This is a genomic window from Streptomyces sp. NPDC030838 (assembly GCF_055572035.1).
In genome coordinates this window covers 171,257-227,465 of the sequence record NZ_JBVIED010000005.1, presented here as the reverse complement: position 1 = coordinate 227,465, position 56,209 = coordinate 171,257, and the positions used below count along the sequence as shown (strand labels likewise).

Genomic DNA, 56,209 nt, shown 5'->3' with positions numbered 1-56,209 from the left:
TCCGCAGGAGCGGGCCGCCTGGACCGCTGCCTCGCCCATCGCCGCGCGGGTCTCCTCGTCGAGGAGCACGCTGGGCGCCTCCTCGATGATCTTCTGGTGGCGGCGCTGGAGGGAGCACTCGCGCTCGCCCAGGTGGATCACGTTGCCGTGGGCGTCGGCCAGCACCTGGATCTCGATGTGCCGGGGCCGGTCGATCCACCGCTCGACCAGCAGCGTGTCGTCACCGAAGGAGGTGCGGGCCTCGCGCCGGGCGGCGGCGATCTCGTCGTCCAGCCGGTCCAGGTCGCGCACCAGCCGCATGCCCTTGCCGCCGCCGCCCGCGGAGGGCTTCAGCAGCACGGGCGCGCCCAGCTCGCGGGCCGCCTCGGCCAGTTTCGGGTCCCGCCCGCCGGGCACCACCGGCACCCCGGCCTCCCGCACCGTCTCCTTGGCGCGGATCTTGTCGCCCATGAGGGCGATGGCGTCGGCGGGCGGCCCGATGAAGACCAGCCCGGCGTCGGCGCACGCGCGCGCGAAGGCGGCGTTCTCGGCGAGGAAGCCGTACCCCGGGTGGACGGCCTGGGCGCCGGTGCGGGCGGCGGCCTCCAGCAGCCGCTCCACCGACAGATAGCTCTCGGCGGCGGGCGCCGGGCCGATCCGTACCGCCGTGTCCGCCTCGCGGACGTGCCAGGCGTCGGCGTCGGCGTCCGAGAAGACGGCGACGGAGCGCACGCCGAGCGCGCGCAGCGTACGGATGACACGAACCGCGATCTCACCGCGGTTGGCCACAAGAACCGTGTCGAACATCGTCGTGTACCCCCCTCACATCCGGAAGACGCCGAACTGCGGCTCGCCCAGCGGGGCGTTCGCGCAGGCCGTCAGGGCCAGGCCCAGCACCTGCCGGGTCTCCAGCGGGTCGATGACGCCGTCGTCCCAGAGGCGGGCGGTGGCGTAGTAGGCGTTGCCCTGGCGCTCGTACTGGGCGCGGATCGGGGCCTTGAAGGCCTCCTCCTCGTCCGTGGGCCATTCCTCCCCGCGGGCCTCCATCTGGTCCCGCTTGACGGTGGCGAGGACGGAGGCGGCCTGCTCGCCGCCCATGACGGAGATCTTGGCGTTGGGCCACATCCACAGGAAGCGCGGCGAATAGGCGCGGCCGCACATCGAGTAGTTCCCGGCGCCGTACGACCCGCCGACCACGACCGTCAGCTTCGGCACGCGCGTGCAGGCGACGGCGGTGACCATCTTGGCGCCGTGCTTGGCGATGCCACCGGCCTCGTAGTCCTTGCCGACCATGAACCCGGAGATGTTCTGCAGGAACAGCAGCGGGATGCCGCGCTGGTCGCACAGCTCGATGAAGTGGGCGCCCTTCTGGGCGGACTCGGAGAAGAGGATGCCGTTGTTGGCGACGATGCCGACCGGGTGGCCGTGGATCCGGGCGAACCCGGTCACCAGGGTCTGCCCGAACTCGGACTTGAACTCGGCGAAGCGCGAGCCGTCGACGACGCGGGCGATGATCTCCCGGACGTCGTACGGCGTACGGGAGTCCACGGGAACGGCCCCGTACAGCCCGTACGGATCGACCTTGGGCTCGACGGCGGGCCGTACGTCCCAGGGGATGGACCGGCGCTCGGGCAGAGTGGCGACGATGTTCCGCACGATCCGGAGCGCGTGCCCGTCGTCCTCGGCCAGATGATCGGTCACACCGGAGACCCGGGAGTGCACCTCACCGCCGCCCAGCTCCTCGGCGGTGACGACCTCACCCGTCGCGGCCTTCACCAGCGGGGGCCCGCCCAGGAAGATCGTCCCCTGGTTCCGCACGATGACGGCCTCGTCGCTCATCGCGGGGACGTAGGCACCTCCGGCGGTGCACGACCCGAGCACGGCGGCGATCTGCGGGATGCCCGCGCCGGACATCCGGGCCTGGTTGTAGAAGATCCGCCCGAAGTGCTCGCGGTCCGGGAAGACCTCGTCCTGCATGGGCAGGAAGGCACCGCCGGAGTCCACGAGGTAGAGGCAGGGCAGCCGGTTCTCGAGGGCGACCTCCTGCGCGCGCAGATGCTTCTTCACGGTCATCGGGTAGTACGTCCCGCCCTTGACGGTGGCGTCATTGGCGACGATCACGCACTCGCGCCCGCTGACCCGGCCGATCCCGGCGATCACCCCCGCCGCCGGCGCCTGCCCGTCGTACATCCCGTCGGCCGCCAGCGGGGCCAGCTCCAGGAAGGGCGAGCCGGGGTCGAGGAGGGTGTCCACGCGGTCGCGTGGGAGCAGCTTGCCGCGCGCGGTGTGCCGGGCGCGCGCCTTCTCACCACCCCCGAGCCGGGCGGCGGCCAGCTTGCCGCGCAGCTCCTCGACCAGCGCGAGATGCGCCGCCTCGTTGGCCTGCCAGGCCTCCGACGCGGGGTCTGCCGCCGTCGTCAGCTCCGGTGCCTGGTCCATCCTGCGGTCCCCTCACCTTGTTAATGAGCGTTAACGCATTTCCTTCAGGTTAACGACCGCTAACCTCCCTGTCTAGAATTGTCTTCATGGCCACCAGAACCGACGCCCCCACCCGCCGCGAGCAGATCCTCAAGGAGGCCGCCCGGCTCTTCGCCGAGCGCGGCTTCCACGGCGTCGGGGTGGACGAGATAGGCGCCGCGGTCGGCATCAGCGGCCCCGGGCTCTACCGGCACTTCGCGGGCAAGGACGCCATGCTCGCCGAGCTGCTGGTCGGCATCAGCGGCCAGCTGCTGACGGGCGCGAAGCGGCGCCTGGCGGAGGCCGACGGGGTGCCGCCCGAGGAGGTCCTCGACTCGCTCATCGAGGGCCACATCGACTTCGCGCTCGACGACCGTCCCCTCATCACCCTGCACGACCGCGAGCTGGACCGCCTCCGGGAGAGCGACCGCAAGCTGGTCCGCCAGCTCCAGCGGCAGTACGTCGAGCTGTGGGTGGACGTCCTCCGCAAGGTCTACCCCACCCTCGCCGAACCCGCCGCCCGCTCCGCCGTCCACTCCGTCTTCGGCCTCCTGAACTCCACCCCTCACCTTGGGCGACGGGGGTCCCTGCCGGGGCGGGGGGCCACGGCGGAGCTGCTGCACCGGATGGCCCGGGGGGCATTTGAGGCGGCGGGGACGGAGTGAGGCGGCCGCCGGCCCGCCCACCATCCGGAATCTTCCCCTCCGTCACCTTGGCCGGATACGAGTGATCCACATCCCAGAGCCTTCGAGGTCAGGGACGGACACAGCCGACTGCCCCACAATGAGAACCATGCCGATAACCGGGACCCCCAGCCGCGCCGAACTCGTCGACCATCTCGTGAGGACCCGTATCGCGGGGGATGTCGCCACTCCCCGCGAGAACAACCTCTCGCACTACCGCCAACTGGCGAACGGCAACCGCAACTACTGGCTCGGCCTGGAGCTCGGCGACCGCTGGAACGACGAGCAGGACGTGCTCGCGGTGATGGCGGAGCGGGTGGGGGTGAACGACGACCCGGAGTACCGGTTCGGGCAGGACACCATCGACCCCGAGCTGACCGTGTCGGCGCTGGAGCGGATGGCCGGGCGGCTGCGCAAGGCGGCCGACGGGCAGCAGCGGGTGCTGTTCGCCACCGGTCACCCGGGCGGGCTGCTCGACGTGCACCGGGCGACGGCCGCCGCGCTGCGGGCGGCGGGCTGCGAGATCGTCGTCATCCCGGAGGGGCTGCAGACGGAGGAGGGGTACGTCATGCAGTTCGCGGACGTGGCGGTGCTCGAGCACGGCGCCACGCTCTGGCACACCCACTCCGGCGAGCCGATGAAGGCCATCCTCACCGGCCTTGAGCGCGAGGGCCGGCCGCTGCCCGACCTGGTCGTCGCCGACCACGGCTGGGCGGGCTACGCCGGCCAGCACGGGGTGGAGTCGGTGGGCTACGCCGACTGCAACGACCCGGCGCTGTTCCTCGCCGAGGCGGAGGGGACCGTACAGGTGACGGTCCCGCTCGACGACCACGTCGTCAGCCCTCGGTACTACGACCCGATGACGGCGTATCTGCTGGCGGAGGCGGGGCTGGCGTAGCCGGCCGGGCACCCCTCAGCGCGGGACGCGGACCACGCCCTCCTGGATGACCGAGATGGCCAGGCGGCCGTCCTGGGTGTAGATGCGGGCCTGGCCCAGGCCCCGGCCGCCGTACGCCGACGGGGACTCCTGGTCGTACAGGAGCCACTCGTCGGCGCGGAACGGGCGGTGGAACCACATGGCGTGGTCCAGCGAGGCCCCGACGACATCGCCGACGGCCCAGCCGCCGCGGCCGTGCGCGAGCAGGACCGAGTCGAGCAGGGTCATGTCGGAGACGTACGTCGCGAGGACGACGTGCAGCAGCGGGTCGTCCGCCAGCTTGCCGTCGGTGCGGAACCACACCTGGGAGCGCGGCTCGCGCGGGGTGCCGTAGTCGCCGAACGGCGGGTCGTCGACGTACCGCAGATCGACCGCGCCCCGCGCCTCGATGAACCGCTCCACCACCTCGGGGTCGAGGTGCGGGTAGCCGCGCAGCCGGTCCTCGGAGGTCGGCAGGGTGGCCGGGTCGGGGGCGGGCGGCATCGGCGCCTGGTGGTCCAGGCCCTCCTCGTACGTCTGGAAGGAGGCGGACAGGCCGAAGATCGGCTTGCCGTGCTGGACGGCGACGACACGGCGCGTGGTGAAGGAGCGGCCGTCACGCAGGCGGTCGACCGTGTAGACGATGGGCGCGCCGGGGTCGCCGGTGCGCAGGAAGTACGCGTGCAGGGAGTGCGGCGGACGGTCCGCCGGGACCGTACGGCCCGCCGCGACCAGCGCCTGCGCCGCGACCTGTCCGCCGAAGACCCGTGGGATGACGGCGGACCGGGACCGGCCGCGGAAGATGTTCTCCTCGATCTGCTCCAGGTCGAGCAGATCGAGGAGATCCTGGAGTGCCTGGTTCATGGCATCTGGTTGTACCGGCCAGTGATTGCGGCCGGCTTACAGACCCATGTCCTTCGCGATGATCGTCTTCATGATCTCGCTGGTGCCGCCGTAGATGCGGTTGACGCGGTTGTCCGCGTACAGGCGGGCGATCGGGTACTCGTTCATGTAGCCGTAGCCGCCGTGCAGCTGGAGGCAGCGGTCGATCACGCGGTGCGCGACCTCGGTGCAGAACAGCTTGGCGGAGGCGGCCTCGGCGGGCGTCAGCTCGCCGGCGTCCAGAGCCTCGGTCGCGCGGTCGGCGACGGCCTCGGCGGCGTCCACCTCGGCCTGGCAGGCGGCCAGTTCGAACTTGGTGTTCTGGAAGTGGGCGACCGGCTTGCCGAAGACGGTGCGCTCCTGGACGTACTGCTTGGCGAACCGGACGGCGGCCTTGGCCTGCGCGTAGGCGCCGAAGGCGATGCCCCAGCGCTCGGAGGCCAGGTTGTGGCCGAGGTAGTAGAAGCCCTTGTTCTCCTCGCCGAGGAGGTCCTCGACGGGCACCTTGACGTCGACGAAGGCGAGTTCGGCCGTGTCGGAGGTGCGCAGGCCCAGCTTGTCCAGCTTGCGGCCGATGGAGTAGCCCTCGGACTTGGTGTCCACGGCGAACAGGGAGATGCCGTGGCGGCGGTCCTCGGCGGTCGGCGCGGAGGTGCGGGCGCACACGATGACCTTGTCGGCGTGCACACCGCCGGTGATGAAGGTCTTGGCGCCGTTGAGGACGTAGTGCGTGCCGTCCTCGGAGAGCTTGGCGGTGGTCTTCATGCCCGCGAGGTCGGAGCCGGTGCCCGGCTCGGTCATCGCGATGGCCCACATCTCCTCGCCGGTGACGAACTTCGGCAGGTAGCGCTTCTTCTGCTCGTCCGTCGCCAGCATCTTGATGTAGGGCAGGGCGAGCAGCACATGTACGCCGGAGCCACCGAACTGGACGCCCGCGCGGGCGGTCTCCTCGTAGAGGACGGCCTCGAACTTGTGGCTGTCCATGCCCGCGCCGCCGTACTCCTCCGGCACGTTGATGCCGAAGATGCCCAGCTCGCCGAGCTTGTAGTAGAACTCGCGCGGCGCCTGGCCGGCCGCGAACCACTCGTCGTAGACCGGGACGACCTCGGCCTCGATGAAGGCGCGAAGGGTCTCCCGGAACGCCTCGTGATCCTCGTTGAACACCGTACGGCGCACGCCGCCACCTCCACCGGTACGTATCTAAGCGCTTGCTCAGGCTTACCGTACCGGCGAGTAGGGAGGGGAGTCCAGAGTGCGGCGCCTCACACCTGCCGCAAGGCGAACCACAACTCCATCCGTACATCCGGATCGTCCAGATCCGCCCCCAGCAGCGCCGCGCACCGTGCGATCCGCTGGCGGACGGTGTTGCGGTGGACGGAGAGGGCGACGGCGGTGCGGTCCCAGCTGCCGTGGAGGGAGAGCCAGGTGCGGAGGGTCTCGGGGAGGGGTGGGGTGAGGGGGGCCAGGAGGGTGCGGGCGTGGGATTCGGCCTCCGACGGGGGGAGGAGGTCCGTGAGGGACGGGCGGGGGTTGTGGTGCACGAGCGGGGTGCGGGTGGCGCGGGCGCGGGAGAGGGCGCGGGACGCCTGGGTGTCCGCCGACGGGAGGGCGTCGGGGGTGGTGGGGGCGCTGACGCCCAGGGTCCAGCCCGGTTGGGGGGTGGGGGTGTGGTCGGCGGGGAGGAGGACGCGTACGACGTCCCCCGCCGCGTCGACCAGGGGGGAGCCCAGAGCCGTGCCCAGGGCCGAGGCCGCCACCGGGTCCGGGGTCGCCCCCGTCTGCGGGCTCGCGTGGACGATCAGCCAGTGGTCCGTGCCGGCGAGGAGCGGGGTCACCTCCTCCGGCGGGGTGCCCAGGAGCAGGCGGACCAGGGCCGAGGAGCGTGCCGCGCCCGTGCCGGTCTGGTGTTCGCCGGTGAGGAGGGTGAGGAGAACGGCGGCGACGGAGGCGATGGTGTGGTCCCCCGGGTCCCGGTGGGGGGAGGCCACGCCGAGGACGAAGCCCTGGCCGGGTCCCAGGGCGTACGCGGAGAGGTGGGTGCCGGCGACGGTGTCCGTGGCCGTGGTGGTGGAGGTGCGGGTGGTCAGGACGTGGGCCAGGTCCGCCAACGCCGTACGGGCCGCCTCGTCCGGGATCCGGCCCGCCCCCGCGATCTCCGTCCCCTCCGGGCCGTACAGCACCGCCCTTCCCCCGACCCGCTGGGCCAGCTGGCGCAGGACCGACGGCACCGGGTCCGGGCGGGCGGCCGCGGCGGCGAGGCTCTGCTGGGCCTCGGTCACGCGGCGGAGTTCCGCCAGGCGGGCCTGGGCCATCAGTTGCCAGACCGCGCGGGCCACGCCGGAGAAGGTCGTCTGCGGGGGGACCTCCAACAGCGGCAGGTCGTATCTCTCGCATGCCGCCACCAGCGCGCGCGGCACCGTGTCGTGCACCGGTGCCAGGCCGAAGCCCAGCGCCGCGCCGCCCGCCTCGACGACCCGGGAGACGTAGGCGTCGAAGTACGTCCCCGAGCCCGCCGCCTCCGGGATGTGGACGCCCGCCGTCAGCAGCAGCTCGCCGCCCAGGATGTACGGATAGGGGTCCGACATCTCGGACGTGTGCGCCGAGTGGATGGAGATCCCGGCCGCCGGTGGGCCCGCGATCTGGCGGAGGGCCAGGTCCTCGCGGGCCAGGAGGGCGGAGAGGGGGATCGGTGGGGTGGGGGGAACGGGGGGTGTCGTCTCGGGCATGATGTGCGTTTCCTCCACCCCGTTCCGCTCCGATGGATGAAAAGTACACTTCGCAGTCGCTTTTCGGCCACCTAGTGTCAGTCGGGACCGGCGGCCGCGGGTACGGGCGGATGTCCCCGCGAAGAGCCGCCGCGGATCCCATCTGCACGACACGCCACCGAGAGTGCGCGAAGGAGGCCCCCATGGCCGTCGACTACATCGTGATCGTCGTCTATCTGGCCGGCATGCTGGCCATGGGCTGGTGGGGCATGCGCCGCGCCCGCTCCAAGAGCGAGTTCCTGGTGGCGGGCCGCAGGCTCGGCCCGGCCATGTACTCCGGCACCATGGCGGCGATCGTCCTCGGCGGCGCGTCCACCATCGGCGGCGTGGGCCTCGGCTACCAGTACGGGCTCTCCGGCGCGTGGATGGTGTTCACCATCGGGCTCGGGCTGCTCGCCCTGTCCGTCTTCTTCTCGGCGCGGATCGCGCGGCTCAAGGTCTACACCGTCTCCGAGATGCTCGATCTCCGGTACGGCGGCCGGGCCGGGGTGATCTCCGGTGTCGTCATGTGGGCGTACACCCTCATGCTCGCGGTCACCTCCACCATCGCCTACGCCACGATTTTCGACGTCCTCTTCGACATCAACCGCACCCTCGCGATCGTCCTGGGCGGGTCCATCGTCGTCGCGTACTCCACGCTCGGCGGCATGTGGTCGATCACCCTCACCGACATGGTGCAGTTCGTGGTGAAGACCATCGGAGTGCTGCTGCTCCTGCTGCCCATCGCCGTCGTCAAGGCCGGCGGGTTCAGCGAGATGAAGGCCCAGCTGCCCACCGAGTACTTCGACCCGCTGGGCATCGGCGGCGAGACGATTTTCACCTATGTGCTGATCTACACCTTCGGCATGCTCATCGGGCAGGACATCTGGCAGCGCGTCTTCACCGCCCGCAGCGACAGGACCGCCAAGTGGGGCGGCACCGTCGCCGGCACCTACTGTCTGGCGTACGCCCTGGGCGGCGCGGTCATCGGCACCGCGGCCAAGGTGCTCTACCCGAACCTCGACAGCGCCGACGACGCCTTCGCCACCATCGTCAAGGACGAGCTGCCGATGGGGGTGCGCGGGCTCGTGCTCGCCGCCGCCCTCGCCGCCGTGATGTCCACCTCCTCCGGCGCCCTCATCGCCTGCGCCACCGTCGCCAACAACGACATCTGGTCGCGGCTGCGCGGCACCCTCAAGCCGTCCGAGGGCGCGCACGACGAGGTCAAGGACAACCGGACGTTCATCCTGCTGATGGGCGTCGCCGTGATCCTCACCGCCATCGCGCTCAACGACGTCGTCGAGGCGCTGACCGTGGCGTACAACCTGCTCGTCGGCGGGCTCCTGGTGCCGATCCTCGGCGGGCTGCTGTGGCGGCGCGGCACCGCTGCGGGCGCGCTGGCCTCCGTCGCCGTCGGCGGTCTCGCGGTGATCGGGCTGATGGCGGCGTACGGCATCCTCGCCAACGAGCCCGTCTACTACGGCCTGCTCGCCTCCCTCGCCGCCTACGTCATCGTGTCTCTGGCCACGCCCGCCACCGACCCGGCCGTGCTGGCCGCCTGGCGCGAACGGCTGGCCGGCCGGGCGCCCGAACCTGTGTCCGAACCCGTCCCGACTCCTCAGTAGAGTCGTAGGAAAGCAGTACATGCGCGGCAAAGCGCAAGAAAGAAGGCATTCACCATGAGCAGCAACGAGACGCCCCGCGGCCCGGTCGACTCCTCCCGCATCCCGCGGTACGCCGGTCCCGCCACCTTCGCCCGGCTGCCGCGCCTCGACGAGGTCGGCACCGCCGACGTCGCCGTGGTCGGCGTGCCGTTCGACTCGGGCGTCTCGTACCGGCCGGGCGCCCGCTTCGGCGGCAACGCCATCCGCGAGGCGTCCCGGCTGCTGCGGCCGTACAACCCGGCGCAGGACGCCTCCCCGTTCGCCCTCGCCCAGGTCGCGGACGGCGGCGACATCGCCGTCAACCCGTTCAACATCAACGAGGCCGTCGAGACCATCGAGGCCGCCGCGGACGACCTCCTCGGCACCGGCGCCCGCCTGATGACCCTCGGCGGCGACCACACCATCGCCCTGCCGCTGCTGCGGTCGGTCGCCAAGAAGCACGGTCCGGTCGCGCTGCTCCACTTCGACGCGCACCTGGACACCTGGGACACCTACTTCGGCGCCGAGTACACCCACGGCACCCCGTTCCGCCGCGCGGTCGAGGAGGGCATCCTCGACACCGAGGCGCTGTCCCACGTCGGCACCCGTGGTCCGCTCTACGGCAAGCAGGACCTCACCGACGACGAGAAGATGGGCTTCGGCATCGTGACGTCCTCGGACGTCTACCGCCGCGGCGCCGACGAGATCGCCGACCAGCTGCGCCAGCGCATCGGCGACCGCCCGCTGTACATCTCCATCGACATCGACTGCCTCGACCCGGCCCACGCGCCCGGCACCGGCACGCCCGAGGCCGGCGGCATGACCTCCCGCGAGCTGCTGGAGATCCTGCGCGGCCTCGCGTCGTGCAACCTGGTGTCGGCGGACGTCGTCGAGGTGGCCCCCGCGTACGACCACGCGGAGATCACGTCGGTCGCGGCGTCCCACACGGCGTACGAACTGACCACCATCATGTCCCGCCAGATCGCGGCGGCCCGCAAGGAGAACGAGGGCAAGTGACCCACGACCACGACCTGGAGCTTCGTCCGACGGCCGCCCAGACGGAGGCCGCGCTGAATCCTCCCCCCGGCCGCAACGGCGGAGACCTGGTCGTGGAGACCCTGGCCGGGCTGGGCGCGACCACCGTCTTCGGCCTGCCCGGCCAGCACGCCCTCGGCATGTTCGACGCCCTGCGCCGCTCCGACCTGCGGTACATCGGCCTGCGGGTGGAGAACAACGCCGGGTTCGCGGCGGACGCGTACGGCCGGATCACCGGGGAGGCGGCCCCGCTGCTGCTCTCCACCGGCCCCGGCGCGCTGACCTCCCTGGCCGCCCTCCAGGAAGCGGCGGCCGCCTCGGCGCCGGTCCTGGCGATCAGCAGCCAGATCCCGACGGCCGGCCTGGGCGGCGGCCGCCACGGCTATCTGCACGAACTCCCCGACCAGGCCGCCTCCTTCCGGGGCGTGGTGAAGTCCGTCCACACGGTCCGCACCCAGTCCCAGATCCCCTCCGCGATCGCCGCCGCCTGGAAGTCGGCGCTGACCGCTCCGCACGGTCCGGTGTGGGTGGAGATCCCGCAGGATGTGCTGCTGGCGGAGACGCACCTGCCGGTGGTGACGGGGGTGGACGCGACCCCCGACGAACTCCCGCCCCGCCCGGAACTGACCGCCGTGGCCGCTCATCTGCTTTCGAACGCCGTTCGCCCGGCGATCATCGCGGGCGGGGGAGTGATCCGCGCTGACGCCTCGAAGAAGCTGCGCCGGCTGGCGGAGAGGATTCAGGCACCGGTCGTCACCACCCCCGGCGGCAAGGGCGCCTTCCCCTGGGAGCACCCGCTCTCCCTCCAGTCCTGGCTGGAGGACCGGTACACCACCGACTTCCTGGAGGACGCGGATGTCCTGCTGGTGGTCGGCTCGGGCCTGGGCGAACTCTCCTCGAACTACCACACGTTCAAGCCGCGCGGCCGCGTCATCCAGATCGAGGCCGACCTCGGCAAGCTGGAGTCCAACCACCCGGCGCTCGGCATCCACGCGGACGCCCGGTCGGCGCTTCAGGCGCTGCTGGAGACGGTGGAGGAGCGGACCGACCCGACGGCCGAGGAGCGGGTGCGGGAGCTGCTGCGGCGGGTCCGCGACCGCATCGCCGCTCAGGAACTCACCCTGGAACAGGACCTGCTGGCGTCGATCCGCCGAGCACTCCCGCCCACCTCGCCGTCCTTCTGGGACATGACGATCCTCGCCTACTGGGCCTGGTCCGCCTTCGACGCCAAGGGCCCCAACACCCTGCACTCCGCGCAGGGCGCGGGCGGCCTCGGCTACGGCTTCCCGGCCGCCCTCGGTGCGGCGGCGGCGGATCCGACGCGGCCGGTCCTCGCCGTCTCCGGCGATGGAGGGGCCCTGTACTCCATCGCCGAGCTGGCCACGGCCCGCCAGTACGACCTGAACGTCACCTGGCTGATCGTGGACGACGGCGGGTACGGCATCCTCCGCGAGTACATGACCGACGCCTTCGGCCAGGCCACGGCGACGGAACTGACCCGGCCGGACTACGTCGCCCTGGCCGAGTCGTTCGGCGTCCCGGGGGTGCGGACGACCCCCGAGGCGCTGGAGTCCGACCTGGCGAAGGCGCTGGCGACGCCGGGGCCGTCGGTGGTCGTACTCCCGGCGGTGCTGCGGATATTCGCGCCGACGCACCTGGAGGGCTGAGCCCTACCAGATCGCCTCGACCCACTCCGGGTGGTCGATGAACGGGTTCCGGTTCTTCTGGTAGGTGTCGTAGATGACCTGGTTGCGGCGCTCCTCGAAGGCGTCCGGCGGGTCCTCGTCGTTCCACTGCTTCAGGACCGACAGCCGGCCCATGTACGGGTTGCTGCCGTTGCTGACGCTGTCGTTGGGCTCGAGGTCGGCCCAGCCGTCGTCGCCCTCGTAGCGGACGATCATGTAGAAGATCATGCGCGCCACGTCGCCCTTGACGGCATCGCGCGGCTCGAAGGAGTTGGAGTCGGTCAGGCTGCCACCGGAGTTGGTGAAGGTGCTGCCGCCGTTGTCGAAGTCCTTGTTGCCGCGGATGCCGTTGACCTGCACGTCCTCGGGACGTATGTGGTGCAGGTCGGTGCCGGGGCCGGTCGAGGTGCCGAGGTCGCCGTGGCTGATGGCCCACACGTGCTCGCGGTTCCAGTCGCCGACGTCACCGCCGTTGAGGGCCTTGCTGCGGGAGATGCCCGAGTACAGCAGCTTGACGTTGTTGGCGTTCGCCGGGTCCTGGTCGGTGACCTTCAGCGCCTCCCAGAGCGCCGAGTAGGACAGCTTCGTCTGGCTGCTGATGATGGTGTGCAGCGAGGACTTCAGGCTGGTGCCCGTCTTGCCGACGGCGTTCTTGTAGTACGTCGAGTCGTACGCCGTCGTGGTCGCCGCGGCGGGGGTCGCGGTGAGGGCGGGGGTGGTGAGGCCGACCAGGACGGCGGCGGTGGTCAGCGCCACTGACTTCCAGTGGCGGGTGCGTGTCGCCAGCATGTGGGGTCCCATCTACGCGGGTTGAACGGAGGCGGCACCCGGGAGCGTGGCATGAACATGCTGTCAAATGGGTGACAGTGGGATGTCGGTTGGATGACGGAAGGCGACAAGTCGCCTTTTCCTGCCGCCTTTTCCTGCCGCCCTTTCCTGCCGTTCCTTCCTGCCGCCCCACCTGCCGTCAGCGCAGCAGGTCCCCGAACTTCTCCTCGAGGGCTGCCTGCTGGTCCTCGCGGCCCCGGTCGAACGCCTCGCGCTCCTCCTCGCCGAAGTTGCCCGTCGGGATCCCGCCGGAGGGCACGAAGCCGGGGATGGCCTGGAAGAGTTCCACGGCGGCAGCCGCCCGCGCCTCCCCCTGCCACGTCTTGGCGGCGTGCAGATGCTCGCCGACGTGTCGCAGCAGTCGCTGGAACTTGTCGCGCGGTCCGTTGGCGATGACCCGGTGCGCGGCGCCCGGCCGGCCGAGCGTGCCGGCTCCGGTCCCGATCCGCTCCAGCGCGTGCAGCGTGGCGTACAGCCGCCCGCACAGTTCGGCGACGTCCCGTCGGCTCTGCCCCATCGCACCTCTCCCGCATCGGCCCGCCTCTGCCTACCCCGAACCCTCGCCCGACGAACGCCAGTACAACCGTGCGCCGTCGTCGCGAGTCAACGCAGACATGACTCACGGCAGATCTCGCCATGCCCGCCTGCTCGGCACCGCCCTCGCCGCCGGCGTTCTCATACCGTGCGTGGCCGCCGCGTCCCCCGCCGCCGCGGCCACGCCCACCGTCAGTTGTACGTCCGCCAACGCCGGCCTCGCCGAGAAGCTGAAGAAGGACATCACCGCCGCGCTCGCGACCCGCAAGGGCACGATCGCCGTCGGGGTGTACGACCGCACGACGAAGACGACCTGCACCCTGCGTCCCTCCACCGCCTTCGACTCGGCCAGCGTCGTCAAGGTGACCGTCCTCGCCACGCTGCTGTGGGACGCGAAGAACCACGGCCGGTATCTCACCGACCGCGAGGCCTCCCTCGCCAAGGCCATGATCACCAAGTCGGACAACGCCGCCACCAGCACCCTCTGGAAGCAGCTCGGCCTGACGAAGATCAAGGGCTTCCTGGCCGCCGCGGGCATGACCCAGACCAAGCCCGGCGCGAACGGCTACTGGGGACTGACCCAGATCACGGTGACCGACGAGCAGAAGCTGCTGAAGCTCATCACCGCCCGGAACACCGTCCTCAGCGACAACTCCCGCGCCTACATCCTGAAGCTGATGGGCCAGGTCGTCTCCTCGCAGCGCTGGGGCACCCCGTACGGCGTCCCCGCCGGAGTCTCCGTGGCCGTCAAGAACGGCTGGCTGTCCCGCGCCACGTACGGCTGGCGGGTGCACAGCGTCGGCGCCTTCAAGGGCAACGGCCACGACTACATGATCACCGTGCTGACCCACGGCAACAGCACGATGAACTACGGCATCACCACCATTCAGGGCGTCGCCAAGGTGATCCACCGCGATCTCGCCGCCGCCGGCTGACGCTTCATCGCCCGGTCTCCCGTACGTCACCGGCCCGCCTTACGGTGGCGCCCATGCGTCTGAGATCCCTCCTCGCCACCGCCACCGCCGGACTCGCGGCGGTCACCTGCCTGACCGCCGTGGGGCCCGCCAGTGCCCAGCCCGCGCATGCCTGTTCGCCGTCCGTCGGCATCGAGCGCTTCTCCGACGCCCTCGACAAGACGACGTACGAGGGCACCTTCGTCGGCAACTTCTCCGCGCTGGCCGTGGACCGGGACGGCTCGCTCGCGGCGGTCTCCGACCGGTCCGCCCTGTTCTCCCTCGACCACGACACGCTCCAGCCGCGTGCCGTCCGGCCGCTCGCCGACGAGAACGGCGCCGCGCTGGACTCCGAGGGACTGGTCGTCGACCGCGATGGCACCTATCTCGTCTCCTCGGAGACCGAGCCCTCCATCCGCCGCTACTCCCGGGACGGCCGCATCCTCGGGCGGCTGCCCGTGCCGGACGCCCTGCGCGTCACCCCGGCCGGGCGGGCGCCGGTCAACGGCACCTTCGAGGGGCTGACCACGCTGCCCGGCGGCCACACGCTCGTCGCCTCCATGGAATACGCCCTCTCCGGGGACGAGACCGGCACGGTCCGCTTCCAGACCTGGCGGCGGACGCACGGCGACCGTTTCGTCCCGGCCGCGCAGTACGCGTACCGCACCGACCCCGGCCTCGGCGTCTCCGAGATCACCGCCACCCCCGACGGCCGCCTCCTCGTCCTGGAGCGCGGCTTCACCGCCGGCGTCGGCAACACGGTCCGTCTCTATCTCGCCGACCCGCGGCACGCCACGGACACCAGCGGCATCGACCGGTTGACCGGCCAGGACGGCGTACGTCCGATCGGCAAGACGCTCCTCGCCGACCTCGCCGACTGCCCCGACCTCGGCGCCACCGCCAGGCAGCCGCAGCCGAACCCGCTGCTCGACAACATCGAGGCGATGACCGTCACCGGCCGCACCACCAAGAACCGGCTGAACGTCCTGCTGGCCAGTGACGACAACCAGAACCCGGCCCAGACCACCCGCCTCTACTTCCTCCGCGTACGCCTCTGAGCCGCCACGGACTGTTGCGGAGGGATGAAATCCGCTTCCGCGCGCGTTGGTGCCTTCCGGACGATCAGGTCACCCGGATCTGGTGAGAACACGGAGGGCACCGGCGTGGAACCGCAACGGGGATGGGCACGACGACTGTGGGGCTACGCCTGGCGGTACCCCAAGGACGTCGTCCTCGCCCTCGGCTCCTCCCTCGCCGGCATGGCCCTCATGGCCGTCGTCCCGCTGATCACCAAGGTGATCATCGACGACGTCGTAGGCGACAAGACCCGCGCCATGGCCCCCTGGGCCGGCGCCCTCATCGGCGCCGCCCTCCTCGTCTACGTCCTCACCTACATCCGCCGCTTCTACGGCGGCCGGCTCGCCCTCGACGTCCAGCACGACCTGCGGACCGAGATGTACGGCACGATCACCCGGCTCGACGGGCGGCGGCAGGACGAGCTGTCCACCGGTCAGGTCGTCGGGCGGGCCACCAGCGACCTCCAACTGATCCAGGGCCTGCTCTTCATGCTCCCGATGACCATCGGGAACTTCCTGCTCTTCCTGATCTCCCTGATCATCATGGCGTGGCTGTCCATCCCCCTCACCCTGGTCGCCCTCGCCGTGGCGCCCGCGCTGTGGTGGATCGCCAAGCGCAGCCGGACCAAGCTGCACCCCGCCACCTGGTACGCGCAGGCGCAGGCCGCCGCCGTCGCGGGCGTCGTCGACGGCGCGGTCAGCGGCGTACGCGTGGTGAAGGGCTTCGGGCAGGAGGAGCAGGAGACCCAGAAGCTGCGCGAGGTCGGGCGGCGGCTGTTCGCGGGGCGGCTGCGGACCATCCGGCTCAACAGCAAGTACACCCCCGCCCTCCAAGCCGTGCCCGCCCTCGGCCAGGTCGCCATGCTGGCGCTCGGCGGCTGGCTCGCCGTACGCGGGAACATCACGCTCGGCACCTTCGTCGCCTTCTCCACCTACCTCGCCCAGCTCGTCGGCCCGGTCCGGATGCTCGCCATGGTCCTCACCGTCGGCCAGCAGGCCCGCGCCGGCACCGAACGCGTCCTGGAGCTGATCGACACCGAGCCGACCCTCACCGACGGCACCAAGGAACTGCCCGCCGACGCGCCCGCGACCGTCGAGTTCGACGACGTCTCCTTCGGCTACGACCCCGACCGGCCCGTCCTCGACGGCCTCTCCTTCGAGATCCGCCCCGGCGAGACCCTCGCCGTCGTCGGCTCCTCCGGCTCCGGCAAGTCGACCGTCTCCCTGCTCCTGCCGCGCTTCTACGACGTCACGCGCGGCGCCGTGCTGATCGGCGGCCACGATGTGCGCGAGCTGACCCTCGACTCGCTGCGCGCCGCGATCGGCCTGGTGCCCGAGGACTCCTTCCTCTTCTCCGACACCGTCCGCGCCAACATCGCCTACGGCCGCCCCGACGCCACCGACGAGGAGATCGCGAAGGCCGCCCGCGCCGCCCAGGCCGACGGCTTCATCGCCGAGCTGCCCGACGGCTACGACACCGTCGTCGGCGAGCACGGCCTGACCCTCTCGGGCGGCCAGCGCCAGCGCGTCGCGCTCGCCCGCGCGATCCTCACCGACCCCCGGCTGCTGGTCCTCGACGACGCCACCTCCGCCGTGGACGCGCGCGTGGAGCACGAGATCCACGAGGCGCTGAAGCAGGTCATGGAGGGCCGTACGACCCTGCTGATCGCGCACCGCCGCTCCACCCTCAACCTCGCCGACCGCATCGCCGTCCTCGACGGTGGCCGGCTCGCCGACCTGGGCACCCACGAGGAGCTGCAGAAGCGCTCGGCCCTGTACCGCCGGCTGCTCACCGACCCCGACGAGCTGGGCGGCGTCTCCCCGGGCCACACCCCGCCGGCCGTCCCGCAGGACGACGAGGACACCTCCGTCCGCGAGGAGCTGGACGCCGAGTTCGACGCCGAGCGCGGGGTCACCCCCAGGCTGTGGACCGGCGACCGCGAGCCGAAGGACACCGCCCTCTCCGGCACCCCGGCCACCCCGGAGCTGCTGGCCCAGGTCGACGCCCTGCCCCCGGCGACCGACACCCCGGACGTCGACGAGACGCGGGCGGTCCGGCCGGAGGAGTCGTACGGGCTCAGGCGCCTCCTGAAGGGTTTCGGGCTGCCCCTGCTGGTCAGCCTGGCCCTGGTCGCGGTGGACGCGGGCATGGGCCTGCTCCTCCCCGTCCTGATCCGGCACGGCATCGACAGCGGTGTCTCCGAGCTGGCCCTCGGCGCGGTCTGGGCGGCCTCCGCGCTGGCCCTGGCCGCCGTACTCGCCCAGTGGGCGGCGCAGATCGGCGAGACCCGGATGACCGGCCGCACCGGCGAGCGGGTCCTCTACTCGCTGCGCCTGAAGATCTTCGCCCAGCTCCAGCGGCTCGGCCTCGACTACTACGAGCGGGAGCTGACCGGCCGGATCATGACCCGGATGACGACGGACGTGGACGCGCTGTCGACGTTCCTCCAGACCGGCCTGGTCACCGCGTTCGTCTCGGTCGTCACCTTCTTCGGCATCATGATCGCCCTGCTGGTGATCGACGTGGAGCTGGCGCTGGTGGTGTTCGCGACCCTGCCGCCGCTGATCGTCGCCACGTACTTCTTCCGCCGGGCGAGCGTGAAGGCGTACGAACTCGCCCGCGAGCGGGTGTCCGGGGTCAACGCCGACCTCCAGGAGACCGTCGCCGGGCTGCGGATCGTGCAGGCGTTCGGCCGCGAGCGGGACGGCGGGCGCCGGTTCGCGGAGCGCAGCGACGGCTACCGGCGGGCCCGGGTGCACGGCCAGTGGTTGATCTCCGTGTACTTCCCGTTCGTGCAGTTCCTGTCGTCGGTCGCGGCGGCCGCCGTGCTCATCGTGGGCGCCGGGCGGGTCGACGCGGCCACCCTGACGACGGGCGCCCTGGTGGCGTACCTCCTCTACATCGACCTGTTCTTCGCGCCGGTGCAGCAGCTCTCCCAGGTCTTCGACGGCTACCAGCAGGCGTCCGTCTCCCTCGGCCGCATCCAGGAACTCCTGCGCGAACCCACCTCCACGCGGACCGCCGAAGTACCCCTGGACGTGCTCTCCCTGCGCGGCGACATCGCCTTCGAGGACGTGAACTTCGCCTACGGGGCCGAGGAAGAGGCCCTCACCGGCATCGACCTGCGCATCCCCGCCGGGCAGACCGTGGCGTTCGTCGGCGAGACCGGGGCGGGCAAGTCGACGCTGGTGAAACTGGTGGCCCGGTTCTACGACCCGACGTCCGGCCGGGTCACCGTGGACGGCCAGGACCTGCGCGCCCTCGACCTCACCTCCTACCGGCACCGGCTCGGCGTCGTCCCGCAGGAGGCGTACCTCTTCCCCGGCACCGTCCGCGATGCCATCGCCTACGGCCGCCCCGACGCCACCGACGCCGAGGTGGAGGCCGCCGCCCGCGCGGTCGGCGCCCACGAGATGATCGCGCGCCTGGAGGGCGGCTACCTCCACGAGGTCGCCGAGCGGGGCCGCAACCTCTCCGCCGGGCAGCGCCAGCTGATCGCGCTGGCCCGCGCCGAGCTGGTCGACCCGGACATCCTGCTCCTCGACGAGGCCACCGCCGCCCTCGACCTGGCGACGGAGGCACAGGTCAACCAGGCCACCGACCGGCTCGCGGGCCGCCGTACGACTCTCGTCGTGGCCCACCGCCTGACCACGGCCGCCCGCGCCGACCGGGTCGTCGTCATGGACCACGGGCGGGTCGCCGAGGACGGCACCCACGAGGAGCTGCTGGCGCGCGGCGGGCGCTACGCCGAGCTGTGGCGGACCTTCGTCGGGGAGGACGCCCCCGTGGTGGCCTGACGGCCCCCGCGCAACCATCCGGCGTACGCTGCGCGTCCGTACATCCGTACGTCAATCTGCCGAGGGGTGCGGCACGGGAGGGGACGACTGTGGACTCGGGTGCGATACGACGGCGGCTGGCGCTCGGACTGTCCGTGCTGACCGTGTCCGGACTGTTCGCGCTCGCCGCCCCGGCCGAGGCACACGCGGCTTCCGCGCCGTGCCCCGGCCGCAAGGTCAGGACGCTGCCCTTCTCCACCGGCTCCGTGCACGTCTACAAGAGCGGGGGCTACGTCTGCGCGGCCACCTACGCCAAGAACCCCGGCCCCCGGCGGACCATGACCGTCAGCGTGCAGGCGCGCGGCCACCGTCCCGTCCCCTACAAGGGCAAGCACCGGTACCACACCCCGGGAGTGAAGGTGTACGCCGGGCAGCGCTGCGTCTGGGTGAAGGGCTCGGTGAGCGGGGGATCGGTCAGCTCGGGCTGGATCCTCTGCTGAGCGAGGCACCTGTTGCCGAACTCCCCCTGGTGTGAACCGGGTTGCTCCGATAGCTTCCGGCGCACATCTGTTCTCACAGGGGAGGGTGCATGCGCAAGGCGCTCAGATGGCTGCTCGCGCTCGTGGTGCTCATAGGCACCGTGAGCACGGCGGGGACGGCCACCGCCGCCCAGCCGGAGGCCACCGACATCAAGGACCGGCTCCTCGCCATACCCGGCATGAGCCTGATCGAGGAGAAGCCGTACCCCGGCTACCGCTTCTTCGTCCTGAACTACACCCAGCCGGTCGACCACCGCCGCCCGTCGCAGGGCACGTTCCAGCAGCGGATCACCGTGCTGCACAAGGACGTCTCCCGTCCGACCGTCTTCTACACCAGCGGCTACAACGTCTCCACGACCCCCAGCCGCCGCGAGCCGACCCAGATCGTGGACGGCAACCAGGTCTCCATGGAGTACCGCTTCTTCACCCCGTCCCGTCCCAGCCCGGCCGACTGGACCAAGCTGGACATCTGGCAGGCGGCCAGCGACCAGCACCGCATCTTCAAGGCGCTCAAGCCCGTCTACGACAAGAAGTGGCTCTCCACGGGCGGTTCCAAGGGCGGCATGACGGCGACGTACTACGAGCGCTTCTACCCCCGCGACATGGACGGCGTCGTCGCCTATGTCGCCCCCAACGACGTGGTGAACAAGGAGGACTCGGCGTACGACGACTTCTTCGCCACCGTCGGCACCAAGGAGTGCCGCGACCGGCTGAACGGCGTGCAGCGCGAGGCGCTGGTGCGGCGGGATGCGATGGAGGAGCGGTACGCCAAGTACGCGGCCGACAACGGCTACACGTTCCACACCGTCGGCACCCTCGACAAGGCGTACGAGGCGACCGTCCTCGACTACGTCTGGGGCTTCTGGCAGTACAGCCTGCTGTCGGACTGCGGCACCATCCCGGCGGACGCGAAGAACGCGACCGACGACGAGATCTGGAACTCGATCGACACCGTCGCCGGCTTCTCCTTCTACACCGACCAGGGCCTGGAGCCGTACACGCCGTACTACTACCAGGCGGGCACCCAGCTCGGCGCGCCGACGATCCACTTCCCGCACATCGAGAAGCAGTACGTCCGCTACGGCTACCTGCCGCCGCGCTACTTCGTCCCGCGCGACATCGAGATGACCTTCCAGCCGGGCGTGATGCGCGACGTGGACACCTGGGTCCGCCACAACGCCCGTCAGATGCTCTTCGTCTACGGCGAGAACGACCCATGGGGCGCCGAGCCCTTCCGCCTCGGCAAGGGCGCACGCGACTCGTACGTCCTCACCGCACCGGGCGCCAACCACGGCGCGCGGGTGGCCGGCCTGGTGGAGGACGAGAAGGCGCTCGCCACGGCGAAGATCCTCCAGTGGGCAGGCGTGGCCCCGGCCGCCGTCCAGGCGGACGCGTCGAAGGCCAAGCCGCTGGCCGCGTACGACGCGAAGCTGGACAAGCGGATGCCGGAGCGCACGCTGCGTCCGTAACTCCCCTCGTGTGCCCGCCCCCGATGGCTACAGGGGGCGGGCACACCCCACCGGGTTCTCGCCGCCGAGCTGGACGTACAGGGCCGTCGGCGGTGGGCAGTCGGCGCGCCGGCCGACTGCCTCCGTCACCTTGTACTCCGGGTCGCGCTCGCCCCCGCCGTCGCAGCGGGTCTCGCGGACCTCGCCGTCGCCGGAGCCGTAGACGCAGTCGCCGACGATGGTGCGCGGTCCGCCTCCGCCGCCGGGGTCGCCGGGGTGCGGGGGCTGGAGGGAGCGCATACAGGCGTAGCCCTGGGGGACCGCGCCGTCGCCGTCCTCGTCGGAGGACGGGCGCTGTTCGCTGATGTGCAGCACGAAGTCGGTGGTCCCGGGGCACAGCGGCCCGTCGCTCACCGTGCCGTCGTGCCGGGCCACGACCCGGGCCGCGGCCCGTTCGCTGTCGCAGGACACCTCCGTGAAGCTCGTCGTACCGAACGAGCTGCACTCGTCGACGGCCAGGAACTCCGCCCCGTACCCCGAGGGCACCATCCCGGCGGCGGGTGTGGTCGCGCTCGGACGTGGACTGCCGCCGTCGTCGTCCTCCGCCGCCGGCGGTCCCTGGCAGGCCGTCAGCAGTGCCACGAGCAGGCCGAGCGCGGCGTCGCGCAGGGCACGTCTTCCGACCATGTCCAATTTCCCCCACCCCCGTCCAGCGTGACCCGCCGCGGCGGGCACACGCCAGACGCGCTGGGTGCTTTGCGCCCGTTGGGGGTGGTGCGCCGGGTGTGTGACGTAGGGCTGAATACGTCTAGTACGTCAGGCCGTGGCCGACGGGGTACAGCACCCGGGTCGGATCGTCGGCCCGCTGCACCGGCACGGGCAGCTTTCCGCGCGGATCCACGACTCCCGCGATCACCCGGGCGGCGGCCCGGACCTCGACGTCCGTCCAGGAATAGGTGGCCAGGTACGCGCGGACGCCGGGCAGCCGGGCCACGTCGTACGGGTTGCGGACGGCCACCCCCACCACCGGGCGGCCCGTCGCCAGCAGGCGCTCCACCAGGGTCTTCTGGCTGCTGGTCGCCGTGACGTTGTACGTCGCCACCACCACCGCGTCCGCGTTCCCGGCCGCCGCGACCGCCCGGTCGATCACCGCCGTGGACGGGGCGGTGCCCGTGGAGAGGGCGGTCGCGGTGAAGCCCAGCCCGGTCAGGGCCTTCGCGAGGACGCCGGTCGGGGGGCCCGTGGTGCCGGACGGGGAGGCCGGGTCGGCGCCGACCACCAGCAGGCGGGGCGTCTCGTCGGGGGAGAGGGGGAGGAGGCCGTCCTCGTTCACCAGGAGGGTCGTCGTGCGCTCGGCGACGCGGTCGGCCGTCTTCAGGTGGGCCGGGATGCCGACCGTGCCGTCCACCGTCTCCTCGTCGGTCCACGGGTCGTCCAGCAGCCCCAGCTTCGCCTTCAGCCGCAGCACCCGGAGGATCGATTCCTCCAGCCGCTGCTCCGTCAGCTCCCCGTCCTGGACGGCCTTCAGGACCGCGTTCCAGGCCAGGTCCAGCTTGGGCGCGTTCAGCAGCTGGTCCACGCCCGCCTTGAGCGCGAGCACCGGCACCCGGTCGTCGCCGTACTTCTGCCGTACGCCCGCCATGTCGAGCGCGTCGGTGACCACCACCCCGTCGAAGCCGAGCTGTTCGCGCAGGATGCCGGTGAGGATGGGGCGGGAGAGGGTGGCCGGGTCGCCGGAGTCGTCGAGGGCAGGGACCAGGATGTGCGCGGTCATGATCGAGTCGATGCCGGCCTCGATCGCGGCGCGGAACGGCGGCGCGTCCAGCGTCTCCCACTGCTCGCGGGTGTGCCTGATGACCGGGAAGCCGTAGTGGCTGTCGGTCTCGGTGTCGCCGTGCCCGGGGAAGTGCTTGGCGGTCGCCGCGACGCCGGAGTGCTGGTAGCCGGCGGTCTCGGCGGCGACCAGCGCGGACACCGCTCCCGGGTCGGCGCCGAAGGAGCGCACGCCGATGACCGGGTTGGCCGGGTTGACGTTCACATCGGCGACGGGGGAGTAGTCCTGCCGTACGCCCATCGCGCGCAGTTCCTTGCCCGCGATCCGGCCGAGGGCGCGGGCGTCGGTGCGGGAGCCGCCCGCGCCGATGGCCATCGCGCCCGGGAAGAGGGTGGCGGGCTTGCCGATGCGGGCGACTATCCCGTGTTCCTGGTCGGTGGAGATGAGCAGGGGCAGGCGGTGCGGGAGCGCCAGGGACGCCCGTTGCAGGCCGTTGGAGAGGGCGGCGATCTGGTGCGGGTCGCGGGTGTTGTGCGCCCAGGCGAAGTAGATGACGCCGCCCAGGCGGTACCTGGCGACCAGCTCGGCGGGGGTGCGGACGCCGAACTCGCGGAGGTTGGCGTCGACGTCGGCCTGGTCGGGCGCGGTGGCGGAGTGGCCGTAGGCCCGGGAGACGAAGAGCTGGCCGACCTTCTCCTCCAGGGTCATCCGGGAGATGAGGCCGCGCAGCTTCCAGTCGCTGTGCGCGTGGGCGGCTCCGCCGACCGTGAGGGCCGCGGTGACGCCCGCGGTGGCGGCGAGGACCGTACGTCTGGAGGGTTTCGCGGTGCTTCCTGTGCTTCCCGTGCCGGTGTGGTGCACATGCGCTCCTTCCGGAGGAGGGCCGTTGGAGGTCCGCTGACCGTCGATCACCGATCGACTGAAGGAAACTTCCGAGGTGTCACCAATATCCGGGAAGTTTCTGCCAGTCAAGGGAACGCACAGTACCCGGCGAAGGGGCGGCCACAGGCGCATGACAGTACCCAGCGAGGGGGCCGCCATCGGCGCATGGGAGGGGGGCGCGCCGATGGCGGCATACCGCCGGCCGCGCCTGCGGCGGAGAGGGTGGTCAGCGTTCGCAGCCAGCAGCGAGGCCGACACCGCGGCGCGGTGACTCTCCGGCGGTTCGGCGGTTGGACGGCGGCGGCCCGGGGCGGGTTCCCGGGATCCCGCGGATTGCGCGAAGTCGGTGCCGGTGGGGTCAACGGGGCGACTGCGCCGCCACCATGGGCCAGTGCTCCCGCAGGGTGCGCACGGTCTCCGCGATCGCCGGCCGCCCCGCCGCCCCCGTGCGCCACAGCGCGTACAGCCGCCGTACGGGAACGGGGTCGAGCGTCACCTCCACCGCCCCCGCGGGCAGCGGACCCCGGCCCAGCCGGGGGATCAGCGCGATACCGAGCCCGGCGGCGACCAGCGCCACCAGGGTCGGGTTCTCCTCGGCCTGGTGGACGATGTCCGGCTCGTGCCCGGCGGCGCGCAGGGTCCGCATCAGCCAGTCGTGGCAGACCCGCCCCGGCGGCGGACACAGCCACCGCTCCCCGCCCAGCTCCTCCCGCCGCACCCGCTCACGCACGGCGAAGGGGTGGCCCTCCGGCACCAGCAGCGTGCACAGGTCGTCGCCGATGACCGCCTGCTCGACCCCGGGCGGCACCCGCAGCGGCGCGATGTCCCAGTCGTGCACGACCGCCAGATCCACCGCGCCCTTGGCCACCCTCCCCACCGTCAGATGCGGGTCGGCCTCGCTGAGCCGGGCGTCCAGCGCGGGATGCCGGGCCGCCAGGTCGGCCAGCACGCCGGGCATGAGTCCGCGCGCCGCCGACGCGAACGCGGCGATCGTCAGCCGCCCCGCCGGGGTGCCGCGCCGCTGCTCCAGTTCGGTCTCGGCGCGCTCCACGATGGCCAGCAACTCTCCGGCCGCGTCGACGAGTTGATGCGCCTCCGGGGTCAGCCGCACCCCGCGACCCTCCCGTTCCAGCAGCGCCGTGCTGGTCTCCCGCTCCAGCTTGGCGATCTGCTGGGAGACGGCGGACGGGGTGTAACCCAGGGCCGCCGCGGCGGCGCCGACCGAGCCGTGCACGGCGACGGCGTGCAGCGCGCGCAGGCGGTGCAGATCGAGCATGACGGCCCTCCTGATCCCGCAGCGATTCGATTCCGCGTCGATGTCGATTCAGCGTTGCTTCATCCAACCATGCAGGAATCATCGCTGGTCCTTCATGGTCGCCAAGGGTGATCGTGGACGGCATGCGCCCAGCCCACCTCGCCCTCGCCGTCCTCGTCGCCGCCGTCTGGGGCGTCAACTTCACCGTCGCCCAGGTCGGCCTCGACCACTTCCCGCCGCTGCTCTTCTCCGCCCTGCGGTTCCTGGCCGCCGCGCTCCCGGCGGTCTTCCTGGTGGGGCCGCCGAAGGTGGCCTGGAAGTGGATCCTGGCGGTGGGGCTGGTGCTGGGCGTGGCCAAGTTCGGCCTGCTCTTCGTCGCGATGGACACGGGCATGCCGGCGGGGCTGTCCTCGCTGGTCCTCCAGATACAGGCGGTCTTCACGGCGCTGATCGCCTTCGCCGCGCTCGGCGAGCGCCCCTCCCGCACCGGTGTGCTCGGCATGGCGGTGGCCGTCGCCGGGATCACCGTCGCCGCGGTCGACGAGGGTGCCTCCGGCTCGCTGGTGCCGTTCGCCCTGGCAATGGGCGCGGCCGCCTGCTGGGGCGCCTCCAACGTCCTGACCCGCAAGGCGGCACCCCCGGACGCGCTGAACTTCATGGTGTGGGTGAGCACGGTCCCGGTGCTGCCCCTGCTCGCCCTGTCCCTGCTGCTGGAGGGCCCCTCCCGGGACTGGGAGGCCCTGCGCGCCCTGGACTGGCAGGGCGCCGGAGCGGTCCTCTACGTCGCCTGGATCACCACGGTGTTCGGCTTCGGCGCCTGGGGCTGGCTGCTGCGCCGTCACCCGGCGTCCACGGTCGCCCCGTTCTCCCTGCTGGTCCCGGTCTTCGGCATGTCCTCGGCGGCCCTGCTGCTCGGCGAGCCGGTGAGCCCGCTGCGCTGGTGCGCGGCGGTGCTGCTGGTGGGAGGCGTGGCACTGGCCTCGTGGACGCCCCGGGGGGCGCGGCGCGAGGTCCATACGGTGGACGTTCCCGCGCGCGAGGTGACGGTCGGCCGATCATAAGGACATGCCCGTAGTCGACATCCCCGGTTCCAAGTCCATCACCGCCCGTGCCCTCTTCCTCGCGGCGGCGGCCGACGGCGTCACCACCCTCGTCCGGCCCCTGCGGTCCGACGACACCGAGGGCTTCGCCGAGGGCCTGGTGCGGCTCGGCTACCGGGTCGGCCGCACTCCGGACACCTGGCAGGTCGACGGCCGCCCCGAGGGCCCCGCCGCGCCGGAGGCCGACGTCTACTGCCGCGACGGCGCGACCACCGCCCGCTTCCTGCCCACCCTCGCCGCCACCGGCCACGGCACCTACCGCTTCGACGCCTCCCCGCAGATGCGCCGCCGCCCCCTGCTGCCGCTCACCCGTGCCCTGCGCGACCTCGGCGTGAAACTCCGCCACGAGGAGCAGGAGGGCCACCACCCGCTGACCGTCGAGGCGGCCGGCGTGGAGGGCGGCGAGGTGACCCTGGACGCGGGCCTGTCCTCCCAGTACCTGACGGCGCTGCTCCTGCTCGGCCCGCTCACCCGGCGCGGCCTGCGCATCACCGTCACGGACCTGGTCTCCGTGCCGTACGTCGAGATCACGATCGCGATGATGCGCGCGTTCGGCGTGGAGGTACGCCGTGAGGGCGCCACGTACGTCGTGCCGCCGGGCGGGTACCGCGCCACCACCTACGCCATCGAGCCGGACGCCTCCACCGCGAGCTACTTCTTCGCCGCCGCCGCGCTCACCGGCGGCGAGGTGACCGTCCCCGGCCTCGGCGCGGGCGCCCTCCAGGGAGACCTGGCCTTCGTCGACGTCCTGCGCCGCATGGGCGCCCACGTGGAGACCGGCGCCGACCGGACGACCGTGCGCGGCACCGGCGAACTGCGCGGCCTCACCGTCAACATGCGGGACATCTCCGACACCATGCCGACCCTCGCGGCGATCGCCCCGTACGCCTCCGGCCCGGTGCGCATCGAGGACGTCGCCAACACCCGCGTGAAGGAGTGCGACCGGCTGGAGGCCTGCGCGGAGAACCTGCGGCGGCTCGGCGTGCCGGTGGAGACGGGCCCGGACTGGATCGAGATCCACCCGGCGCGGCCGGCGAGCGACGTCGAGATCAGGTCCTACGGCGACCACCGCATCGTGATGTCCTTCGCGGTGGCGGGCCTGCGCGCGCCGGGCGTCTCCTTCGACGACCCGGGATGCGTCCGCAAGACCTTCCCCGGCTTCCACGAGGAGTTCGCGCGGCTGCGCGCGGCTATCGGCCTCGGCTGACGTCGCGGGCGGTGGCGGCCAGCTGCTCCCGTACGGCGGCGAGCACGGGATCGCCCTCCGCGCCCGCCCGTACGGCCGCGAAGACGTTCCGCGACGGGGGCGGGCCCTGCGTGGGCGGCAGGGCGATCCGCCGGTGCGCGTACACGTCCCGCACCAGCCGGGGGATCAGCGCCACGCCCTGCCCCGCCTCGACGAACGCCGCCACCGCCGCCCAGTCGTTCACCGCGTGCCGCACGTCCGGCGTGAACCCGGCCGCCGCGCACACCGACCGCGCCACCGCGCCGCAGCAGCTGTGCGGGGCGCCGACGATCCATGCCTCGGTGGCCAACGCGCGCAGCTCGACGGGCTTTTCGCGCCCGGCGAGCGGATGCCCCGCCGGTACGGCGAGGTCGAGGACGTCGGTGAGCAGGTCGGTGCGGCGATAGCGGCGGTCGGTGTGCGGGGGAGCGGCGGCGAAGTCGACGGCCACGGCCACGTCGATCCGCCCCGCGTCGAGGTCCGTGAACACATCCGGCGGTTCGGCCTCGACGACGTCCACCCGCAGCAGCGGAAACCGCTCACGCAGGGCCCGCAGCGCGCCCGGCAGCAGCCCGAGCACCGCGCTGGAGAAGCAACCGACGGTCACCGCGCCCCGGCCGCCCGACCGTAGGCCGCCAAGTCGGCGCGGGCCCGCTCCAGTTGGGCCGCGATCAGCTCGGCGTGGGCCAGCAGCACCCGCGCCTGGCCGGTGAGCCGTACGCCCCGGCCGTCCCGCTCGGTGAGCGGCACACCCGCCTCCCGGGCCAGCGCGGCGATCTGCTGGGACACCGCCGAGGGCGTCAGATGCAGGGCCTCGGCGGTGCGCGCGAGCGTGCCCCTGCGCTGCAACTCGCGCAGCACGGCGAGCCGGCGCAGGTCGATGGTGAAGCTCCGGCTTACGTCTTCCACCGCGAAAGATTAACTGGACCGAATGAACGAGCGGCGGAGACGATCATTCGCATGACCTCCTACCTCATCCTCCACGGCTGGCAGAACCACCGCCCGAAGGACCACTGGCAGCACTGGCTCGCCGACCGCCTCACCGAGCACGGCCACGCGGTGACCTACCCCCAGCTCCCCGACCCCGACGACCCGGACCTGGAGGTCTGGCTGACCGAACTCGCCCGCCATCTGGCGGCCCTGGACGGGGAGGAGCGCGTGGTGGTGGCGCACAGCGCCTCGGTCCTGCTGTGGCTGCACGCCGTGGCCCGGGGCGAGGTGAAGCCCGGCGCCGTCGACCGGGTGCTGCTGGTGGCACCGCCGCCCGCCACCGTCGTCGTACGGCATCCGGAGATCGCGGCCTTCGCACCGCCCCCGCTCGCCGATGTGCGCCTGACCGCCGGGACGCGGCTGGTCGCCGGTGACGACGACCCGTACTGCCCCGAGGGTGCCGCCACGGTCTACGGCGGACCGCTGGGCGTTCCGACGGACATCCTGCCCGGCGCGGCCCATCTGGACCTGGACGCCGGCTACGGGCCGTGGCCCGCCGTACTGGACTGGTGTCTCACCGCGAGGGTCCCGCTCAGGCCGATTCGTTGAGCAGCCGCGCCAGGTGCTCGCGGCCCGCGCCCAGCAGGCCGGGCAGCGGGGCCGCCGCCTCGTACCAGCGCTTCTCGTACTCCCAGCACAGCCAGCCGTCCCAGCCGTGCCGGGACAGCACCTCCACGCACTCGGCGAGCGGGAGGACGCCCGCGCCCAGCGGGAGCGGGGTGGTGTCGTCGGCGGAGACGATGTCCTTGACCTGGACGTAGCCGAGGTGCGGGGCGAGAGCGGCGTACGTCTCCGCGGGCTGCTCACCGCCCAGCCAGGTGTGCATCACATCCCACAGCGCACCCACGTTGCGGTGCCCGACCGGGCCCAGGACCCGGATCGCGTCGGCGCCGGTGCGGTGCGAGTCATGGGTCTCCAGGAGGATCCGGACGCCCGCGTCGGCGGCCCACTCGGCGGCCACGCCCAGCCGCCGGGCGGCCGTCGCGTCGGCCTCCTCCGTCGGCTGGCCCACCACATCGGCGCCCGGGAAGACCCGGACGAAGGGGGCGCCCAGATCGCGGGCCAGGTCGAGCAGGGCGCGGACCTCCGCCAGCACCGGCTCGTCGTCGCCCGGCGCGGCCACGCGCGCGTATCCGGCGAGGCCCAGCAGGTCGACTTCGGACGCCTTGAACTCGGCGGCGACGTCGGCGCGTTCGTCCGGGCCGAGGCCGGGGTGCACCGGTTCCTCACGGTGCGCGCGCAGCTCGACCCCGTGATAGCCGTGCTCCGCCGCGAGGCGCAGCACATCGGGGAGGGGGAGACCGGGGACGCCGAGGGTGGAGAACGCCAGCTTCATACTCAGCGACCCTACTCGTCACTCCGCCCGCGCGCGCAGATCCAGCCGCCAGTCCTGTCCGACGAGATCCTTCCCGAAGGAGCGGTGCGGCTTCTCGGCGACGAGCACGAACCCGTGGCGCTGGTAGATCCGCCGGGCGGCGGCGAGGACGTCGTTCGTCCACAGCACCACCTCCCGGTAGCCGGCCCCGCGCGCGAACTCGACGACCGCCGTGACCAGCCGGTCGCCGATGCCGAGGCCGCGCGCGTCGGGCTCGACGAGCAGCAGCCGCAGCCGGGCGGCGCCGGGCGCCTCGTCCCGTACGCACATCACACACCCCACCGGTCCGCCGTCCACCTCGGCGATCCACACCCGCTCCAGATGCGGGTCGTGGTCCTCGGCGAAGTCGGCGACGATCCTCGCCACCAGCCCTTCGTAGTCGGCGTTCCAGCCGTACTCGGCGGCGTACAGCGCGGCGTTGCGCTGCACGATCCAGCCGAGGTCGCCGGGGGCGGGCGGGCGCAGCACGACGTCCTCGGGGCGGCGCGCCCGCTCGCCGGACAGCAGCGTCCGCACCGTCCGAAGCGCCTCCGCGAGCCGCGGCCGGTCCTCGGGCGCCACCTTGGCCAGCAGCGCGCCGACCGTCTGCCGGGCCCGCTCGTCCAGCAGGTCGGCGGCCTCCCGCCCGCGCGCGGTCAGCCGGATCCGCCGCCGGCGCGGATCGTGCTCCGACGGCCCGCGCTCGACGAGCCCGTCCTCCTCGAACTTGTTGAGGATGCGGGTCAGATACCCGGCGTCCAGATGGAGCTGGGTGCGCAGGTCGGCGACGTCGGTGCGCGGTGAGTGCGCGAGCTCGTAGAGCACGCGGGACTCGGTGAGGGTGTACGGGGCGTAGAGGTGGCGGCCGTAGTCCAGCGCGCCGATCACGTTGGTGTAGAAGCGGTTGAAGGAGCGGATGTCCTGGACGGTCATGGTGGACCCCGAGTTTCTTTGACTCAGTCAGAGGTACCGTCGGTTTCGAGCGTAGGCGCGCGAGCCGCTCCCGTCCATGGCGCTGCCGCTACTCGGCCGTCGCCCGCCGGTAGACGTTCACCAGCGTGCCGACGTCCGACTTCGTCGTGGAGACCAGCTCGAACGGGAACTTGTCGCCCCCGCTCGGGAAGATCGTCTTGCCGCCGCCGAGCACCACCGGCATCACGATGAGCCGCAGCTCGTCGACGAGGCCCTCGGCGATCAGCGTGCGGGCGAGGGTCGGGCTGCCCATGACCAGCAGGCTGCCGCCATCGCTCTCCTTCAGCTTCCGCAGCTCGGCGACGGCCTCGGAGCGGGGGATCCGGACGGAGTTCTCCCAGGTGAGGTCGGACTCGCCGAGTGAGTCGGAGACGACGTACTTCCGGATGGAGTTCATCCGGTCCGCGAACGGGTCCCCCGCCCGATCCGGCCACGCCGCCGCCATCGTCTGCCACGTCCGCCGCCCGAAGAGCAGCGCGTCGGCCTCCTCCAGCGCCGCGTCGAAGGCACCGCCGACCACCTCCGGGTCGAAGAAGGGGTGCGTCCAGCCGCCGTGCGCGAACCCGCCGTCCGTGTCCTCCTGCGGTCCGCCGGGGGCCTGGACGACGCCGTCGAGGCTGATGAACTCGCTGATGACGATGCGCATGGTGGTGTCTCCTGCGTGTGTGGATGCGGTGCAAGGTGAACGTGCTGTTGCGTGCTGTCGGGGGTTAGACGGCCGACGGGGCCGAAAGTAATCGCACGCCAGGAGATCCGCAGAAGATCGTGGCAGATTGTAACTACTAGTATGTACAGTCGCCGTACTGGCACGCACTATCACGGGAGGACCCCACATGCCCCTCGTCCGTATAGACACCCTCGGCACCGACACCCACCGCCTGGCCGCCCTCGGCCGGGCCGTCCACGAGGCCCTGATCGAGACCATCGGCATCCCGCCCGACGACCACTTCCAGATCCTCACCGCCCACAACGGCGCCACCGGCACGCTCCACTACGGCGACTACCTCGGCATCCCGCGCGACGAGGGCATCGCCTACATCGCCATCACCCTCCGTGCGGGCCGCACCCCCGACCAGAAGCGGGCCCTGTACCGCCGTATCGCCGAACTGGCCGACGCCTACGCCGGCACCGCGCCGCGCAACGTCTTCGTCACCCTCACCGAGAACGAGTCGATCGACTGGTCCCTCGGGAACGGGGAAGCCCAGTACGCACCTAGTCAAACTTGACTAGGGTGGGCGGCATGGCCGAGACGACGATCCCGATCCTGCCCTGCCGGACCCTCCAGCCCGTCCTCGACTTCTACACGGCCCTCGGCTTCGAGGTGACCTTTGAGCAGCGCAGCCCCAACCCGTACGCGGTCGTCGGCCGCGGCGGCATCCAGCTGCACTTCTTCGGTATGAAGCGCTACGACCCCGCCCAGTCGTACAGCACCTGCTACGTCCGCACCGATGACGTCGACGGCCTGTACGCGGCCTTCCGCTCCGGGCTCAAGGCGGCGTACGGCAAGGTGCCGACCCGCGGGCTGCCGCGCCTGGGGCCGTTGAAGGACACCTCGCACGGCATGCGGCAGTTCCTCCTGACCGACCCGGGCGGCAACTGCGTGCGCGTCGGCCAGGAGATCAGTGACGACCAGCACCACCGCCCCGCCCCTCAGGAGACCTTCGCCAGGGCCCTGCACCACGCCACCCTCTTCGCGGACTCCAGGGACGACCCGCACGCGGCGGTGACCATCCTCGACCGCGCACTGAACCTGCCGGACGAACGGCCCACCCCCGTGCAGCGACTGCGCCTCCTCGTGCTCCGCGCGGACCTCGCCGTCCGCCTCGGCGACGAGGAGACGGCCGCGTCCGCGCTCGCGGCGGCCCTGGCGATCCAACTCGACGAGACGGAACGGGACTCGGTGCGCGACGACCTGAACCGCGCGGCGGAGCTGCTGGACATAACCGGTGTCGAGACCTGACGCCCAGATGTGAGACTGCGCCCCATGACCGCACCCGAGCTGAGCGAAACGGACTACCTCCGCGAGATCGAACGCCTCGCCCACCGCGTCAGCGTGGAGGCGGCCGACGAGGGCTGGCGCTCCCTGGCGGCGGACCCAGAGGACGCCACCCCGCTCCAGCGCAGCGTGAACGCCCTCGCCCGGGCGCTGCGCAGTCACCACTTCGAGGGCGACGGCTGTACGGACGAGGAGGATCGCCCCCTGATCAGACTCGTCGGTGCCACCGTGCTCAAGCCCGGCTCCATGCCGGCCGGAATCGACGAAGCCTACGAGCAGGTCTGCGCACGGATCGGCGTCGAGCCTCGCCCGGAGGGGTGGGCGCTGTGGAACACGTGGGGCGAGGGGGACGTGAAGGTGACCATGGTGGTGACCGCGGTGCGGACCACCGAGGGCCTGTTCCAGAACTGGTCCCACGGCAGAGCCGTCGATCCGGTGACCCCCCTGCCGTCCCAGATCGCCCTCGTCCGCCACGGCTGGATCGGCCCGATGACCTTCTCCCCGCGCGGCGTCCGCCGTATGGGGCTCGGCGGCCGGCCCCTGCGCCAGGCGGGCCCCGGCCACCCGTTGCTCGGCCCGCCCTGAACCTCATGCCGCGCACCGCGTCCTCCGGCGCACGTGTGCGGCTACTCCGGCCGGGGCCCCCGGCGCACGCGGCCCGGTGCTCGGGTGCCCCGCCTCACCGGGCCCCGCCCTGACCGCCCTGCCGGCTCAAGCCCGCGGCACCCCGGTGGACCCCCGCACCATCAACTCCCCCCGCGCCGTGGCGATCCCGCCCGGCGGCGGCTCCTCGCGGCCCATCGCGATGCGGCCGGCCCGGGCTCCCGCCTCGGCGAGCGGCAGGCGGACCGTTGTGAGGGCAGGCACCGCGTCGATGCTGAAGGGGAGATCGTCGAAGCCGGCGACCGAGACGTCCTCGGGGATGCGCAGGCCGGACTCGCGCAGGGCGGCGCAGGCGCCGAGGGCGACGGAGTCGTTGGCGGCGACCACCGCGGTCAGGGTCGGGTCACGGCGCAGGAGTTCCAGGGTGGCCTCGTAGCCGGAGCGGCGGTCGTAGCGGCCGTGGACCGTCCAGCGGGGGTCCTCCTCGATGCCCGCGGCGGCGAGCGCGGCGCGGTGGCCCTCCAGGCGGTGGCGGGTCGTGGTGCGCTCCTCGGGGCCGGCGATGTAGCCGAGGCGGCGGTGGCCGAGGCCGATCAGGTGTTCCGTCAGCTCCTTGCCGCCGCCGCGGTTGTCGAAGGTGAGGGCGACCGCGTCGGTGTCCGGCGCGGGCGGTCGGCCGCACAGGACGACCCGGGTCCCGGCGTCCGCCAGCTTGCGCAGCTTCGCCGCCACCGCCGCCACGTGCTGCGCGTTCTCCACGGCGCCGCCGGTCAGCACGACGGCCGCGGCCCGCTGCCGCTGGAGCAGCGTCAGATACGTCAGCTCCCGCTCGGGCGAGCCGCCCGTGTTGCACACGACCGCCAGCCGCTCCCCGCCCGCACGCCCGCCAGGCCCGCCGATCTCGGACTGGATGGCACTCGCCATGATCCCGAAGAACGGGTCGGCGATGTCGTTCACGAGGATGCCGACGAGGTCGGACGTGGCCGCGGCGAGCGCGCTCGCGGGGCCGTTGAGGACGTAGTCCAGTTCGTCGACCGCCTTCAGCACCCGCTCCCGGGTCGAGGCGGCCACGGGGTAGTTCCCGTTGAGCACGCGCGACACCGTCGCGGGCGAGACCTGGGCGCGGGCCGCCACGTCCGCCAGGGTCACCGTCATCTCGTCGTCCTCCGGTCGCGCGTCTCGCGCATCTCGCGCATCTGTCGTACCTCGTCGTACGTCGTCGGCGTATCGGTCGCCGGCGGGTCCGGCGTCGCCGGGGAGGCCGGCTCCCCGCCACGACGTCGTACACGGCCCCGTGGCCGCTCACGGTTCCGTGCAGACCATATGCCCGACGGCCCCGCTTGTTCGCCCCCTCGAACAAGTCGAGTGTGCACTGGTCTTGTCCGGACCCCTGCCGAGAGGCTAGCTTCTCATCACATAGAAAGCGCTTGCTGTACCGCTCACCAGTCACTGCCAGCACGGCCAGGGGGCGTACGCGGCGCACACACCCCGCGTACGACGCCTACGAAGGGACCGACGTGACACGCAAGACGGTGCGTATCGCCATGAACGGTGTGACGGGGCGCATGGGCTACCGCCAGCACCTCGTCCGCTCCATCCTCGCCATCCGGGAGCAGGGTGGCCTCGACCTCGGCGACGGCACCGTGCTGTGGCCGGAGCCGATCCTGGTCGGCCGGCGCGAGCACGCCCTGAAGGCGCTCGCCGAGAAGCACGGCCTGGAGCACGTCGCCACCGACCTGGACGCGGTCCTCGCCGACCCGACCGTCGACATCTACTTCGACGCCCAGGTCACCTCGGCCCGCGAGGAGGCGATCAAGAAGGCGATCGCCGCCGGCAAGCACATCTACACCGAGAAGCCCACCGCCACGGGCCTCGACGGTGCCCTGGAGCTGGCCCGCCTGGCCGCCGAGGCCGGCATCAAGCACGGCGTCGTCCAGGACAAGCTGTTCCTGCCGGGCCTGCTCAAGCTCAAGCGCCTCATCGACGGCGGCTTCTTCGGCCGGATCCTCTCCATCCGCGGCGAGTTCGGCTACTGGGTCTTCGAGGGCGACTGGCAGGCCGCCCAGCGCCCGTCCTGGAACTACCGCGCCGAGGACGGCGGCGGCATCGTCGTCGACATGTTCCCGCACTGGGAGTACGTACTCCACGAGCTGTTCGGCCGGGTGACCTCCGTCCAGGCCCTCACCGCCACCCACATCCCGCAGCGCTGGGACGAGGAGGGCAAGCCGTACGACGCGACCGCGGACGACGCCGCCTACGGCATCTTCGAACTCGAGGGCGGCGCCATCGCCCAGATCAACTCCTCATGGGCGGTCCGCGTCAACCGCGACGAGCTGGTGGAGTTCCAGGTCGACGGCACGGACGGCTCCGCGGTCGCGGGCCTGCGCAACTGCCGCGTCCAGCACCGCAGCGCCACCCCGAAGCCGGTCTGGAACCCGGACATCCCCGCCACCGAGGTCTTCCGCGACCAGTGGCAGGAGGTCCCGGACAACCAGGAGTTCGACAACGGCTTCGAGGCCCAGTGGGAGCTGTTCCTCAAGCACGTCTACGCCGACGCCCCCTACCACTGGGACCTGCTGGCCGGCGCCCGCGGCGTCCAGCTCGCCGAGCTGGGCCTGAAGTCCTCGGCCGAGGGCCGCCGTCTCGACGTACCGGAGATCTCCCTGTGACCATCAAGCTCCCGGACGCGCACGGCCGACTGCGCACGTACGAGCCGCGCACCGAACCCCTCGCCGTCACTCCCGGCGCCGCCTTCACCTCCCGTACGGTCTTCTCGGCGGCGCACGTCGTCGCCGACCCCTACGCCGACGTCACCCCCGACGCCCCGGCCGCCGTCGACTGGGACGCCACCCTCGCCTTCCGCCGCCACCTGTGGTCCCACGGACTCGGCGTCGCCGAGGCCATGGACACCGCCCAGCGCGGCATGGGCCTGGACTGGGCGGGCGCGGCGGAACTGATCCGCCGGTCGGCGGCCGAGGCCAAGTCCGTCGGCGGCCTGATCGCCTGCGGCGTGGGCACGGACCAGCTCGCGCAGGGCTCCCTGGCGGAGGTCCGAGCGGCGTACGAGGAACAGCTCGCCGTCGTCGAGGAGGCGGGCGCCCAGGCGATCCTCATGGCGTCCCGCGCCCTGGCGAAGGCCGCGTCCGGTCCCGAGGACTACCTGGAGATCTACGGCCACCTGCTGCGCCAGGCCGCCGAACCGGTGATCCTGCACTGGCTGGGTCCGATGTTCGACCCGGCGCTGGAGGGCTACTGGGGCTCGACCGACCTCGACGCGGCGACGGACACCTTCCTGGAGGTGATCGCGGCGCACCCGGACAAGGTCGACGGCGTGAAGATCTCGCTCCTGGACGCCCAGCGCGAGATCGACCTGCGCCGGCGCCTCCCGCAGGGCGTCCGCTGCTACACCGGCGACGACTTCAACTACCCGGAGCTGATCGCGGGCGACGAGCAGGGCTTCAGCCACGCCCTGCTGGGCATCTTCGACCCGCTGGGCCCGCTGGCGGCGGAGGCGGTGCGGGTCCTCGACACGGGGAACGTGGCAGGCTTCCGCGCCCTCCTCGACCCCACCGTCGCCCTCTCCCGCCACCTCTTCCAGACCCCCACCCGCTTCTACAAGACGGGCGTGGTCTTCCTGGCCTGGCTGGCCGGCCACCAGTCCCACTTCACCATGGTCGGCGGCCTCCAGTCGGCCCGCTCCCTCCCGCACTTCGCCCGCGCCTACGAACTCGCCGACGGCCTCGGCCTGTTCCCGGACCCGAAGCTGGCGGAGGAGCGCATGAAGACCCTCCTGGCGATGTACGGAGTGACCCAGTGAGCGACGGACGAGGACTGGACCGCTTCTCCATCAACCAGATGACGGTGAAGCAGCTGTCGATGCCGGAACTGGCGGAGGCCTGCAACGAACTGGGCATCGGGAACGTGGGCCTGTGGCGCGAGCCGGTCCAGTCGTACGGCCTGGAGGCCACCGCCAAGCTGATCCGCGACGCGGGCCTGACGGTGACGACCCTGTGCCGCGGCGGCTTCTTCACGGCGATCGACCCGGCGGAGCGGGCCCGCGCGCTGGACGACAACCGCCGCGCGGTCGACGAGGCGGCGACCCTCGGCACCGACACCCTGGTCCTGGTCTCCGGCGGCCTCCCCGCCGGCTCCAAGGACCTGTACGGCGCGCGGGAGCGCATCGCGGACGCGCTGGCGGAACTCGGCCCGTACGCGGAGCAGCACGGCGTACGGCTGGCCATCGAGCCCCTGCACCCCATGTACGCGTCCGACCGCTGCGTCGTCTCGACCCTGTCCCAGGCCCTCGACCTGGCGGAGCGCTTCCCCGCCCACCAGGTCGGCGTCACGGTCGACACGTACCACATCTGGTGGGACGACCGGGCCCCGGAACAGATCGCCCGCGCGGGCGCGTCCGGCCGCATCCACACCTTCCAGCTCGCCGACTGGACGACGCCGCTGCCGGAAGGCGTCCTCACGGGCCGCGGCCAGATCGGCGACGGCGCGATCGACATGCGCGAGTGGAAGGCGTACGTCGAGGCCGCCGGGTACACCGGCGCCATCGAGGTGGAGCTGTTCAACGACGAGCTGTGGGCGCGGGACGGGCGGGAGGTGCTGGCGGAGACCGCGGAGAGGTTCGTGCGGCACGTGATGCCGTAGCGGAGGTGATGCGCCTGCCTCCCGAGCAGGGGGAGGGAGGCAGGCGCATCGGTGTGCAGGACGGACTGTGACGGCGCTCACTCGTCGCTACCATGAGCGGCACGCTGATCGGCACAGTCCGGGGGAGATGGTCCATGGCGGCAGTGGTCCTGGTTCACGGCATCGGGAAGCAGTATCTGGGGCCGCGGACGCTGCACAACTCCGTGGCGTCCGCCGTGGTCGACGGAGTCCGGCTGGCGGAGGGGCCACCGCTCGCGCCGGAGGACATCGAAGTCGCGTTCTACGGCGACTTGTTCCGCAAGCCCGGCATCAAGGGCAGCGCCGGGTTACCGACCGACCCCTTCGAAGTGGAGCTGCTCCTCGCGATGTGGGCGGAGGCGGCCCGTGCCGAACCGGGTCGTGTTCCGCCGCCGCCCGACCCTGACGAGCGGTCCAAGGCGCAGGTTCCGCGGACCGTTCAACGAGCGCTGTACGCACTGAGCCGTTCTCGTTACGTCGCTCAGACCGCCGACCGCTTTCTCATCGGCCACCTCGCTCAGGTGCGTCGCTACCTCACCGAGCCGGAGACGCGCGAGCGGGTGCAGGAGCAGGTCGCCGCGGCGATCAGTGAGGACACCCGGGTGGTGGTGGGGCACTCGCTCGGCTCGGTGGTGGCGTACGAAGCGCTCTGTGCTCATCCGGAGTGGCCGATCACCACGCTCGTCACCACAGGGTCCCCGCTCGGCATTCCGCGACTCGTCTTCGACCGGCTGCGGCCCACGCCCGAGGACGGCCGGGGACACTGGCCGGCCGGGGTCGGGACATGGACGAACCTGTGCGACGCCTACGACTTCGTCGCGCTCGTCAAGGAGCTCGCGCCGCTCTTCGGCAACGGGACACGGAAGGTGAACGACGTGCCCGTCCACAACGGCTGGAAGGCCCATGCGATCGAGCATCACCTGACCGCGCGGGAGACGGGAGCGGCGATCGCTGCGGGACTGTCGGTATGAGCGAGGAAGACGTTCAACGGGTCGCACTGCTCTGCGGTACGGAGAAGTACGCCTTCCAGGACGACCTCGAGGCTGTCCCCCGCGACCTGGCCATCATCGGCGAGCTGTTCGCCCGGTTCGGCTACCACGTCGCCGAACCGCTGCGGGACCTCACGACCCACCGCTTTCGCGACACGCTCGCCTCGTGGGCCGGGGACACCGACCGAACGGACCAGGCGGCGGTCCTCTACTACACCGGCCACGGCGATTTCGATCACGAGCAGCACTACCTGCTCTTCGCCGACAGCCGTACGGGCAAGCTGGCCAGTACGGCACTGGCCACCGAAGACCTGATCCGGATCGTCACCGAGAACGGCATCCGACGGCTGCTGGTGATCATCGACACGTGCTTCGCCGGGCACGGCGGCGCCGACGCCGTCCGGACACACGCACAGCTCGTCCGTGCCCAGCTCAGCGGAAGCCGAGCGGCTGATTTCAGTGAGATCAGCGAGCTTTCCGTGATCGTCGCCGCCCGTGCCTGCGAAACGGCGGCGGACGGCGCCTTCGCCAAGGCCCTCGCCGAGTCGGTCGACGACTTGCTGCTCGGCGGTAACAGACAGCGACGCCTGTACCTCCCTGACCTCATCGAGCAAGTCAACATCCGTCTGAAAAAGCGGCAGCATGCCGCCTACGGCACTCCCCACGGCGAAGGCTTCGCCTTCTTCCCCAACCCCCGCTACGTCCCCGACCTCCCCGACCAGGACGAGGCCCCCATGGACCTCGCCGAGCAGCAGACCTGGCTCAGCCCCGAAGGGCGGCGCAGACGCGCCGAACTCCTCGCCCATTTCGACCCGCGAGGCCGAGGCGCGGACGCGATGGGGGGTGACGGCTCCTACTTCACGGGCCGAGCGGTCGCGCTCGCCCACCTCGTCGACTGGCTGAACAACACGTCGGCCGACTCGGCAGACAACCTCGTCGTCACCGGCGGACCCGGCGTAGGCAAGTCCGCACTGCTGGGCCGGCTCGTGCTGCTCGCCGACCCCAGCCGACGGGCGACGCTGCCCGACGTACCCGCCGACATTCCGCTGCCCCACCGCGCGGTGGACGTCGCCATCCACGCACGCAACCTGCTGCTGGAGGAGGTCGCCTCGGGCATCGCCCACGCCGCCGGGCTGTCCGCCGAGGGCCCGGCCGAGCTGCTGGCAGCGCTGCGGCACCGGACCGAGCCGCTGTTCGTCGTGATCGACGCCCTCGACGAGGCCGGCACGGCCGGCGGAAGCGAGCCGGCACGTATCGCCGCCTCCCTGCTGCGGCCGATGGCCGAGCTGGAGTCAGTACGGCTGCTCGTCGGCGCCCGGCCGCACGTCGTGGACCGGCTCGGACCCGCTTTCGTCCGACTGGATCTGGACGAGCCCCGATGGACCAGCACCGGTGACATCGAGACGTACGCGCGCAAGCTGCTGCGCGAACCGAACGGGCCTGCCAGCCACAGTCCGTACGCCGACGCCGGCTCCGCCCTGGTCGAAGCGGCCCGTGAGATCGCGCACCGTGCCGCAGGCGTCTACCTGGTCGCCCGGCTGCTGGCACGCGCACTGGCCCAGCAGGACCAGGACGTGAACGTGCGCGAAGGTCGCCGGCTCGACCGGCTTCCCGCACTGGGGGGCGCCGATGGTGTCGGGCCGGCCTTCCGCTGGGCCCTTGGTGCACGACTGGGCGCCGGCGAGGCACAGGGCCGCGCTCTTCTCGCCGCCCTGGCCTTCGCGGAAGGCGCGGGTCTCGCCGCCGGGGCGGTGTGGCTGGCGATCGCCGGTGCCCTCACGGACGAGGCCCTCACCGAGGACGACCTGCGCTGGATCCTGCGCGAGGGCGCGCCCTACATCGTGGAGCAGTCCGACGCGCACGGGCGGTCGGTCTACCGGCTCTACCACGAGGCCTTCGCCGAAGATCTCCTCTCAGGCCTCGGCCCCGAAGCAGGGCTACACGTCGCCCGTGCCCTGCTCGCCGCAGTACCTCGGCACTCCGAGACGGGCACTCGGGACTGGCCGGAGGCCGACCCGTATCTCCACGCCCACCTGGCCACCCATCTGTCCGAGCACGGACTGCTGCCAGAGGTCCTCGCAGACCCCCTCTTCCTGCTGACCGCCGACGATGTCTCACTCCGTCGCGCACTCGCCACCGCCCTGCCGGACCTGCGGAACGATCCGCGGCACCGGCGCGCGGTGGAAGCCGCCGACACCTGGCTCCGTTGCGCTCCGCACCTCCGAAGACAGCCGGACCTCGACGCCAAGGCAGCGCAACTGAACCTGGCGGCAGCACAGACACACGCGGCCCAACTCTCCCTGCTCCTGAAGCAGCGATTCCCGCGCCTGCCGTTCGACGTCCAGTGGGAAAGCCTCCAGGACGCCGCTCCCTACCGCGCGATCGGAGGGTTCGACAGCCGGGTCGTGGCGACTGCGGCGTTCCGCCTGGACGGACGTCTGGTGATCGCGACAGGGGAGACCCCGAACCGGGTCCGGCTGTGGGACTTCGAGACGGGCGAGGAACTGTACGAACTGCCCGTCTCCCGGGAGGAGAGCGACTCCGTCGAGGAACTGGCCGCATGTGACGACGGCGACCGCGCGTGGCTTCTCGTACGCACGACGAGAGCGGTGAGCGTGTGGGACGTCAAAGAGCGGAGTCCGGTGGGGCCGGCATACCGGAACGGATTCATCGAGCACAGCCGTCTGACCTTGCTGAACGGCTCACCGATCGCTGTGCTGTTGGGTAGCAATACCAGCGTTCACGTGGTGGATCCGGGCACAGGCCGGGCCAGATTCGAGGCCAGTGGCAAGTCTGTGGGGATCGACAGCTCGGCTGTCGCCTGTGGCATTCATGAGGGGTGTCTCATTGTCGCGGAGGCTACCTCTTGGTCCGATGTGGTGGACCAGCCTGACGGAAGCCCTGACGGAAGCCAGCAAATCGTTTTCGGTCATCGGGTCACTCGGTACACGATTGACCCGAACACATGGAAGGAAGTCGACTCGCGCGCGGTGGGGAAGTACCTCAGAGAGGAAGTCCACGACCTGACCGTGTGGGGAGAACAGGTCTATGTGACCACCAGTGGCAGTAGGGGGCATACGCCGACGCCCAAGCCATGGCTGACGGAAATCGACTGTGGTTTGGATCCGCAGGTACAGGTGGCGGGAGTCCTGCCGGGCGAAGGCGGCCCGTTGGTGGTGGGATCCATGGACGCGGCTGTCGTCGTGTCACGGGGAGCCCCCAGGGAAGAGAAGTTCGTGGCTTCCGTGTCAACGGACGACCGGGCGCAGCCGGTGATCCAGTTCCCTCTCGGCCCTGAAAGGACAGTGGTCATCACCTCGACCGCCCCAGGAGGGGGGACCCTGAAGGCGTGGATCGTCCCGTTGGACGCGAAGCAGACACCTACCGCCCGGCCCCCGGTCGGTCACGGAAAGCAGAAGTCCTCTCTGTCCGTCGGTTGGGCGCAGGGCAACAAACTGTTACTGGCGCGTCGGGCCGGAGAGTGGATCGCCCTGGATCCCGAGTCCGGGCGTTCGGTCGCTCCTTGGCCCTTCTCCAAGAGCATCGACGGCCTGGTGACATCGGAAAGCCCCGATCTTCCGGCGGTTGCCCGCCTGCAGGTGACCAGTCGCTCACAGGAGATCAGCTACTTCGCTGACGTTCGCTCCTCTCTCACGTCGCGCCGGATGCGGATTCGGAAATCGCGGCCCGTTGCACTGGCCGGGAGCCGCGCAGAGCGTCATCTCCTCGTCACTTACACAGGTTTCGGCTTCGTTGTCTGGGACCTCTTGAGCGGGAAGCGCCTCATGAGGAAAACCATGTGGCGGAATCTGTTGCTCTTCCTCTCCGACACGGTGCCCACACTCGATGTCGCCTCGATCGGAGACCGGACATTCGCTGCTCTGGGGCACTCTCCCAAGCGACCGATCCACGTGTACGAGATTCCCTCGGGTGCCCAAGCCGGTGTCGTGCGCCCCGAATCGGCCTTGAACAGGAAGGGGCCGAACGAGCTCGTCCTGGCCATCGGCGACTGGAGCGGCCGACCCGTCGTCGCCCAAGCGCACCGGGACGGATCCGTCACCGTCCACGACGCACGCACGGACACCCGACTCCTGCACTGGCAGGTCCCCGACGGCAACGCCGCCGTCGGCTTGCGTCCCCTGATGTCCGACGGTCGGCAAGGCCTCCTCGTCCTCTGCTCCGACGACAGCTTCGTCCTCCTCGACGGCACCGATGCGGCACCGGTCTGTCACATCCGGCTGGCTACCGGCGTCCAAGCGTGGACCCTGATCTCGCCCCAACTCGTCGCCGTACAAACCGCCGCAGGACTACTGTGCCTGCGCCTGCCGCCGCTCCCCATGCGACCCTGAGATGCATGGACACCACGCTGGGCACGGTCACCGCACTCTGGCGCTACCCCGTGAAGGCCATGCTCGGCCAACGCGTCCCCGCCGCCGATCTCACCGCCGATGGCCTGGCGGGGGATCGGCGATTGGCGTTGCTGGACCCGGAGAGCGGGCAGGCCGTCACCGCGATCCAGGCGCGGCTGTATCAGACGTTGCTGAGATGCACCGCGACCGTGGACGAGCAGGGCGGCACCCGGATCGCGCTGCCGGACGGCGGCGGCAGCACGCACAGCACCGACCCGCACGTCGACACCGTGCTCTCGGAGTACGTCGGCCGGCCCGTCACCCTCGCCCCCACCCCCGTGCCCGCATCCATCTTCGAGGGCGCGCCGGTGCATCTGCTGACCACGGCGACCCTCAAGCGCCTGGCCGCCGAGAACCCGCGCGGGCTCGCCGAGATCGAGCGGTACCGGCCGAACATCGTGGTGGACACCGGCGGTGACGGCTTCGTCGAGAACGACTGGATCGGGCGGGACCTGCGCATCGGCGACGAGGCCGTACTGCGCGTGGCCGCCGGTACGCCCCGCTGCGCGATTCCGACGCTCGCCCACGGAAGCCTGCCGCGCGACCAGCACGCACTGCGCGTCGTCACCCGCGCCAACAGCCTGCCCGCCCAGGCCGGGCGGGAGCCGGAGCCCATCGCGGGGGTGTACGCGGAGGTGGTGCGGGTGGGGAGGATCGCCGAGGGGGACTCCGTACGGGTCTGAGAGACGCCTAGAAGAACACCCCGCACCGCAACAGCACGTTCGCGTACGGCCGTGCCTCCCCGGTGCGTACGACGAGCCGCGCGCCCGCCGACAGCTCCTTCAGCCGCTCGTGCGGGACCAGCGTCAGGTCGGGAAAGTGGCCGTCCAGCAGCCGGGCGGCCGCCGGATTGGCGTGCCGTACCTCCGTCGCCGCCGTCGCGCCCTCGATCACCAGCTCCTCCAGCAGGCCCGCCAGCACCTCCGCGAAGGACGGCACCCCGGCCCGGAAGGCCAGGTCGACCACGCGGGGACCGGTGGGTATCGGCATGCCGGCGTCGCACACCAGAACCCCGTCGCCGTGGCCCAGTTCGGCCAGTGCCCCGGCGAGATGGCGGTTGAGGATCCCGGACTTCTTCACAGCGCCGCGACCTCCGCCGCCGTCGGGTACGACTCCTGCGCGCCCGCCCGCGTCACGGCCGCCGCGCCGACGCGGGCCGCGTACGCAGCCGCGTCCGCGAGCGACTGCCCGGCCCCCAGCCGCCACGCCAGCGCCGCCGTGAAGGCGTCGCCCGCGCCCGTGGTGTCGACGGCGTCCACCTTCACGGACGGCACCCGGGCCACACCCTCCGGCGACGCCACCAGCGCGCCCGCCGCGCCCAGTGTCACCACCACCGAGCGCGGGCCCTTGGCGAGCAGCAGCCGGGCCCAGTCCTCGGGGTCGTCGCCGGCGCACGCCTCGCCGAGCAGCACCTTCGCCTCGTGCTCGTTGACGATCAGCGGGTCGCAGGCCGCCAGCACCTCCGGGGGCAGGGGGCGCGGCGGGGACGGGTTGAGGACGAAGCGGGTGTCCGGAGGCAGGATCCGTACGACCTCCACGACCGTCTCCAGCGGGATCTCCAGCTGCGCCGACACCACGCGGGAGGCGTGGAAGAGGCTGCCTGCCGCGCGGATGTCGGCGGGCGTCAGCTGTCCGTTCGCACCCGGCGACACCACGATGCTGTTGTCGCCGGACGGGTCGACGGTGATCAGCGCGACCCCGGTCGGGGCACCGCCCACCAGGACGCCCACCGTGTCGACCCCGGCCGCCCGCTGCGCGTCCAGCAGCAGGCGGCCGTGCGCGTCGTCGCCGACCCGGGCCACCAGGGCCGTACGGGCACCGAGCCGGGCCGCCGCGACCGCCTGGTTGGCGCCCTTGCCGCCCGGGTGCACCGCCAGGTCGGAGCCGAGCACCGTCTCGCCGGGCCCCGGCCGCCGCTCCACGCCGATCACCAGGTCGGCGTTGGCCGACCCCACGACCAGGAGGTCGTAGTCGTACATCACTTCTCTCCCCGTCACTTCTCTCCCCGTTCCGTCCCCGTGTGTCAGCCGCCGAAGCCGGCCACGTTCTCCTTCGTGACCACCTTCACCGGCACCTTCACCATCTCCTCGGTCTGCTCGCCCTCGGCCGCCCGCAGCGCGTTGTCCACCGCGATCCGGCCCAGCTCCTTCGGCTGCTGCGCGACGGAGGCGTACAGCGTGCCCGCCTCGACCGCCTTCAGGCCGTCGGGGGTGCCGTCGAAGCCGACGACCTGGACGGACTTGCCCGCCTTGGAACCCAGTGCCTTGATCGCGCCGAGCGCCATCTCGTCGTTCTCGGCGAAGACGCCGTCGATGTCGGGGTGGGCCTGGAGCAGGTTCGTCATCACGTCGAGGCCCTTGGTGCGGTCGAAGTCGGCCGGCTGCTTGGCGACGACCTTGATGCCGGGGAACTCCTTCAGCCCGGCCGCGAAGCCCGCGCCGCGCTCCCGGCTGGCGGAGGTGCCCGCCTGGCCCTGGAGGATGACGATCGTGCCCTTGCCGCCCAGCTTCTCGGCGAGCGCCCGGGCGCCCAGCTTGCCGCCCTCGACGTTGTCGGAGGCGACCAGCGCCGCCGTGTCGGCCTTGTTGACGCCCCGGTCGACGCCCACCACGGGGATGCCGGCCTTGTTCGCCGCGCGGACCGAGGGGCCCGCCGCGTCGGAGTCCACCGGGTTGACGATGATCGAGCCGACGCCCTCGCTGGTGAAGTTCTGCAGCTGGTTGGCCTGCTGCGAGGCGTCGTTCTGCGCGTCGGTGACGGTCAGGTCGACGCCCAGCTCCTTCGCCTGCTCCTCGGCGCCCGCCCGGATCTGCACGAAGAAGGGGTTGTTGAGGGTCGACAGGGACAGGCCGACCTTCTCCGTCTTCGCCACCGAGGAGCCGCTGTGCAGGAGGGAGGTGGCGCCGACCACCGCCGCCGCGACCACGGCCGCGAGGACGTACGTCAGCGCCTGCCGGCCCTTGTCGCCACCGCCACCGGTGGTCACCGGAGTCGCCCCGGCCTTGCGCCGCACCGTGTCCAGCAGCACCGCCAGGGCGATCACGACACCGATGACGACCTGCTGCCAGAAGGCGGAGACGGACAGCAGGTTGAGGCCGTTGCGCAGCACCGCCAGGATCAGCGCGCCGATCAGCGTGCCGGACGCCTTGCCGGTGCCGCCCGCCAGCGAGGCGCCGCCGATGACGACCGCCGCGATGGCGTCCAGCTCGTAGCCCTGCGCGGCCTGCGGCTGCGCGGAGGAGAGCCGGGAGGCGAGGACGATGCCGGCCGCGGCCGCGAACAGGCCGGACAGCGCGTAGATCGCGAGCTTCTGCTTCTTCACCCGCAGGCCGGAGAGACGGGCCGCCTCCTCGTTGCCGCCGATCGCGTACATCGAGCGGCCGATGTACGTCCGGCCCAGCACGAACGCCGTGAGCAGACCCATGACCACCATCACCAGCACCGGCACGGGCAGCCAGCCGCCCAGCGTGTCACCGAGGTGCGAGACGGAGTCCGGGAAGGCGATCGGGGAGCCCTGCGAGATCACCAGGGAGAGGCCGCGGGCCACCGACAGCATGGCCAGCGTGGCGATGAACGGCGGGAGTTTGCCGTACGAGATCAGGAAGCCGTTGACCAGGCCGCAGACGATGCCCGTCGCGACCGCCAGGAGCACCGCCAGGGGGACCGGTACGCCCTCGCTGGTCGCGCTCCAGGCGAGGACGGTCGCCGACAGGGCGGCCACCGAGCCGACCGACAGGTCGATGCCCGCCGAGACGATGACGAAGGTGACGCCGAACGCGAGGATCGCGGTGACGGCCGCCTGGACGCCGATGTTCAGCAGGTTGTCGGTGGTCAGGAAGTCGCCGGACAGCGCCGACAGCGCGACGACGAGGACGATCAGCGCGGTCAGCGCGCCGTTGTCGAGCAGGAGCCGGCGCAGGCCACCCGGGCCGCCCGAGGTGCTCTTGAGCGTGTCAGTGGCCACGGGAGGCCTCCGTTTCCGTGGAAGAAGTGATGGGGTTGCTGACGGCGAGCGCCATGACGGCGTCCTGGGTGGCCTGTTCGGCGGGAAGCTCACCGGCGATCCGGCCCTGCGCCATGACCAGGACCCGGTCGCTCATGCCGAGGACCTCCGGCAGATCACTGGAGATCATCAGTACGGCGGCGCCGGCGGCCGTCAGCTCGTTGATCAGCTGGTAGATCTCGACCTTCGCGCCGACGTCGATGCCACGCGTCGGCTCGTCGAGGATCAGCACCTTTGTGTCGGCGAGCAGCCACTTGCCGATGACGACCTTCTGCTGGTTGCCGCCGGAGAGCGTGCGCACATGCTGGCCGAGGCCCGCCATCCGCACCCCGAGCTGCCCGGCGATCCGCGCGGCGGCCTCGCGCTGCCCCTTGAGGTCGACCAGGCCCGCGCGGGTGGCCTTGCGCAGGGTCACCAGCCCCAGGTTCTCCTCCACGGAGGCGTCCAGCACCAGTCCCTGACCCTTGCGGTCCTCGGGGACAAGCCCGATCCCGGCGGCCATGGCGGCGTTCACGTCATGCCGCCGCAGCTCCGTGCCCGCGACCTTCACCGCGCCCTTGTCGTACGGATCCGCACCGAACACGGCCCGTACGACCTCCGTACGCCCCGCACCGACCAGCCCCGCGATGCCGACGACCTCACCGGCCCGCACCTCGAAGCTGACGTCGTGGAAGACGCCGTCCCGGGTGAGCCCCTCGACAGAGAGCAGCGCGGGCCCGGTGTCGGCGCGCTCACGCGGATACTGCTGCTCGATCGACCGCCCCACCATGAGGCGCACGAGCTCCTCCTCGGGAGTGGATGCCGGAACCTGCCCGACACTGCGCCCGTCGCGGATGACGGTGACGCGGTCGCCGAGGGCGGCGATCTCCTCCAGGTGATGGGTGATGAACACGACGCCGACGCCGTCCGCGCGCAGCGAGCGCACGATGCCGAACAGCTTCTCGACCTCTTCGGTCGTGAGTACGGCCGTCGGCTCGTCCATGATCAGCACGCGCGCGTCGAGACTGAGCGCCTTGGCGATCTCCACCATCTGGAGCCGGGCGATACCGAGATCACGGACTCGCGCGCGCGGAGACACGTCGACACCGACCCGCTCCAGCAGCACGGCGGCCTCGGCCTCCATCCGCTTCCGGTCGATCATGCCGAGCCGCCGCGGCTGACGGCCGAGAAAGATGTTCTCCGCGACGGTCAGATCGGGAACGAGATTGAACTCCTGATAGATGGTGGCGATCCCGAGCCGCTCGGAGTCCTGCGCACCGTTGACGCGCACCTCCGCGCCGCCGACCAGGATCCGTCCGGCGTCGGGCCGGTAGGCACCGGAGAGCATCTTGATGAGCGTGCTCTTGCCGGCGCCGTTCTCGCCGAGCAGCACGTGCACCTCGCCCCGGCGCAGATCGAAGTCGACGCCGTCCAGCGCGACCACGCCCGGGAAGGTCTTCCGTATGCCCTCGATACGCAGCAACTCGTCCGGGTCGCTCACGACGCGCTCCTGTTCTTCGCGGGACTCATGGGGTTCTCGGGGGTCTCACCGCAGGAGCGGCGTACGACGAGCCGGGCGTGGAGGGTGACGGACGCGGGGGTCCGCCCCTCGATACGGTCCACGAGGGCCCGTACGGCGGCCCGGCCCAGCTCGCCCGTCGGCTGGGCGATCGCCGTGACCGGCGGATCGGTGTGCACGAACCAGCGGATGTCGTCGAAGGCGGCGAGCGCGATGTCGTCGGGCACGCGCAACCCGCGCGCGCGGATGGCGTCCAGGGCGCCGAGGGCCATGAGATTGTCGGCGGCGAAGACGACTTGGGGCGGCTCCGCCAGATCCAGGAACCCCTCGGTGACCCGCCGCCCGCTCTCGGCCTGGAAGTCGCCCTGGCCGATGTAGTCGTCGGGGAGCGGCAGCCCGTACTCGGCCATGGCCTCCCGGAAGGCGTCCACGCGCTCGCTGCCGGTGGTGGTCGCCGCCGGTCCGGCGATGATGGCGAGCCGCCGGTGCCCGAGCCCGTGCAGATGCGCGACGAGATCCCGTACGGCGTCCCGCCCGTCCGCGCGGACGACCGGCACGTCGACACCCGGGATCCACCGGTCCACGAACACCATCGGCGTCCCCGCGCGGGCGGCGTCGAGCATCAGCGGCGACCCGCCGTCGGTAGGGGAGACGAGCAGCCCGTCGATCCGCCGGTCCAGCAGCGTCCGCACGTGATGGTCCTGCAGCTCGGGCCGCTCGTCGGCGTTGCCGATGATGACGCTGTAGCCGAGCGCGCGGGCCTCCTCCTCGACGGAGCGGGCCAGCTCGGTGAAGTAAGGATTCAGCACGTCACTGATGACCAGCCCGAGCGTGCGGGTCTGATCGGTGCGCAACGACCGGGCGACGGCGTTCGGCCGATACCCGAGCGCCTCCACGGCGGCCAGCACGCGCGCGCGTGCCTCGGGGCTCACGGACGGGTGCTCGTTCAGCACCCGCGACACCGTGGCGACGGAGACGCCGGCCTCGGCGGCGACGTCCTTGATGCTCGCCATCGCCTGTTCCACCTCCTTGTGGAGCGAGTCCATGGAATCGATTACACGAGATTCCGTAGGCAGGATTGGAATCGATTACACGGCCGTTAATCAACCCCTCAACCACTTGCCGAGACCAGATCGTGATGAACGCCGCTCAGATGAGCGGGACAGCGGTCGCGCGGCGGGGCACCGGGGACCAGGCTGGAATCAGGGGGCACTCAGAAGGCGCGAAGGAGGAGCCATGACGGCGGCGGCTCGCGACGACATCCCCATCGTGCTCGAGGACGAGGGAATGGAACTGCGCACCAAACCGATCGGCGGCGGAAAGTCGGTCATCTACGTGCGCCTGCCCGAGGGCACGGACTTCGGTCCCGCCCTGAAGGGCCTGCCCGACGACATGTGCCAGTGCCCGCACTGGGGCTACATGCTCAAGGGCCGCCTCAGAATGCGCACGGCCTCCGGCGACCAGATCTACGAGGCCGGCCAGGCCTACTACTGGGCCCCCGGCCACGTCCCCCTGGCCCTGGAGGACTGCGAGTACGTCGAGTTCTCCCCGACCGAGGACTTCCAGAAGGTGATCGCCCACGTGACCGGCCGGCCGAGCTGAACGACCGCCCGTCTCACCAGGAGGGCATCGCGTTCGCGACCACGCGGTCCGCCACCGAGAACACCGTTCCGCAGTCATCGCACGCCGCTTGTCCGAACAGATACGGCACCCTTTGGGCAAGCGCCGGCTGTCCGTCAGCCAGGGCCTGGTCATGCAGCCGCCTGGCCAAGCCCTCCAGCTCAGCCGGAGCCGTCGGCCGCAGCGGTGTCTTCTCGACATCCCCCAGCGCGTAGTCATCGCTGCAGGAGAAGAAGCCGTCATCACCCATCACGATGAACAGGTTCACCCCGCAGTAAGGGCAGTCGACTTCGTACTCGCCTTGCGCCAGGTTGTCCAGGCGCTCGTCCCAGACCTCTACGCCCTCGAAGGCCAAGGCCGCCTGGAGCAGTCCGACATAGTCCTCCATCTCCAGCGGCAGACGGAGGCACTCCTCAGTGAGCCGCGAAAGCTCGGCGATCTGCGATGAGTAGAGCTCGCGCGCGGCAACGCCCTCCACCGACCGGCGCGCGCAGGCCACGATCGGGCCCGCCGCGAACAGAACCCAGCGCCGCTCTTCAGGATTGCGGCCGGCTGCGACCTCGACAAAACGGGGAAGCGCCGCGAAGCTCGCCGAGAAAGCGGTGTCGAGCATCGGGCACAGCCGGTCCATCAGCTCGGACCAGACACCCTGCGGATCGGCCTCGAACCGGTCGAGCAGAGCGGGGACGCCTTCCGCGGAGCCGTGCGCGTCACTGAGTTCCGACCAATCCGTCATGCCCGGATCCAAGCAGACCGTCGGCAGCCGCGACGGAGCCGGGTCCTCACGAACCGCGCCTGTCAGGGACGAGGGGCAAGAGGACCTCGGCCCTCGGCTCTCGGTCACTGACTCAGTCCCCGGCGAACAACTCCGCCGTGTCCGTGGCGCGTACGGCTCGCTGGGCCCAGAGTTCCAGTTGGTCGAGGTCGGCGCAGGAGTTGACTCGCTCCCGGATGGCCTCGGGCACCGGGATGCCACGCCATTCCAGGATGTTGAGCAGCATCTGCCGACTGCGCTCGAGGTGGCCTTCTTCCCGACCCTGCTCCCGGCCCTCTTCGCGTACCTGCTCGGCCAGCGGGTGTCGCCAGAAGTACTGGATCGCCGTCATCAGGTCCCTCCACATCTGCTTCGCCTGGGGGTCGGCCAGGCATGAGTCGACGAACTGCACGAAGACCGCGGCACTGTCGGAGTCGATGGTCCGCAGGGCGGATGCCAGGGATTCCAGTATGGCCGGGGCCTGCGGGCCGCGCCCGTGTGTCATGGCCGAGAGCACCGCAAGGGGTACGTCCCTTTCGGCCTGCCGCTCGTCCGCGATCACCGGCACGTTGTCCGGGCCCAGCACGAGCGGCCGCACCGTCAGTGAGTCCCAGCCCGGGAAACCGAACCGGATGGGCCGCGAAGCCCACTCCGCTGTGGCACTGCTCTGGGTGATGACGATGAGCACCGGCTCACAGCGGTACTTCTCGTACAAGTAGGACAGGTAGTAGGGCCAGCTGCCCCGCTTGCGTTCGTCCACCTTCCCCTGCGATTCGACCACGAGGAGATAGGTCCCCTCGTCCGTCTCCGCCCGCAGTAGCGTGTCCACCCGGCGCTCGACCGGCTCGATCTCCGTCAGGTCCACGTTCAGCGCGGCGATCTCCCGAGGTGCGGGAAACGGCACGTGCAGCACTCGCTGTAACGCCCGGGTCAACAACGCCGGATCCTTCTGGAAGATCCGGTGCAGCGCCTCATGCGACGACCCCACCATTACGCCGCCTCCAACTCACACCACACGTACTTCCCCCGGTTGCCGAATCTGGACAACGGTTGCCACCCCCACAGGTCCGAGCAGGCCCGCACCAGCGCGAGCCCTCGTCCCTCCTCCAACCCGTCCATGCGCTTGAAGGTCACCGGCGGCTCTGGCGGTTCGGGGTTCGCATCCCACGCCCCGATCCGCAGCGTCCCCGGCGGGGCCCACCGCACCCGCAGCGCGGCCGGCCCTTTGGTGTGCCGTACGGCGTTGGAGACGAGCTCCGTCGCCATCAGCTCGGCGACGTCGACGAGGCCGATCAGCCCGTGCATGGTCAGGATCAGGCGGAGGGTGCGGCGGCAGACGGTGACGGCGCGGAGGTCGTTCGGGATGTAGAGGGAGTACTCCCAGGATTCGTTTTCGGGCATGCGTCAACTCCGGTCGGTCAGTTGGGAGTCATGCAGGGGGCGAGTGGTGTCGTTGCCGCAGCCGCCATGGCAGGACGGAGCGGTGCGCTTCCGGTGCCCCGGGGGTTTCGCACGGTGTGCGTCGCGTCACTGACGGTAGACCTAGATTTATAGGTACAGCAACCCGATCGCGTAACCTGACGCCCGAACGAGTCGCGTTCACAGGCGCGTTGAGTCGAGGAGCAGTGCATGGCGGGGTTGAGGCGCGAACCAACGGCACGCCAGGTCCGCCTGGGAGCCGAGCTGCGCAAGCTTCGTAATGCGGCCGGCCTTACGGGCCGCGAGGCCGCGGCGTCACTCGGGGTGAGCTCCGCCCAGATCAATCAGATCGAGTCCGGCCTCAGCGGAGTGAGCGAGAAGCGCCTGCGCCACATGGCAGCCAACTACGGCTGCTCGGACAGCGAGTTGGTCGATGCGCTGGTGATCATGGCGACCAGTCGCTCACGTGGCTGGTGGGAGGGCGATCGGGGCCGGCTGCCGACACCCTTCCTGGATCTGGCGGAGCTGGAGCATCACGCAAGTTTCCGCTGGGACGTGGACTTCCTGCACGTCCCGGGTCTTCTGCAGACCGAGGCGTACGCTCAGGCGCTCTTCTCGTACGTGAACCCGGAGTTCCCGAAGAGCGAGGTCGAGCGCTGGGTGGAGCACCGGATGAGGCGTCGCATCATCATCGAGCGCCCCGACCCGATCCCGTACGAAGCGGTGATCCACGAGGCGGCGCTGCGCATTCGGGTCGGCGACCGTGCCGCAGCACGCGCCCAGCTGGCACGCGTGCTGGAAATCGCCGAAGCCCCTCACGTCACCGTGCGCGTGATCCCCTTCGACCTGGACGGCTTCGCCGGAGCCGGGAGCGTCATGGTTTACGCCGGTGGCTCGGTTCCCAAACTGGACACCGTGGTGCGCGATGGCCCCAACGGCCCCTACTTCATCGACGCTGAAGCTCAACTGGACCGATATCGAACGCTCTTCCGTAGGGTGGAGGCGGTATCACTCGAACCCGAACGCTCGCGTGATTTCATCCATGGGCTGGCCAAGGAGCTGTGAAGAGCATGTCGACCCCGGACACCTGGAAGAAGTCGTCCTTCTCCGGCGGCGGCCAAGGTGACGCCTGCGTGGAGATCACCTACCGCCACCGCCGCATAGCCATCCGCGACTCCAAGATCCCCGCCAGAGCCCACCTCACCTTCCCTGTCCCTGCCTTCACCGCTTTCGTCGAAGCTCTCAAGAAGCCGACGCAGGAGCTGTGAGGCAACCTCATGGACAACTGGCGTAAGTCGTCCTACTCAGGCCCCGATGACGGCAACGCCTGTGTGGAGATCGCGAACTCAGCCACCCAGGTCGCCGTCCGCGACTCCAAAGCCCCAGCCAGAGCCCACCTCACCTTCCCGGCCGAGACCTTCACCACGTTCCTCGAAGCCCTCAAGAAGCACTCCAGCCCCTGACGCGCTCCCCCACTGTCACACCCCACCGGTACCGTCACATCATGCCCACCCCGACGGCACCCACCCCCGGCGAACAACGACGACCGGCCGTCCTCGAAGGCGTCCTGGAGCGCATCACGTACGCCAACGAGGAGAACGGCTACACGGTCGCGCGCGTCGACACGGGCAGAGGCGGCGGCGATCTGCTGACGGTCGTCGGGGCGCTGCTCGGTGCGCAGGTCGGGGAGTCTCTGCGGATGGAGGGGCGGTGGGGGTCGCATCCGCAGTACGGGCGGCAGTTTCACGTGGAGAACTACACCACCGTCCTGCCGGCCACCGTCCAGGGCATCCGCCGCTATCTCGGATCCGGGCTGGTCAAGGGCATCGGGCCGGTCTTCGCCGACCGGATCACGCAGCACTTCGGGCTCGACACCCTGAAGATCATCGAGGAGGAGCCCAAGCGGCTCATCGAGGTCCCCGGGCTCGGTCCCAAGCGCACCAAGAAGATCGCCGATGCCTGGGAGGAGCAGAAGGCGATCAAGGAGGTGATGCTCTTCCTCCAGACCGTGGACGTGTCCACATCCATCGCCGTGCGGATCTACAAGAAGTACGGCGACGCCTCCATCGGCGTCGTGAAGAACCAGCCCTACCGCCTCGCCGCCGACGTCTGGGGCATCGGCTTCCTCACCGCCGACAAGATCGCCCAGTCCGTCGGCATCCCGCACGACAGCCCCGAGAGGGTCAAGGCGGGGCTTCAGTACGCGCTCTCCCAGTCCGCCGACCAAGGGCACTGCTACCTCCCCGAGGAGCGGCTGATCGCCGACGCGGTCAAGCTCCTCCAGGTCGACACCGGGCTTGTCATCGAGTGCCTCGCCGAGCTGGCCCAGCCCCAGGAGGAGGGGGGCGACCCCGGGGTCGTGCGGGAGAAGGTGCCCGGTCCCGAGGGGGACGCCGACGAGCCCGTCACCGCCGTCTACCTCGTCCCCTTCCACCGCGCCGAACTCTCCCTCTCCGCCCAGCTGCTGCGCCTCCTGCGGACGGACCAGGACCGGATGCCCGGTTTCCGGAACGTCGACTGGGGGCGGGCGCTGGACTGGCTCAAGGGCCGTACCGGCGCCGACCTCGCCCCCGAGCAGGAAGCCGCCGTCAAGCTCGCCCTCACGCAGAAGGTCGCCGTGCTCACCGGTGGGCCCGGCTGTGGCAAGTCCTTCACCGTGCGGTCCATCGTCGAGCTGGCCCGCGCCAAGCAGGCCAAGGTGGTGCTCGCCGCGCCGACCGGGCGGGCCGCCAAGCGGCTCGCCGAGCTGACCGGAGCCGACGCCTCCACCGTTCACCGCCTGCTGGAGCTCAAGCCCGGCGGGGATGCCGCGTATGACCGGGACCGGCCACTCGACGCCGACCTCGTCGTCGTCGACGAGGCCTCCATGCTCGACCTCCTCCTCGCCAACAAGCTCGTCAAAGCCGTCCCCCCGGGCGCCCATCTCCTCTTCGTCGGGGACGTCGATCAGCTGCCCAGCGTCGGTGCCGGAGAGGTGCTGCGCGACCTGCTCGCCGACGGCAGTCCCCTCCCCGCCGTACGGCTCACCCGGGTCTTCCGGCAGGCCCAGCAGTCCGGTGTCGTCACCAACGCGCACCGGATCAACGCCGGGCAGCATCCGCTCACCGACGGCCTCAAGGACTTCTTCCTGTTCGTCGAGGACGACACCGAGGCCGCCGGCCGGCTCACCGTCGACGTCGCGGCCCGCCGGATTCCGGCCAAGTTCGGGCTCGACCCGCGGCGGGACGTACAGGTGCTGGCCCCCATGCACCGGGGGCCGGCCGGGGCGGGCACGCTCAACGGTCTCCTCCAGCAGGCCATCACCCCGGGCCGGCCCGAGCTGCCCGAGAAGCGGTTCGGCGGACGTGTCTTCCGAGTGGGGGACAAGGTCACTCAGATTCGCAACAATTACGAAAAAGGGAAGAACGGTGTCTTCAACGGCACCGTGGGCGTGGTCACCTCGCTCGACCCGGTCGACCAGCGCCTGACGGTGCTGACGGACGAGGACGAGGAGGTGCCGTACGACTTCGACGA

51 protein-coding genes (2 of these 51 cut by a window edge) are annotated in these 56,209 nt (G+C 71.3%); 27 read left to right on the top strand and 24 right to left on the bottom strand.

Annotation, left to right across the window (positions count from 1 at the left end):
• On the bottom strand, positions 1-786 hold the start of the coding sequence (locus tag ACZ42A_RS16465) for an acetyl/propionyl/methylcrotonyl-CoA carboxylase subunit alpha (RefSeq protein WP_468527886.1). 1,146 nt of this gene lie to the left of the window's left edge; the window shows 786 of its 1,932 coding nt (coding positions 1-786); it begins with the start codon at positions 784-786; its stop codon lies beyond the left edge, outside the window.
• A gap of 15 nt (positions 787-801) precedes the next feature.
• Positions 802-2,418: a carboxyl transferase domain-containing protein gene (locus ACZ42A_RS16460; protein WP_468527885.1), complete on the bottom strand. Its 1,617-nt coding sequence runs from the start codon at positions 2,416-2,418 to the stop codon at positions 802-804.
• Between the two features lie 86 nt (positions 2,419-2,504).
• Between ACZ42A_RS16460 and ACZ42A_RS16455 the strand changes: the two genes are divergently transcribed.
• Positions 2,505-3,101 carry an SACE_7040 family transcriptional regulator gene (locus tag ACZ42A_RS16455; protein ID WP_468527884.1) on the top strand — a complete coding sequence of 199 codons (597 nt, stop codon included), beginning with the start codon at positions 2,505-2,507 and terminating at the stop codon, positions 3,099-3,101.
• Positions 3,102-3,228: 127 nt separating this feature from the next.
• The gene (locus ACZ42A_RS16450; protein ID WP_468527883.1) at positions 3,229-4,017 is read left to right on the top strand and encodes a phosphatase; all 789 of its coding nucleotides are present in this window, start codon (positions 3,229-3,231) and stop codon (positions 4,015-4,017) included.
• A gap of 15 nt (positions 4,018-4,032) precedes the next feature.
• Here ACZ42A_RS16450 and ACZ42A_RS16445 read toward each other — a convergent pair whose 3' ends face one another.
• The 3 genes from ACZ42A_RS16445 to ACZ42A_RS16435 all read right to left on the bottom strand — a co-directional run bounded on the left by ACZ42A_RS16445 (position 4,033) and on the right by ACZ42A_RS16435 (position 7,643).
• Positions 4,033-4,899 (bottom strand): acyl-CoA thioesterase, encoded by an 867-nt coding sequence (locus ACZ42A_RS16445; RefSeq protein WP_468527882.1) that lies wholly within the window; start codon positions 4,897-4,899, stop codon positions 4,033-4,035.
• A gap of 36 nt (positions 4,900-4,935) precedes the next feature.
• Entirely contained in the window at positions 4,936-6,093 is a 1,158-nt protein-coding gene (locus tag ACZ42A_RS16440; protein ID WP_468527881.1) for an acyl-CoA dehydrogenase family protein, read from the bottom strand.
• An 86-nt stretch (positions 6,094-6,179) separates the two neighbouring features.
• Positions 6,180-7,643 carry a helix-turn-helix domain-containing protein gene (locus tag ACZ42A_RS16435; RefSeq protein WP_468527880.1) on the bottom strand — a complete coding sequence of 488 codons (1,464 nt, stop codon included), beginning with the start codon at positions 7,641-7,643 and terminating at the stop codon, positions 6,180-6,182.
• A 182-nt stretch (positions 7,644-7,825) separates the two neighbouring features.
• Between ACZ42A_RS16435 and ACZ42A_RS16430 the strand changes: the two genes are divergently transcribed.
• The 3 genes from ACZ42A_RS16430 to ACZ42A_RS16420 are packed head-to-tail and all read left to right on the top strand — an operon-like array spanning position 7,826 to position 12,006.
• Positions 7,826-9,286 carry a sodium:solute symporter family protein gene (locus ACZ42A_RS16430; protein ID WP_468527879.1) on the top strand — a complete coding sequence of 487 codons (1,461 nt, stop codon included), beginning with the start codon at positions 7,826-7,828 and terminating at the stop codon, positions 9,284-9,286.
• A 54-nt stretch (positions 9,287-9,340) separates the two neighbouring features.
• The gene (speB, locus tag ACZ42A_RS16425; protein WP_468527878.1) at positions 9,341-10,321 is read left to right on the top strand and encodes an agmatinase; all 981 of its coding nucleotides are present in this window, start codon (positions 9,341-9,343) and stop codon (positions 10,319-10,321) included.
• On the top strand, positions 10,318-12,006 hold the full coding sequence (locus tag ACZ42A_RS16420; protein WP_468527877.1) for a thiamine pyrophosphate-binding protein: 1,689 nt from the start codon (positions 10,318-10,320) through the stop codon (positions 12,004-12,006). Before speB ends, ACZ42A_RS16420 begins: the two co-directional genes overlap by 4 nt.
• Before the next feature lie 3 nt (positions 12,007-12,009).
• Here ACZ42A_RS16420 and ACZ42A_RS16415 read toward each other — a convergent pair whose 3' ends face one another.
• Positions 12,010-12,813: an endonuclease I family protein gene (locus tag ACZ42A_RS16415; RefSeq protein WP_468527876.1), complete on the bottom strand. Its 804-nt coding sequence runs from the start codon at positions 12,811-12,813 to the stop codon at positions 12,010-12,012.
• A 178-nt stretch (positions 12,814-12,991) separates the two neighbouring features.
• Positions 12,992-13,369 (bottom strand): hypothetical protein, encoded by a 378-nt coding sequence (locus ACZ42A_RS16410; protein WP_468527875.1) that lies wholly within the window; start codon positions 13,367-13,369, stop codon positions 12,992-12,994.
• A gap of 97 nt (positions 13,370-13,466) precedes the next feature.
• Between ACZ42A_RS16410 and ACZ42A_RS16405 the strand changes: the two genes are divergently transcribed.
• The 5 genes from ACZ42A_RS16405 to ACZ42A_RS16385 all read left to right on the top strand — a co-directional run bounded on the left by ACZ42A_RS16405 (position 13,467) and on the right by ACZ42A_RS16385 (position 21,200).
• Entirely contained in the window at positions 13,467-14,321 is an 855-nt protein-coding gene (locus tag ACZ42A_RS16405; RefSeq protein WP_468527874.1) for a serine hydrolase, read from the top strand.
• Positions 14,322-14,374: 53 nt separating this feature from the next.
• Positions 14,375-15,397 (top strand): esterase-like activity of phytase family protein, encoded by a 1,023-nt coding sequence (locus ACZ42A_RS16400; RefSeq protein WP_468527873.1) that lies wholly within the window; start codon positions 14,375-14,377, stop codon positions 15,395-15,397.
• A gap of 105 nt (positions 15,398-15,502) precedes the next feature.
• Positions 15,503-19,213, top strand: a complete 3,711-nt coding sequence (locus ACZ42A_RS16395; protein ID WP_468527872.1) for an ABC transporter ATP-binding protein — start codon at positions 15,503-15,505, stop codon at positions 19,211-19,213.
• An 89-nt stretch (positions 19,214-19,302) separates the two neighbouring features.
• Positions 19,303-19,692 (top strand): hypothetical protein, encoded by a 390-nt coding sequence (locus ACZ42A_RS16390; protein WP_468527871.1) that lies wholly within the window; start codon positions 19,303-19,305, stop codon positions 19,690-19,692.
• A gap of 89 nt (positions 19,693-19,781) precedes the next feature.
• On the top strand, positions 19,782-21,200 hold the full coding sequence (locus ACZ42A_RS16385; RefSeq protein ID WP_468527870.1) for a S28 family serine protease: 1,419 nt from the start codon (positions 19,782-19,784) through the stop codon (positions 21,198-21,200).
• 27 nt (positions 21,201-21,227) lie between these two features.
• Here the strand turns inward: ACZ42A_RS16385 and ACZ42A_RS16380 are convergent, their stop codons facing one another.
• From ACZ42A_RS16380 to ACZ42A_RS16370, 3 genes are all read right to left on the bottom strand, one after another.
• Entirely contained in the window at positions 21,228-21,866 is a 639-nt protein-coding gene (locus ACZ42A_RS16380; RefSeq protein WP_468527869.1) for a hypothetical protein, read from the bottom strand.
• 121 nt (positions 21,867-21,987) lie between these two features.
• On the bottom strand, positions 21,988-23,814 hold the full coding sequence (locus ACZ42A_RS16375; RefSeq protein WP_468527868.1) for a glycoside hydrolase family 3 protein: 1,827 nt from the start codon (positions 23,812-23,814) through the stop codon (positions 21,988-21,990).
• A 379-nt stretch (positions 23,815-24,193) separates the two neighbouring features.
• Positions 24,194-25,111, bottom strand: a complete 918-nt coding sequence (locus ACZ42A_RS16370) for a LysR family transcriptional regulator (RefSeq protein WP_468527867.1) — start codon at positions 25,109-25,111, stop codon at positions 24,194-24,196.
• Positions 25,112-25,233: 122 nt separating this feature from the next.
• Between ACZ42A_RS16370 and ACZ42A_RS16365 the strand changes: the two genes are divergently transcribed.
• Positions 25,234-26,151 carry an EamA family transporter gene (locus ACZ42A_RS16365; protein WP_468527866.1) on the top strand — a complete coding sequence of 306 codons (918 nt, stop codon included), beginning with the start codon at positions 25,234-25,236 and terminating at the stop codon, positions 26,149-26,151.
• A 4-nt stretch (positions 26,152-26,155) separates the two neighbouring features.
• On the top strand, positions 26,156-27,397 hold the full coding sequence (gene aroA / locus ACZ42A_RS16360) for a 3-phosphoshikimate 1-carboxyvinyltransferase (RefSeq protein WP_468527865.1): 1,242 nt from the start codon (positions 26,156-26,158) through the stop codon (positions 27,395-27,397).
• On the opposite strand, the gene ACZ42A_RS16355 is transcribed toward aroA, so the two are convergent.
• A complete protein-coding gene (locus ACZ42A_RS16355; protein ID WP_468527864.1) occupies positions 27,381-28,022 on the bottom strand; it encodes a LysR substrate-binding domain-containing protein in 642 nt (213 codons plus the stop codon). The genes aroA and ACZ42A_RS16355 overlap by 17 nt on opposite strands.
• Positions 28,019-28,324 (bottom strand): LysR family transcriptional regulator, encoded by a 306-nt coding sequence (locus ACZ42A_RS16350; RefSeq protein WP_468527863.1) that lies wholly within the window; start codon positions 28,322-28,324, stop codon positions 28,019-28,021. The genes ACZ42A_RS16355 and ACZ42A_RS16350 overlap by 4 nt, the downstream gene beginning before the upstream one ends.
• Positions 28,325-28,375: 51 nt before the next feature.
• Between ACZ42A_RS16350 and ACZ42A_RS16345 the strand changes: the two genes are divergently transcribed.
• A complete protein-coding gene (locus ACZ42A_RS16345; RefSeq protein ID WP_468527862.1) occupies positions 28,376-28,954 on the top strand; it encodes an RBBP9/YdeN family alpha/beta hydrolase in 579 nt (192 codons plus the stop codon).
• Here the strand turns inward: ACZ42A_RS16345 and ACZ42A_RS16340 are convergent.
• From ACZ42A_RS16340 to ACZ42A_RS16330, 3 genes are all read right to left on the bottom strand, one after another.
• Positions 28,938-29,741, bottom strand: coding sequence for a sugar phosphate isomerase/epimerase family protein (locus ACZ42A_RS16340; RefSeq protein ID WP_468527861.1), 804 nt, complete (start codon positions 29,739-29,741; stop codon positions 28,938-28,940). The genes ACZ42A_RS16345 and ACZ42A_RS16340 overlap by 17 nt on opposite strands.
• An 18-nt stretch (positions 29,742-29,759) precedes the next feature.
• On the bottom strand, positions 29,760-30,692 hold the full coding sequence (locus ACZ42A_RS16335; RefSeq protein WP_468527860.1) for a bifunctional helix-turn-helix transcriptional regulator/GNAT family N-acetyltransferase: 933 nt from the start codon (positions 30,690-30,692) through the stop codon (positions 29,760-29,762).
• 88 nt (positions 30,693-30,780) lie between these two features.
• On the bottom strand, positions 30,781-31,377 hold the full coding sequence (locus ACZ42A_RS16330) for a dihydrofolate reductase family protein (protein WP_468527859.1): 597 nt from the start codon (positions 31,375-31,377) through the stop codon (positions 30,781-30,783).
• A gap of 187 nt (positions 31,378-31,564) precedes the next feature.
• On the opposite strand from ACZ42A_RS16330, the gene ACZ42A_RS16325 reads away from it, so the two are divergent.
• The 3 genes from ACZ42A_RS16325 to ACZ42A_RS16315 are packed head-to-tail and all read left to right on the top strand — an operon-like array spanning position 31,565 to position 33,312.
• The gene (locus tag ACZ42A_RS16325) at positions 31,565-31,957 is read left to right on the top strand and encodes a tautomerase family protein (RefSeq protein ID WP_468527858.1); all 393 of its coding nucleotides are present in this window, start codon (positions 31,565-31,567) and stop codon (positions 31,955-31,957) included.
• Between the two features lie 14 nt (positions 31,958-31,971).
• On the top strand, positions 31,972-32,691 hold the full coding sequence (locus tag ACZ42A_RS16320; RefSeq protein ID WP_468527857.1) for a bleomycin resistance protein: 720 nt from the start codon (positions 31,972-31,974) through the stop codon (positions 32,689-32,691).
• Between the two features lie 24 nt (positions 32,692-32,715).
• Positions 32,716-33,312 carry a hypothetical protein gene (locus ACZ42A_RS16315; protein ID WP_468527856.1) on the top strand — a complete coding sequence of 199 codons (597 nt, stop codon included), beginning with the start codon at positions 32,716-32,718 and terminating at the stop codon, positions 33,310-33,312.
• Between the two features lie 126 nt (positions 33,313-33,438).
• Here ACZ42A_RS16315 and ACZ42A_RS16310 read toward each other — a convergent pair whose 3' ends face one another.
• The gene (locus ACZ42A_RS16310) at positions 33,439-34,485 is read right to left on the bottom strand and encodes a LacI family DNA-binding transcriptional regulator (protein WP_468527855.1); all 1,047 of its coding nucleotides are present in this window, start codon (positions 34,483-34,485) and stop codon (positions 33,439-33,441) included.
• Between the two features lie 362 nt (positions 34,486-34,847).
• On the opposite strand from ACZ42A_RS16310, the gene ACZ42A_RS16305 reads away from it, so the two are divergent.
• The 6 genes from ACZ42A_RS16305 (at position 34,848) to ACZ42A_RS16280 (ending at position 44,085) form a co-directional block, all read left to right on the top strand.
• Positions 34,848-35,999 (top strand): Gfo/Idh/MocA family protein, encoded by a 1,152-nt coding sequence (locus ACZ42A_RS16305; protein WP_468527854.1) that lies wholly within the window; start codon positions 34,848-34,850, stop codon positions 35,997-35,999.
• A complete protein-coding gene (locus ACZ42A_RS16300; RefSeq protein ID WP_468527853.1) occupies positions 35,996-37,147 on the top strand; it encodes a dihydrodipicolinate synthase family protein in 1,152 nt (383 codons plus the stop codon). The genes ACZ42A_RS16305 and ACZ42A_RS16300 overlap by 4 nt, the downstream gene beginning before the upstream one ends.
• A gap of 38 nt (positions 37,148-37,185) precedes the next feature.
• Positions 37,186-37,986, top strand: coding sequence for a sugar phosphate isomerase/epimerase family protein (locus ACZ42A_RS16295; RefSeq protein ID WP_468528097.1), 801 nt, complete (start codon positions 37,186-37,188; stop codon positions 37,984-37,986).
• 92 nt (positions 37,987-38,078) lie between these two features.
• Positions 38,079-38,975 (top strand): hypothetical protein, encoded by an 897-nt coding sequence (locus ACZ42A_RS16290; protein WP_468527852.1) that lies wholly within the window; start codon positions 38,079-38,081, stop codon positions 38,973-38,975.
• On the top strand, positions 38,972-43,342 hold the full coding sequence (locus ACZ42A_RS16285) for a hypothetical protein (RefSeq protein WP_468527851.1): 4,371 nt from the start codon (positions 38,972-38,974) through the stop codon (positions 43,340-43,342). The genes ACZ42A_RS16290 and ACZ42A_RS16285 overlap by 4 nt, the downstream gene beginning before the upstream one ends.
• A gap of 5 nt (positions 43,343-43,347) precedes the next feature.
• Positions 43,348-44,085, top strand: a complete 738-nt coding sequence (locus ACZ42A_RS16280; protein WP_468527850.1) for an MOSC domain-containing protein — start codon at positions 43,348-43,350, stop codon at positions 44,083-44,085.
• 7 nt (positions 44,086-44,092) lie between these two features.
• Here ACZ42A_RS16280 and rbsD read toward each other — a convergent pair whose 3' ends face one another.
• The 5 genes from rbsD to ACZ42A_RS16255 are packed head-to-tail and all read right to left on the bottom strand — an operon-like array spanning position 44,093 to position 49,916.
• The gene (rbsD, locus tag ACZ42A_RS16275; RefSeq protein ID WP_468527849.1) at positions 44,093-44,482 is read right to left on the bottom strand and encodes a D-ribose pyranase; all 390 of its coding nucleotides are present in this window, start codon (positions 44,480-44,482) and stop codon (positions 44,093-44,095) included.
• The gene (locus tag ACZ42A_RS16270; protein WP_468527848.1) at positions 44,479-45,381 is read right to left on the bottom strand and encodes a ribokinase; all 903 of its coding nucleotides are present in this window, start codon (positions 45,379-45,381) and stop codon (positions 44,479-44,481) included. The genes rbsD and ACZ42A_RS16270 overlap by 4 nt, the downstream gene beginning before the upstream one ends.
• 44 nt (positions 45,382-45,425) lie before the next feature.
• Positions 45,426-47,366: an ABC transporter permease/substrate-binding protein gene (locus ACZ42A_RS16265; RefSeq protein ID WP_468527847.1), complete on the bottom strand. Its 1,941-nt coding sequence runs from the start codon at positions 47,364-47,366 to the stop codon at positions 45,426-45,428.
• Positions 47,356-48,885 carry a sugar ABC transporter ATP-binding protein gene (locus ACZ42A_RS16260; protein ID WP_468527846.1) on the bottom strand — a complete coding sequence of 510 codons (1,530 nt, stop codon included), beginning with the start codon at positions 48,883-48,885 and terminating at the stop codon, positions 47,356-47,358. The genes ACZ42A_RS16265 and ACZ42A_RS16260 overlap by 11 nt, the downstream gene beginning before the upstream one ends.
• The gene (locus ACZ42A_RS16255; RefSeq protein WP_468528096.1) at positions 48,882-49,916 is read right to left on the bottom strand and encodes a LacI family DNA-binding transcriptional regulator; all 1,035 of its coding nucleotides are present in this window, start codon (positions 49,914-49,916) and stop codon (positions 48,882-48,884) included. The genes ACZ42A_RS16260 and ACZ42A_RS16255 overlap by 4 nt, the downstream gene beginning before the upstream one ends.
• 223 nt (positions 49,917-50,139) lie before the next feature.
• Here ACZ42A_RS16255 and ACZ42A_RS16250 point away from each other — a divergent pair, with 223 nt between their 5' ends.
• Positions 50,140-50,505: a cupin domain-containing protein gene (locus ACZ42A_RS16250; protein ID WP_468527845.1), complete on the top strand. Its 366-nt coding sequence runs from the start codon at positions 50,140-50,142 to the stop codon at positions 50,503-50,505.
• A 13-nt stretch (positions 50,506-50,518) separates the two neighbouring features.
• On the opposite strand, the gene ACZ42A_RS16245 is transcribed toward ACZ42A_RS16250, so the two are convergent.
• The 3 genes from ACZ42A_RS16245 to ACZ42A_RS16235 all read right to left on the bottom strand — a co-directional run bounded on the left by ACZ42A_RS16245 (position 50,519) and on the right by ACZ42A_RS16235 (position 52,678).
• Positions 50,519-51,259: a hypothetical protein gene (locus ACZ42A_RS16245; protein WP_468527844.1), complete on the bottom strand. Its 741-nt coding sequence runs from the start codon at positions 51,257-51,259 to the stop codon at positions 50,519-50,521.
• Between the two features lie 112 nt (positions 51,260-51,371).
• The gene (locus ACZ42A_RS16240; protein WP_468527843.1) at positions 51,372-52,268 is read right to left on the bottom strand and encodes a hypothetical protein; all 897 of its coding nucleotides are present in this window, start codon (positions 52,266-52,268) and stop codon (positions 51,372-51,374) included.
• Positions 52,268-52,678, bottom strand: a complete 411-nt coding sequence (locus ACZ42A_RS16235; protein WP_468527842.1) for an ATP-binding protein — start codon at positions 52,676-52,678, stop codon at positions 52,268-52,270. The genes ACZ42A_RS16240 and ACZ42A_RS16235 overlap by 1 nt, the downstream gene beginning before the upstream one ends.
• A gap of 228 nt (positions 52,679-52,906) precedes the next feature.
• Between ACZ42A_RS16235 and ACZ42A_RS16230 the strand changes: the two genes are divergently transcribed.
• The 4 genes in view from ACZ42A_RS16230 to recD2 are tightly spaced (at most 41 nt apart) and all read left to right on the top strand, a layout consistent with a single transcriptional unit that may run on beyond the window.
• Positions 52,907-53,761 carry a helix-turn-helix domain-containing protein gene (locus ACZ42A_RS16230; RefSeq protein WP_468527841.1) on the top strand — a complete coding sequence of 285 codons (855 nt, stop codon included), beginning with the start codon at positions 52,907-52,909 and terminating at the stop codon, positions 53,759-53,761.
• 5 nt (positions 53,762-53,766) lie between these two features.
• Entirely contained in the window at positions 53,767-53,964 is a 198-nt protein-coding gene (locus ACZ42A_RS16225; protein ID WP_468527840.1) for a DUF397 domain-containing protein, read from the top strand.
• A gap of 9 nt (positions 53,965-53,973) precedes the next feature.
• Positions 53,974-54,159, top strand: coding sequence for a DUF397 domain-containing protein (locus ACZ42A_RS16220; protein WP_468527839.1), 186 nt, complete (start codon positions 53,974-53,976; stop codon positions 54,157-54,159).
• 41 nt (positions 54,160-54,200) lie between these two features.
• Positions 54,201-56,209, top strand: the 5' portion of a protein-coding gene (recD2, locus tag ACZ42A_RS16215; protein WP_468527838.1) for an SF1B family DNA helicase RecD2. Its footprint extends 289 nt past the window's final position; the window shows 2,009 of its 2,298 coding nt (coding positions 1-2,009); the start codon lies at positions 54,201-54,203; the stop codon falls past the right edge of the window.

What these genes read in the sequence shown, in the direction of transcription:
- ACZ42A_RS16460 (WP_468527885.1), bottom strand. Translation starts at nt 2,418, where the DNA reads ATGGACCAGGCACCGGAGCTGACGACGGCGGCAGACCCCGCGTCGGAG.
- ACZ42A_RS16455 (WP_468527884.1), top strand. Translation starts at nt 2,505, where the DNA reads ATGGCCACCAGAACCGACGCCCCCACCCGCCGCGAGCAGATCCTCAAG.
- ACZ42A_RS16450 (WP_468527883.1), top strand. Translation starts at nt 3,229, where the DNA reads ATGCCGATAACCGGGACCCCCAGCCGCGCCGAACTCGTCGACCATCTC.
- ACZ42A_RS16445 (WP_468527882.1), bottom strand. Translation starts at nt 4,899, where the DNA reads ATGAACCAGGCACTCCAGGATCTCCTCGATCTGCTCGACCTGGAGCAG.
- ACZ42A_RS16435 (WP_468527880.1), bottom strand. Translation starts at nt 7,643, where the DNA reads ATGCCCGAGACGACACCCCCCGTTCCCCCCACCCCACCGATCCCCCTC.
- ACZ42A_RS16430 (WP_468527879.1), top strand. Translation starts at nt 7,826, where the DNA reads ATGGCCGTCGACTACATCGTGATCGTCGTCTATCTGGCCGGCATGCTG.
- speB (WP_468527878.1), top strand. Translation starts at nt 9,341, where the DNA reads ATGAGCAGCAACGAGACGCCCCGCGGCCCGGTCGACTCCTCCCGCATC.
- ACZ42A_RS16415 (WP_468527876.1), bottom strand. Translation starts at nt 12,813, where the DNA reads ATGCTGGCGACACGCACCCGCCACTGGAAGTCAGTGGCGCTGACCACC.
- ACZ42A_RS16410 (WP_468527875.1), bottom strand. Translation starts at nt 13,369, where the DNA reads ATGGGGCAGAGCCGACGGGACGTCGCCGAACTGTGCGGGCGGCTGTAC.
- ACZ42A_RS16405 (WP_468527874.1), top strand. Translation starts at nt 13,467, where the DNA reads ATGACTCACGGCAGATCTCGCCATGCCCGCCTGCTCGGCACCGCCCTC.
- ACZ42A_RS16400 (WP_468527873.1), top strand. Translation starts at nt 14,375, where the DNA reads ATGCGTCTGAGATCCCTCCTCGCCACCGCCACCGCCGGACTCGCGGCG.
- ACZ42A_RS16385 (WP_468527870.1), top strand. Translation starts at nt 19,782, where the DNA reads ATGCGCAAGGCGCTCAGATGGCTGCTCGCGCTCGTGGTGCTCATAGGC.
- ACZ42A_RS16380 (WP_468527869.1), bottom strand. Translation starts at nt 21,866, where the DNA reads ATGGTCGGAAGACGTGCCCTGCGCGACGCCGCGCTCGGCCTGCTCGTG.
- ACZ42A_RS16370 (WP_468527867.1), bottom strand. Translation starts at nt 25,111, where the DNA reads ATGCTCGATCTGCACCGCCTGCGCGCGCTGCACGCCGTCGCCGTGCAC.
- ACZ42A_RS16365 (WP_468527866.1), top strand. Translation starts at nt 25,234, where the DNA reads ATGCGCCCAGCCCACCTCGCCCTCGCCGTCCTCGTCGCCGCCGTCTGG.
- aroA (WP_468527865.1), top strand. Translation starts at nt 26,156, where the DNA reads ATGCCCGTAGTCGACATCCCCGGTTCCAAGTCCATCACCGCCCGTGCC.
- ACZ42A_RS16345 (WP_468527862.1), top strand. Translation starts at nt 28,376, where the DNA reads ATGACCTCCTACCTCATCCTCCACGGCTGGCAGAACCACCGCCCGAAG.
- ACZ42A_RS16340 (WP_468527861.1), bottom strand. Translation starts at nt 29,741, where the DNA reads ATGAAGCTGGCGTTCTCCACCCTCGGCGTCCCCGGTCTCCCCCTCCCC.
- ACZ42A_RS16335 (WP_468527860.1), bottom strand. Translation starts at nt 30,692, where the DNA reads ATGACCGTCCAGGACATCCGCTCCTTCAACCGCTTCTACACCAACGTG.
- ACZ42A_RS16330 (WP_468527859.1), bottom strand. Translation starts at nt 31,377, where the DNA reads ATGCGCATCGTCATCAGCGAGTTCATCAGCCTCGACGGCGTCGTCCAG.
- ACZ42A_RS16325 (WP_468527858.1), top strand. Translation starts at nt 31,565, where the DNA reads ATGCCCCTCGTCCGTATAGACACCCTCGGCACCGACACCCACCGCCTG.
- ACZ42A_RS16320 (WP_468527857.1), top strand. Translation starts at nt 31,972, where the DNA reads ATGGCCGAGACGACGATCCCGATCCTGCCCTGCCGGACCCTCCAGCCC.
- ACZ42A_RS16315 (WP_468527856.1), top strand. Translation starts at nt 32,716, where the DNA reads ATGACCGCACCCGAGCTGAGCGAAACGGACTACCTCCGCGAGATCGAA.
- ACZ42A_RS16310 (WP_468527855.1), bottom strand. Translation starts at nt 34,485, where the DNA reads ATGACGGTGACCCTGGCGGACGTGGCGGCCCGCGCCCAGGTCTCGCCC.
- ACZ42A_RS16295 (WP_468528097.1), top strand. Translation starts at nt 37,186, where the DNA reads ATGACGGTGAAGCAGCTGTCGATGCCGGAACTGGCGGAGGCCTGCAAC.
- ACZ42A_RS16290 (WP_468527852.1), top strand. Translation starts at nt 38,079, where the DNA reads ATGAGCGGCACGCTGATCGGCACAGTCCGGGGGAGATGGTCCATGGCG.
- ACZ42A_RS16285 (WP_468527851.1), top strand. Translation starts at nt 38,972, where the DNA reads ATGAGCGAGGAAGACGTTCAACGGGTCGCACTGCTCTGCGGTACGGAG.
- ACZ42A_RS16280 (WP_468527850.1), top strand. Translation starts at nt 43,348, where the DNA reads ATGGACACCACGCTGGGCACGGTCACCGCACTCTGGCGCTACCCCGTG.
- ACZ42A_RS16270 (WP_468527848.1), bottom strand. Translation starts at nt 45,381, where the DNA reads ATGTACGACTACGACCTCCTGGTCGTGGGGTCGGCCAACGCCGACCTG.
- ACZ42A_RS16255 (WP_468528096.1), bottom strand. Translation starts at nt 49,916, where the DNA reads ATGGCGAGCATCAAGGACGTCGCCGCCGAGGCCGGCGTCTCCGTCGCC.
- ACZ42A_RS16250 (WP_468527845.1), top strand. Translation starts at nt 50,140, where the DNA reads ATGACGGCGGCGGCTCGCGACGACATCCCCATCGTGCTCGAGGACGAG.
- ACZ42A_RS16245 (WP_468527844.1), bottom strand. Translation starts at nt 51,259, where the DNA reads ATGACGGATTGGTCGGAACTCAGTGACGCGCACGGCTCCGCGGAAGGC.
- ACZ42A_RS16240 (WP_468527843.1), bottom strand. Translation starts at nt 52,268, where the DNA reads ATGGTGGGGTCGTCGCATGAGGCGCTGCACCGGATCTTCCAGAAGGAT.
- ACZ42A_RS16235 (WP_468527842.1), bottom strand. Translation starts at nt 52,678, where the DNA reads ATGCCCGAAAACGAATCCTGGGAGTACTCCCTCTACATCCCGAACGAC.
- ACZ42A_RS16230 (WP_468527841.1), top strand. Translation starts at nt 52,907, where the DNA reads ATGGCGGGGTTGAGGCGCGAACCAACGGCACGCCAGGTCCGCCTGGGA.
- ACZ42A_RS16225 (WP_468527840.1), top strand. Translation starts at nt 53,767, where the DNA reads ATGTCGACCCCGGACACCTGGAAGAAGTCGTCCTTCTCCGGCGGCGGC.
- ACZ42A_RS16220 (WP_468527839.1), top strand. Translation starts at nt 53,974, where the DNA reads ATGGACAACTGGCGTAAGTCGTCCTACTCAGGCCCCGATGACGGCAAC.